General features: G+C 41.4%; 59 protein-coding genes (2 of these 59 running past the window's edge). All 59 read right to left on the reverse strand.

Annotated elements, in window-relative coordinates; all coding sequences use genetic code 11:
- Positions 1-464, reverse strand: partial view of a dipicolinate synthase subunit DpsA gene (gene dpsA / locus J2736_RS19545; protein WP_310500273.1) — the 5' portion only. Its footprint begins 436 nt before the window's first position; 464 of the gene's 900 nt are visible here — the first part of the coding sequence; it begins with the start codon at positions 462-464; its stop codon lies off the left edge, out of view.
- Positions 465-617: 153 nt separating this feature from the next.
- Complete coding sequence (dut, locus tag J2736_RS19550; protein ID WP_310500274.1) at positions 618-1,073, reverse strand: dUTP diphosphatase; 456 nt, start codon at positions 1,071-1,073, stop codon at positions 618-620.
- A complete protein-coding gene (locus tag J2736_RS19555) occupies positions 1,060-2,316 on the reverse strand; it encodes a M16 family metallopeptidase (RefSeq protein ID WP_310500275.1) in 1,257 nt (418 codons plus the stop codon). Before J2736_RS19555 ends, dut begins: the two co-directional genes overlap by 14 nt.
- Before the next feature lie 108 nt (positions 2,317-2,424).
- Positions 2,425-3,402 (reverse strand): polysaccharide deacetylase family protein, encoded by a 978-nt coding sequence (locus tag J2736_RS19560; RefSeq protein ID WP_310500276.1) that lies wholly within the window; start codon positions 3,400-3,402, stop codon positions 2,425-2,427.
- A 195-nt stretch (positions 3,403-3,597) separates the two neighbouring features.
- A complete protein-coding gene (locus J2736_RS19565) occupies positions 3,598-5,700 on the reverse strand; it encodes a polyribonucleotide nucleotidyltransferase (RefSeq protein WP_310500277.1) in 2,103 nt (700 codons plus the stop codon).
- Positions 5,701-5,970: 270 nt separating this feature from the next.
- On the reverse strand, positions 5,971-6,240 hold the full coding sequence (gene rpsO / locus J2736_RS19570; protein WP_028558319.1) for a 30S ribosomal protein S15: 270 nt from the start codon (positions 6,238-6,240) through the stop codon (positions 5,971-5,973).
- A 157-nt stretch (positions 6,241-6,397) separates the two neighbouring features.
- Positions 6,398-7,345, reverse strand: a complete 948-nt coding sequence (locus J2736_RS19575; RefSeq protein WP_310500278.1) for a bifunctional riboflavin kinase/FAD synthetase — start codon at positions 7,343-7,345, stop codon at positions 6,398-6,400.
- A gap of 47 nt (positions 7,346-7,392) precedes the next feature.
- Positions 7,393-8,307 (reverse strand): tRNA pseudouridine(55) synthase TruB, encoded by a 915-nt coding sequence (gene truB, locus J2736_RS19580; protein ID WP_310500279.1) that lies wholly within the window; start codon positions 8,305-8,307, stop codon positions 7,393-7,395.
- Entirely contained in the window at positions 8,304-9,305 is a 1,002-nt protein-coding gene (locus J2736_RS19585; RefSeq protein WP_310500280.1) for a DHH family phosphoesterase, read from the reverse strand. Before J2736_RS19585 ends, truB begins: the two co-directional genes overlap by 4 nt.
- Positions 9,302-9,661 (reverse strand): 30S ribosome-binding factor RbfA, encoded by a 360-nt coding sequence (rbfA, locus tag J2736_RS19590; RefSeq protein ID WP_310500281.1) that lies wholly within the window; start codon positions 9,659-9,661, stop codon positions 9,302-9,304. Before rbfA ends, J2736_RS19585 begins: the two co-directional genes overlap by 4 nt.
- Positions 9,662-9,667: 6 nt before the next feature.
- Positions 9,668-12,595 carry a translation initiation factor IF-2 gene (gene infB, locus J2736_RS19595; protein ID WP_310500282.1) on the reverse strand — a complete coding sequence of 976 codons (2,928 nt, stop codon included), beginning with the start codon at positions 12,593-12,595 and terminating at the stop codon, positions 9,668-9,670.
- The gene (locus J2736_RS19600) at positions 12,585-12,914 is read right to left on the reverse strand and encodes a L7Ae/L30e/S12e/Gadd45 family ribosomal protein (protein ID WP_310500283.1); all 330 of its coding nucleotides are present in this window, start codon (positions 12,912-12,914) and stop codon (positions 12,585-12,587) included. The genes infB and J2736_RS19600 overlap by 11 nt, the downstream gene beginning before the upstream one ends.
- Positions 12,904-13,218 carry an RNase P modulator RnpM gene (gene rnpM / locus J2736_RS19605; protein WP_065853834.1) on the reverse strand — a complete coding sequence of 105 codons (315 nt, stop codon included), beginning with the start codon at positions 13,216-13,218 and terminating at the stop codon, positions 12,904-12,906. The genes J2736_RS19600 and rnpM overlap by 11 nt, the downstream gene beginning before the upstream one ends.
- Positions 13,219-13,248: 30 nt before the next feature.
- Complete coding sequence (gene nusA / locus J2736_RS19610; RefSeq protein ID WP_310500284.1) at positions 13,249-14,346, reverse strand: transcription termination factor NusA; 1,098 nt, start codon at positions 14,344-14,346, stop codon at positions 13,249-13,251.
- 36 nt (positions 14,347-14,382) lie between these two features.
- A complete protein-coding gene (gene rimP / locus J2736_RS19615) occupies positions 14,383-14,847 on the reverse strand; it encodes a ribosome maturation factor RimP (protein WP_310500285.1) in 465 nt (154 codons plus the stop codon).
- A 194-nt stretch (positions 14,848-15,041) separates the two neighbouring features.
- Complete coding sequence (locus J2736_RS19620; protein WP_310500286.1) at positions 15,042-19,352, reverse strand: PolC-type DNA polymerase III; 4,311 nt, start codon at positions 19,350-19,352, stop codon at positions 15,042-15,044.
- Positions 19,353-19,422: 70 nt separating this feature from the next.
- Positions 19,423-20,871, reverse strand: coding sequence for a proline--tRNA ligase (gene proS, locus J2736_RS19625; protein ID WP_310500287.1), 1,449 nt, complete (start codon positions 20,869-20,871; stop codon positions 19,423-19,425).
- A gap of 21 nt (positions 20,872-20,892) precedes the next feature.
- On the reverse strand, positions 20,893-22,152 hold the full coding sequence (gene rseP / locus J2736_RS19630) for an RIP metalloprotease RseP (protein ID WP_310500288.1): 1,260 nt from the start codon (positions 22,150-22,152) through the stop codon (positions 20,893-20,895).
- Positions 22,153-22,422: 270 nt separating this feature from the next.
- Entirely contained in the window at positions 22,423-23,568 is a 1,146-nt protein-coding gene (locus J2736_RS19635) for a 1-deoxy-D-xylulose-5-phosphate reductoisomerase (protein WP_310500289.1), read from the reverse strand.
- A 24-nt stretch (positions 23,569-23,592) separates the two neighbouring features.
- Positions 23,593-24,387 carry a phosphatidate cytidylyltransferase gene (locus J2736_RS19640; protein ID WP_310500290.1) on the reverse strand — a complete coding sequence of 265 codons (795 nt, stop codon included), beginning with the start codon at positions 24,385-24,387 and terminating at the stop codon, positions 23,593-23,595.
- Positions 24,388-24,464: 77 nt separating this feature from the next.
- The gene (locus J2736_RS19645) at positions 24,465-25,238 is read right to left on the reverse strand and encodes an isoprenyl transferase (RefSeq protein WP_397341121.1); all 774 of its coding nucleotides are present in this window, start codon (positions 25,236-25,238) and stop codon (positions 24,465-24,467) included.
- 68 nt (positions 25,239-25,306) lie between these two features.
- Positions 25,307-25,861, reverse strand: a complete 555-nt coding sequence (gene frr / locus J2736_RS19650; protein ID WP_310500291.1) for a ribosome recycling factor — start codon at positions 25,859-25,861, stop codon at positions 25,307-25,309.
- A 3-nt stretch (positions 25,862-25,864) separates the two neighbouring features.
- Entirely contained in the window at positions 25,865-26,590 is a 726-nt protein-coding gene (gene pyrH / locus J2736_RS19655; RefSeq protein ID WP_310500292.1) for a UMP kinase, read from the reverse strand.
- 89 nt (positions 26,591-26,679) lie between these two features.
- Positions 26,680-27,330 carry a translation elongation factor Ts gene (gene tsf / locus J2736_RS19660; protein ID WP_310500293.1) on the reverse strand — a complete coding sequence of 217 codons (651 nt, stop codon included), beginning with the start codon at positions 27,328-27,330 and terminating at the stop codon, positions 26,680-26,682.
- Positions 27,331-27,446: 116 nt separating this feature from the next.
- Positions 27,447-28,145, reverse strand: a complete 699-nt coding sequence (gene rpsB / locus J2736_RS19665; RefSeq protein WP_056625008.1) for a 30S ribosomal protein S2 — start codon at positions 28,143-28,145, stop codon at positions 27,447-27,449.
- A 251-nt stretch (positions 28,146-28,396) separates the two neighbouring features.
- Entirely contained in the window at positions 28,397-28,918 is a 522-nt protein-coding gene (locus tag J2736_RS19670; protein ID WP_310500294.1) for a hypothetical protein, read from the reverse strand.
- On the reverse strand, positions 28,911-29,486 hold the full coding sequence (locus tag J2736_RS19675; RefSeq protein ID WP_310500295.1) for a hypothetical protein: 576 nt from the start codon (positions 29,484-29,486) through the stop codon (positions 28,911-28,913). The genes J2736_RS19670 and J2736_RS19675 overlap by 8 nt, the downstream gene beginning before the upstream one ends.
- Positions 29,487-29,517: 31 nt before the next feature.
- Positions 29,518-29,838, reverse strand: a complete 321-nt coding sequence (locus tag J2736_RS19680; protein WP_310500296.1) for a hypothetical protein — start codon at positions 29,836-29,838, stop codon at positions 29,518-29,520.
- Positions 29,839-29,856: 18 nt separating this feature from the next.
- Positions 29,857-31,266: a DUF342 domain-containing protein gene (locus J2736_RS19685; protein ID WP_397341125.1), complete on the reverse strand. Its 1,410-nt coding sequence runs from the start codon at positions 31,264-31,266 to the stop codon at positions 29,857-29,859.
- A gap of 34 nt (positions 31,267-31,300) precedes the next feature.
- Entirely contained in the window at positions 31,301-32,089 is a 789-nt protein-coding gene (locus J2736_RS19690) for a FliA/WhiG family RNA polymerase sigma factor (protein WP_310500297.1), read from the reverse strand.
- 18 nt (positions 32,090-32,107) lie between these two features.
- Entirely contained in the window at positions 32,108-32,539 is a 432-nt protein-coding gene (locus J2736_RS19695; protein WP_310500298.1) for a hypothetical protein, read from the reverse strand.
- Complete coding sequence (locus J2736_RS19700) at positions 32,539-33,033, reverse strand: chemotaxis protein CheD (RefSeq protein ID WP_310500299.1); 495 nt, start codon at positions 33,031-33,033, stop codon at positions 32,539-32,541. Before J2736_RS19700 ends, J2736_RS19695 begins: the two co-directional genes overlap by 1 nt.
- Positions 33,030-33,650, reverse strand: coding sequence for a chemotaxis protein CheC (locus J2736_RS19705; protein WP_310500300.1), 621 nt, complete (start codon positions 33,648-33,650; stop codon positions 33,030-33,032). The genes J2736_RS19700 and J2736_RS19705 overlap by 4 nt, the downstream gene beginning before the upstream one ends.
- A 3-nt stretch (positions 33,651-33,653) precedes the next feature.
- Entirely contained in the window at positions 33,654-34,115 is a 462-nt protein-coding gene (locus tag J2736_RS19710; RefSeq protein WP_310500301.1) for a chemotaxis protein CheW, read from the reverse strand.
- A 27-nt stretch (positions 34,116-34,142) separates the two neighbouring features.
- Positions 34,143-36,212 carry a chemotaxis protein CheA gene (locus J2736_RS19715; protein WP_310500302.1) on the reverse strand — a complete coding sequence of 690 codons (2,070 nt, stop codon included), beginning with the start codon at positions 36,210-36,212 and terminating at the stop codon, positions 34,143-34,145.
- A gap of 44 nt (positions 36,213-36,256) precedes the next feature.
- Entirely contained in the window at positions 36,257-37,381 is a 1,125-nt protein-coding gene (locus tag J2736_RS19720) for a protein-glutamate methylesterase/protein-glutamine glutaminase (RefSeq protein WP_310500303.1), read from the reverse strand.
- 47 nt (positions 37,382-37,428) lie between these two features.
- The gene (locus J2736_RS19725) at positions 37,429-38,298 is read right to left on the reverse strand and encodes a MinD/ParA family protein (RefSeq protein WP_310500304.1); all 870 of its coding nucleotides are present in this window, start codon (positions 38,296-38,298) and stop codon (positions 37,429-37,431) included.
- Entirely contained in the window at positions 38,295-39,602 is a 1,308-nt protein-coding gene (gene flhF / locus J2736_RS19730; protein WP_310500305.1) for a flagellar biosynthesis protein FlhF, read from the reverse strand. Before flhF ends, J2736_RS19725 begins: the two co-directional genes overlap by 4 nt.
- On the reverse strand, positions 39,599-41,632 hold the full coding sequence (flhA, locus tag J2736_RS19735) for a flagellar biosynthesis protein FlhA (RefSeq protein WP_310500306.1): 2,034 nt from the start codon (positions 41,630-41,632) through the stop codon (positions 39,599-39,601). The genes flhF and flhA overlap by 4 nt, the downstream gene beginning before the upstream one ends.
- A 21-nt stretch (positions 41,633-41,653) precedes the next feature.
- Entirely contained in the window at positions 41,654-42,748 is a 1,095-nt protein-coding gene (flhB, locus tag J2736_RS19740) for a flagellar biosynthesis protein FlhB (RefSeq protein ID WP_310500307.1), read from the reverse strand.
- A 10-nt stretch (positions 42,749-42,758) separates the two neighbouring features.
- Entirely contained in the window at positions 42,759-43,559 is an 801-nt protein-coding gene (fliR, locus tag J2736_RS19745; RefSeq protein WP_310500308.1) for a flagellar biosynthetic protein FliR, read from the reverse strand.
- A gap of 12 nt (positions 43,560-43,571) precedes the next feature.
- Complete coding sequence (gene fliQ / locus J2736_RS19750) at positions 43,572-43,841, reverse strand: flagellar biosynthesis protein FliQ (RefSeq protein WP_057315691.1); 270 nt, start codon at positions 43,839-43,841, stop codon at positions 43,572-43,574.
- A 26-nt stretch (positions 43,842-43,867) separates the two neighbouring features.
- Entirely contained in the window at positions 43,868-44,641 is a 774-nt protein-coding gene (gene fliP, locus J2736_RS19755; protein WP_310500309.1) for a flagellar type III secretion system pore protein FliP, read from the reverse strand.
- Positions 44,638-45,270 carry a flagellar biosynthetic protein FliO gene (locus tag J2736_RS19760; RefSeq protein WP_310500310.1) on the reverse strand — a complete coding sequence of 211 codons (633 nt, stop codon included), beginning with the start codon at positions 45,268-45,270 and terminating at the stop codon, positions 44,638-44,640. Before J2736_RS19760 ends, fliP begins: the two co-directional genes overlap by 4 nt.
- 48 nt (positions 45,271-45,318) lie before the next feature.
- A complete protein-coding gene (locus J2736_RS19765) occupies positions 45,319-45,681 on the reverse strand; it encodes a response regulator (RefSeq protein ID WP_028558282.1) in 363 nt (120 codons plus the stop codon).
- Between the two features lie 24 nt (positions 45,682-45,705).
- Positions 45,706-46,950: a flagellar motor switch phosphatase FliY gene (gene fliY, locus J2736_RS19770; protein ID WP_310500375.1), complete on the reverse strand. Its 1,245-nt coding sequence runs from the start codon at positions 46,948-46,950 to the stop codon at positions 45,706-45,708.
- Positions 46,943-47,941, reverse strand: coding sequence for a flagellar motor switch protein FliM (gene fliM / locus J2736_RS19775; protein ID WP_310500311.1), 999 nt, complete (start codon positions 47,939-47,941; stop codon positions 46,943-46,945). The genes fliY and fliM overlap by 8 nt, the downstream gene beginning before the upstream one ends.
- Positions 47,942-47,976: 35 nt before the next feature.
- Positions 47,977-48,462, reverse strand: coding sequence for a flagellar basal body-associated FliL family protein (locus J2736_RS19780; protein ID WP_310500312.1), 486 nt, complete (start codon positions 48,460-48,462; stop codon positions 47,977-47,979).
- The gene (locus tag J2736_RS19785) at positions 48,463-48,684 is read right to left on the reverse strand and encodes a flagellar FlbD family protein (RefSeq protein WP_068662571.1); all 222 of its coding nucleotides are present in this window, start codon (positions 48,682-48,684) and stop codon (positions 48,463-48,465) included.
- A gap of 63 nt (positions 48,685-48,747) precedes the next feature.
- Positions 48,748-49,572, reverse strand: coding sequence for a flagellar basal body rod protein FlgG (gene flgG / locus J2736_RS19790; RefSeq protein WP_310500313.1), 825 nt, complete (start codon positions 49,570-49,572; stop codon positions 48,748-48,750).
- Positions 49,573-49,669: 97 nt separating this feature from the next.
- Complete coding sequence (locus tag J2736_RS19795) at positions 49,670-50,053, reverse strand: TIGR02530 family flagellar biosynthesis protein (protein ID WP_310500314.1); 384 nt, start codon at positions 50,051-50,053, stop codon at positions 49,670-49,672.
- Positions 50,050-50,493, reverse strand: a complete 444-nt coding sequence (locus J2736_RS19800; RefSeq protein WP_310500315.1) for a flagellar hook capping FlgD N-terminal domain-containing protein — start codon at positions 50,491-50,493, stop codon at positions 50,050-50,052. The genes J2736_RS19795 and J2736_RS19800 overlap by 4 nt, the downstream gene beginning before the upstream one ends.
- A gap of 35 nt (positions 50,494-50,528) precedes the next feature.
- Positions 50,529-51,950: a flagellar hook-length control protein FliK gene (locus J2736_RS19805; RefSeq protein WP_310500316.1), complete on the reverse strand. Its 1,422-nt coding sequence runs from the start codon at positions 51,948-51,950 to the stop codon at positions 50,529-50,531.
- 33 nt (positions 51,951-51,983) lie between these two features.
- Positions 51,984-52,898, reverse strand: coding sequence for a MotE family protein (locus J2736_RS19810; RefSeq protein ID WP_310500317.1), 915 nt, complete (start codon positions 52,896-52,898; stop codon positions 51,984-51,986).
- 23 nt (positions 52,899-52,921) lie between these two features.
- Positions 52,922-53,365 carry a flagellar export protein FliJ gene (gene fliJ / locus J2736_RS19815; protein ID WP_310500318.1) on the reverse strand — a complete coding sequence of 148 codons (444 nt, stop codon included), beginning with the start codon at positions 53,363-53,365 and terminating at the stop codon, positions 52,922-52,924.
- 9 nt (positions 53,366-53,374) lie between these two features.
- The gene (gene fliI, locus J2736_RS19820; protein WP_310500319.1) at positions 53,375-54,703 is read right to left on the reverse strand and encodes a flagellar protein export ATPase FliI; all 1,329 of its coding nucleotides are present in this window, start codon (positions 54,701-54,703) and stop codon (positions 53,375-53,377) included.
- Complete coding sequence (locus J2736_RS19825; RefSeq protein ID WP_310500320.1) at positions 54,703-55,521, reverse strand: FliH/SctL family protein; 819 nt, start codon at positions 55,519-55,521, stop codon at positions 54,703-54,705. Before J2736_RS19825 ends, fliI begins: the two co-directional genes overlap by 1 nt.
- Positions 55,514-56,530 carry a flagellar motor switch protein FliG gene (gene fliG, locus J2736_RS19830; protein ID WP_310500321.1) on the reverse strand — a complete coding sequence of 339 codons (1,017 nt, stop codon included), beginning with the start codon at positions 56,528-56,530 and terminating at the stop codon, positions 55,514-55,516. Before fliG ends, J2736_RS19825 begins: the two co-directional genes overlap by 8 nt.
- Positions 56,531-56,544: 14 nt before the next feature.
- Positions 56,545-57,671, reverse strand: partial view of a flagellar basal-body MS-ring/collar protein FliF gene (gene fliF / locus J2736_RS19835; RefSeq protein WP_310500322.1) — the 3' portion only. Its footprint extends 448 nt past the window's final position; the window shows 1,127 of its 1,575 coding nt (coding positions 449-1,575); the start codon falls outside the window, past its right edge; the stop codon is at positions 56,545-56,547.

Consider the following 57,671-nt stretch of genomic DNA (forward strand, 5'->3'; position numbering starts at 1 on the left):
GATCCATGAATTGTAATATCGGTGTTCTGGATGGCCATCATCAGCGCACCCTCTGCAGTTGGAATCGAGTTATAAATGGCAATATCATCACGATCTAAGAGTTCTACAAGTTCAATGCCATGTGCCGAAACGAGCTTCTTCAAATAGCTTTTAGCCATACCTGTGTACACCTTGGCATGCTTAGGCAAAGCAGAAATATGCTCATCCGTCAGAATCATTTCCTCACTGGAGAAAATGGATTCCACTTGTCCTGTCTCATCCGTACCTACAACTGGCAAAATAAGTGCATCCACATGCCCAAATAATTCCGGATCTAATTTCACATTCGTAACGCCATGAAATTGCCTCCCGAGATTGTCAAATCCGAGTAAAATAACGGTAGCGTCTAGCTCAGTAAATTTCTGAATTACTTCAAGTTGCCGGGCGTCTCCCCCCATAATAGCAACCGAAATCCCAGTAAGCATTCTTGCTTACACCCCTTCCTCGGTCCGTTTCGATACGTTATAGTATGCGTTCGCCTAAGGATGGGTGACTTCCGTCTTTATGTCCTCTGAAAACAAGAAAGAACCCCTTCCAAGGAAGAGGTTCTTCTTGTTCCTGCTATTTATGTAACTGTCTTAACGTCCTGTATGGCCGAAACCACCAGACCCACGCACTGTTTCAGACAACTCGCTAACTTCGTTCAATTTAATTTGGGGCACGCGCTGGAATACCATTTGAGCGATGCGTTCATTGCGATTAATGACAAAGGGCTCCTGACCATGATTAATCAGTAACACCTTCACTTCACCGCGATAATCAGCATCAATGGTACCCGGGGAATTGAGTGTTGTGATGCCATGTTTATACGCTAACCCGCTTCTCGGGCGAATCTGAGCTTCAAGCTCAGAAGGCATGCTGAGAGCGAAGCCAGTCGGAATCAATTGGCGCTCACCGGGTGCAAGCACAACGGGTTCTTTTACCGCCGCGTGCAAATCATACCCGCTTGCCGCATCGGACATTTTTTGAGGTAAGAGAATATCCTCTTGACCTTCGATACGTTTCACTTGCACTTCAAAATCAAAGAGAGACAAGCTGATCCCTCCTGAAGCCGCTGATGACATCATCCGCATTCCCAACCATCGACAATGCGAATGGTGTGGAGAACAACGTTTTCGTCAGTTGACGAATATGGTCCATATTCACACTTTCAATGCGCTGGATCATTTCATCTAGACTGTAGTGCTTACCTGTCATCAATTCATTTTTACCAAAACGATTCATCCGGCTGCTCGTGCTTTCCAAACTAAGAATGAGGCTGCCTTTCAACTGCTCTTTCCCCTTCTTCAGTTCAGAATCCGTCATACCATTCACAGCAATATCATGTAGCAGTTCCATAGTTACTTTCAATACTTCTTCTGTCTGTTTAGGCGCCGTCCCTGTATAAATCGTAAACATCCCACTATCGATATGAGAAGAATGATACGAATATACGGAGTAAGCTAAGCCACGTTTCTCCCGAATTTCTTGAAATAATCTGGAGCTCATGCCGCCACCAATGGCATTATTCAATAGGACCATCGGATACAAATTATCCTCTTGCAGCGACAAGCCAGGCAGTGACAAACAAATATGATTTTGTTCCGTTTTCTTCGCATGGAAAATCAATTCGCTAAGGAAATCAGGTGCGTCATAACTAGTTTCAACACCTGATTGTGAGAAACCGCCGAAATGCTTTTCAATTAATTCCTTCACACTGTCATCTATGTTTCCAGCTATACTTAACACAGTGTTCTCTGTATTGTAATTTTGTTTGAGGTAGGAACGAAGATCGTCTGACTTCATTTGAGACAGATTATCCTGTGTTCCCAGAATCGTATAGCCCAAAGCATGAGTACCATAGGAAGCCTTTGCTAACAAGTCATGAACGAGATCATCCGGCGTATCTTCGTACATAGAAATTTCTTCATAAATCACGTTCTTCTCTTTCTCTAACTCACCTGCATCAAAGGTTGAATTGAAAAACATATCCGACAGCACATCCATCGCTAAAGGCAGATGTTCATCCAGTACTTTTGCATAGTAGCATGTATACTCTTTGGACGTGAACGCATTCACATTTCCGCCAATACCATCAAAAATCTCTGCGATATCTTTCGCCGAGTGGCGCTCCGTGCCTTTGAACAACATATGTTCGATAAAATGTGAAATACCATTATTCGTCTTCGACTCGTTACGTGAGCCTGTTTTCACCCATATCCCGAAAGTTACTGACCGAAATGTGGGGATTTGTTCCATGACGACTCTTAAGCCATTATGTAAGCGATATTTGATCACCAAGGTTCCTCCTCGAAATGGTACACCTAAAAGTCCAATTCTCCTATTATACTTCCTCAGTCTAACAAAAATGTACCTTATACTCAAATTAGCGTCAGGTAAACCTGATTATTTCATGATTTGTCCTTGTCCTGTAATCCTTTTTGAGGAAAGTAGGTCGGAAACCGTACCAAGGACTAGACCTCTTTTCTTTATCAGGCTAATCATCCCTGGCAACGCATCCCGCGAAGATACTGTAGGATGCATTAGAATGAGAGTGCCGGGTTCAACATTGTTCGATAACCGTTCGAGGATACGTGTAGCTCCTGGGTTCTTCCAATCAATCGTATCAAAAGTCCACAGCACTGTCTGCAGCTTGAATTCCGATGCTACCTGAACGGTTTCTTGATTGAAATAACCTGAAGGAGGAGCAAATAACGTATTTTTTACACCGAGCTGCTTCAAGAGATCTTCCGTTTTCGAAATTTCTTCTACTGCTTTGCTCCGCGAAATTGTACGCATGTCCTTATGCGAGTATGCATGGTTTGATATCTCGTGGCCTTCACTCTGTATGCGCTTCGCCATCTCTGTATTCTTCTTTAACCAAGAGCCATCAAAGAAGAACGTTGCATGAACATTTTCTTTGCGCAGCGAATCTAACATGCTTGGCAGAAACTCATTGCCCCATGCGACATTAATCATAAAAGAAACCATTGGTTTCTTAGGATTGCCTTTATACACCGGATTAGGTGCAAGATCATCTAATTGTATACTTGGCTCTACTTCCTTCATTACATAATTAATTTGATTTGGTGTCAATTGATGCTCTGCTAACTTCAGCGTCTCCTCGATATCCACCTCAAGCCCATTATAACCAGGGATGGCTTTCCACACCGAATCTACTTTTGCATTAATGGGTGCGATTTTACGATTCTCTGCTTCTTTGCTTATCGTTTCTAATAAAGTAGATTTAGTAACTGATGCGACAACTGGACGTACTTCCTCTGTTGCCATATTGTTCTTAGTAATCAAATGTGTTTTATTCTCTTTTACACTTGCTATATAGGTTCCAACACTTGGGATTGAATTCACACTTATTAGAACCATAGCAAAAAAACTCCCAAGCAATAGCCATTTTTTGTGGAGCATACACAGGTCCCCTTTCTTCATCTCCTGATTGTATGAAGATGGGGACAAGAGTAGAACCCGTGCCTGTCCTCGTTTCAACAAAAAGCAAAAAAGAGACAGATAGATCTGACTCTTTATCCTGAACTTATGAATGAAACGTCCTCTGACGAATCTCTAGCTTTGTGCAGAGACCTGTGAGGTTAACGTTGCTTTGCGCGAAAGATTAACTCTTCCTTGTTGATCAATTTCTGTCACTTTAACCGTAATTTGATCGCCGACATTCACAACATCTTCGACTTTTGCAACACGTTCCGTCGAAATTTGTGAAATGTGTACTAGACCTTCTTTACCAGGTAGAATCTCTACGAATGCGCCGAATTTCTCTACGCGTTTCACAGTACCTAGGTAAGTTTCACCGACGATAACTTCACGAACAATCCCTTCAATAATGGAACGAGCTTTCTCGTTCATTTCTTGATTGGACGATGCGATGAATACGCGGCCGTCTTGCTCAATGTCGATTTTCACGCCTGTTTCCTCAATAATTTTGTTGATGATTTTCCCGCCAGCTCCAATAACATCACGGATTTTGTCCGGGTTAATGTTCATAGTAAGGATCTTAGGCGCATATTGAGATAGCGATTTGTTTGGTGTAGAGATACGGGATACCATTTTGCCTAAAATGTGCAAACGGCCTTCTTTGGCTTGCTGTAACGATTGTTGCAAGATGTTACGGTCGATGCCATCGATTTTGATATCCATTTGTAGTGCTGTGATACCTTCTGCTGTACCAGCAACTTTAAAGTCCATATCGCCTAAGTGATCTTCCATTCCTTGAATATCAGACAAAATGGAGAAATGATCGCCGTCTTTGATAAGACCCATTGCAATACCTGCTACTGGAGCTTTAATTGGTACACCAGCATCCATAAGGGCAAGTACACTTGCACAAATACTCGCTTGCGAAGTTGAACCATTCGATTCCAATACTTCAGATACGAGACGAATTGTGTAAGGGAACTCTACTTCGTTCGGGATGATTGGCTCAATAGCTCGCTCACCTAAGGCACCATGTCCAATTTCACGACGGCCTGGAGGACGTAATGGTCTAGCTTCCCCAACGCTGAACGGCGGGAAGTTGTAGTGATGCATGAAACGTTTCGTTTCAGTCAAATCCAAACCATCCAAAATTTGAACATCACCTAATGCACCTAATGTACAAATACTAAGTGCTTGCGTTTGTCCACGTGTGAATAATCCTGAGCCGTGTGTACGCGGCAACAAGTTTACATCGCACTCAATAGGACGAATTTCTTCAGGTTTACGTCCATCCGGTCTTACTTTATCATGCGTGATTAAGCGACGAACTTCCTCTTTCACGATATCATAAAGCGTTTCTTTAACGTCACCCAGAAGACCTGGTGTTTCTACATACAACGCAGTGAAATGTGCAACTGCGTCTGTGTTGACAACATCGATAGCTTCTTGTCTAGCATGCTTTTCAGCAATTTTGATCGCATCGACTAGTCTTGCTTGAGCAAATTCACGCACCGCGCTATTTACTTCCGCATCGACTGCATGAAGTTTAACTTCCATTTTTGGTTTACCCACTTGTTCAACCAAATCTTCAATCGTTGCAACAATTTTACGGATTTCGTCATGACCGAACATTATCGCTTCAAGCACAACTTCTTCTGAAACTTCTTTCGCACCTGCTTCGACCATCATAATCGCATCTTTGGTACCCGCAACAGTCAGGTGAAGATCACTCTTCTCTGCTACTTCGCCCGTAGGGTTGATTACGAATTGCCCATCAACACGACCAACAATTACGCCACCAACTGGTCCGTTAAAAGGAACATCGGAAATAGCAAGAGCTGCGGATGTACCGATCATTGCTGCCATTTCTGGCGGACATTCTTGATCAACGCTCATCACGATAGACACGATTTGAACATCATTACGAAAACCTTCTGGGAAAAGAGGACGAATTGGACGGTCAGTCAAACGACTTGCAAGAATAGCTTTCTCACTTGGGCGTCCTTCACGCTTAATAAATCCTCCAGGAATTTTACCAACCGCGTATAATCTTTCTTCATAATTCACTGTTAACGGAAAGAAATCTAAATCTTTCGGTCCGCTGGAAGCCGTTACTGTGCTAAGCACAACCGTATCGCCATAACGAACAGTTACTGCTGCATTGGCTTGTTTGGCTAGTCGGCCTGTTTCAAGAATGAACGGCTTACCGCCAAGTTCCATTTGTACCCTTGTCTCCATAAAATCCTCCTAAGGCATGGTTTAAATTTGAAAATATGTGTTGATAAACATGTACAGAAATCAATCATAAAATCCAGAGACCAATCCGAATCTACTCCGTATGTATGTAAAATAGACAAGCTTTGGAGTTATCCTCTATTTCTGCGTTATGTCTAGTATTTCCTTCTTTTCCCGTTTTAAAAATACAAGAAAAAGCAACCTTTTGCTGCTCTCTGCCAGAGCTTTATCAAGCCTAGCAAAGGAGCAACAGGTTGCTTCTCATTGTCGGTTTTATCGACGCAAACCAAGCTTTGCAATCAAAGCACTATAGCGGCTTACATCTTTGTTTTTAACATATGCTAGCAACTTACGACGTTGTCCAACCATTTTAAGCAAACCACGACGGGAGTGGTGATCTTTCTTGTGTGTACGAAGGTGGTCTGTAAGGTTAACAATGTTTTCTGTAAGGATTGCTACTTGTACCTCAGGTGAACCTGTGTCGGTATCGTGTACTTTGTGTGTTTGAATCAGTTGCGTTTTGCGCTCTTGCGTAATTGCCATGATCAATTCATCTCCTAAATTCTCGTATAGTATCCCCGCTAGCCTAGAAAGCGCCGATGAAAACGTCAATCCAAGCTAAGGTTCATGCCAAATGAACACGTCCATTCGACAACGTTATTCAGTATATCACAATTGACTAGTAGAAGTAAATGTAAGATTACGCCTCTAAGGTCAATTTACGTTTCGCTTCTGCTGCATCAAGTTTTATTTGAGCAACCAAATCTTCTAATGAAGTGAATTTACGCTCTGGTCGAAGAAAAGCGATAAGCTCAACCATAACGGTTTCTCCATATATTTGCTCAGAAAATTCAAATAAATGCGCCTCAAACGATGGTTTGAGTTCCCCTGTCTCGAATGTTGGTTTCACACCAATATTCATGACTCCTTGATAAACTTCCCCACGAACGGTTGCTTTAATCGCATAAACACCGTTGACAGGACTGACATACGGCTCTTCCAATTGAAGATTAGCTGTAGGGAATCCTAGCGTTCTCCCTCTTTTTGCACCATCAACTACCGTTCCACTTAGGCTATAAGGACGTCCTAACAGCCTTGTTACGGTGTCCATTTCGCCGAGTTTCAAAGCTTCACGAATACGTGTACTGCTTACTTTTTCACCATTCATATGAAAAGGTCTCACCACTTCAACAGAGAATTTACCGTGACTCAACTCGCAGAGTGAATCCGGCGTACCTTTACCCTGGAAACCAAAAGTAAAGTCAAAACCACAAATGACACTATCTACACCAAGCCGGTCTAGGACTTGATCCACGAATTGTTCAGGGGATAATCGCATGAGCGACGCATCAAACGTTACGATGTAAGCGTGATTGATGCCCATACTTTCAAAGATCTCCATCTTCTTCTTCGTGGGAGTCAATGACTCCACATATTTATCTTGCCCCATTACCGCTCTAGGATGAGGATAGAAGGTCATGATCGCCGAATTTAGTCCAAGATTCTTAGCCGTTAGCATAGCCCGTCCTATTACCTCTTGGTGCCCTAAATGTACGCCATCAAAGTCACCTATAGCCACCACTTGTTTGCCTACAATCTGGGCCAACCGATCCGAATCCATCGGATATGATATTGGTATTATTTGCATATAAGTTCGTTCACCTACCCATTTCAACCCGTCCCGCGACGATATGATTAAAGAAAAACTTTGGCCGGGACCAAGACATGGCTAGTGCTTTCCCATTCAAACAGACCCAAAAATCGTTCATCTGGTGAATAGGCCCGAAATATGGTTTGAGATGCATCTGCATGAGCCACTCGATTCGCAGCTAGAGCTATTTTCTTTCCTTGTAATGAATGAACTGCTTCTTGATCAGTAAGTGCAATAGAGGGAATATGTGAGATGGCGATGTCCATAGGAATCATATGTTGCTGCAATGAGCTAGCTTCTTTCATTTGAACAATTTGCTCAAAGGTTAGACACTGTTCTTTACGTATGTTTCCTGTTGACGTGCGTATCAAACTTTCCATTACTGCGGGGTATCCGAGTGCTTTGCCAATATCAACACACAGCGTTCGGATGTAAGTACCTTTGGAGCACACGGCACGAAAACGAATTTCAGGATGCTTCTGATCCAAGTTAATCGCTAGAATTTCTAGTTCATAGATCGTGGCTTTCCTTGCTTTTCGTTCAACTTCCTTACCTTCTCTGGCCAACTCGTAAAGACGTTTCCCATCTATTTTGACCGCAGAGAACATGGGAGGAATTTGCTCGATATCTCCAACGAAGGATGCAAGCACTTCTCGTACTTGATGCTCTTCAAGTGAAACATGAGATACTTCTTCTATGACTTCGCCCGTCATATCTTCGGTATCCGTAGATAAACCAATACGTAAAACCGCTTCATATTCCTTAGGCAGCTCTTGAATATATTCAACCATGCGTGTCGCTCGACCAATGCAAAGTGGCAGAACACCAGTTACTTGCGGATCAAGTGTACCCGTATGACCAATTCTTTTAATACTAAGAATTCTTCTTACTTTGGCGACAACATCATGAGATGTAAAGCCCGCAGGTTTCCAAACAGGCAAAATACCTTCTAACGTCATTTCAGCTTGTCTCCTACTTCCTGAACCATTCTAGCAATTGCTTCATCTAGCGTACCATGAATGGTACACCCCGAAGCCCTAACATGTCCTCCACCACCAAGTGATTGAGCGATAGCAGCAACATCGACTAATCCAGAAGAGCGTAGGCTTACTTTGATGACACCTGCTGCCTTCTCTTTAATCAACATGCCAACTTCGACACCCTCCACATTACGTGGATAATTCACCAAACCATCCAAATCATCGCTAGAAGCACCAGTTAGCTCTAGGTCTTCAAGCGAGACAGCAAGCCAAGCCAATTTCCGATCATAAGCAAAGGAAAGCGTGGACAGTGCTTTTTGGAGAAGTACAATTTGCGCATATGTCATTCGTTCGAGCACATGCTCAGCAATTTCAGCACCTTTGACGCCTAACTCCAACATAGAAGCCCCAATCTTCATAACCTCAGATGAAGTGTTTGAATATCGGAAGCCGCCTGTATCCGTTAATAACCCCGTATAGATGCATTCTCCGAACAGTATATCTGGTTGCAGCTTCATATATAACGCTAAATCAAACAGAATCTGAACGGTAGCCGCGGCGTCATGCTTGATTAAATGACAAGAACCAAATTCATCATTGGTAGGATGATGATCAATATTGAGCAGGTTTACCTGCTCATCAAAAAGAGTGCTGATCCTACCCATTCTGGAGAAATCAGCACAATCAATACTTATGATGGTTTGATAAAGTCGATTGGGTGCCTGTTCACTATAATCAAGTATTTGCTTACTACCAGCTAAATACGAAAATTTGGAGGGAATTGCGCCCTCATTGATCATAGTGAATGACTTCCCAAGCTGACTTAAAATCCAACCCGTTGCATACGTTGAACTGGCTGCATCCCCATCCGGCTGGATGTGAGATACAACCAAGAAATCATCATGCTGCTCGATAAATGCAGCTGCTGCTGCCAGCTGCTGACAGTATTCGGTGGCATGTTTCATTCCGATGTTCATACGTTGGTATTTCCTTCCTGATTGAGCTTATACAACAACTGGTCAATATGACTACCATAGTCAATAGAAGCATCAAATTTGAACTGAAGCTCTGGCACTTTACGCAAACGAATTCGCTTGCCTAGTTCAGAACGAATATATCCTGAAGCTACAGAAAGCGCCTTAAGCGTAGCAGCTTTCTCTTCTTCAGTTCCCATTACGCTTAAATAAACGCGTGCCAGGGACAAATCATTCGTCACTTCAACACCTGTAACGGTCATGAAACCAATACGAGGATCTTTCAGCTCTGCTTGAATGATCTGACTTAACTCTTTCTTGATTTGTTCGCCAACTCGACCTACACGAACTCTAGCCATTTATAATCACCTCTCAACGGACTCCATGATAAAGGCTTCGATGATGTCGCCCTCTTTAATATCATGATAACGCTCAAGAGATATACCACATTCATAGCCTTGTGCCACTTCTTTTTGATCGTCCTTGAATCGTTTCAAGGAATCGATCTTGCCTTCATGAACAACGATACCGCTGCGAATTAGGCGGGTTTGTGCATTACGCGCAATTTTGCCTGAAGTTACGTAACAACCTGCAATCGTTCCGGAACCTGTAATTTTGAATACATTACGGACTTCAGCTTGACCAAGAACAACTTCTTTAAAGATTGGATCCAACATGCCTTTCATCGCTTGCTCAATCTCTTCAATTACGTTGTAAATGATGTTATGCAGACGGATATCTACTTTCTCTTGATCAGCTGTTGCTTTCGCAGCTGGTTCAGGACGAACGTTAAATCCGATGATAATCGCATTGGAAGCAGAAGCAAGAATGATATCCGATTCTGTTACAGCACCTACGCCGTTATGAAGAATCTTAACGCGAACACCCTCAACTTCAATCTTCTCAAGTGAGCTTTTCAGTGCTTCTACAGAACCTTGAACGTCACCTTTGATGATAACATTCAGATCTTTCACTTCGCCATCTTTAATATGTTTAAAGAGATCTTCAAGTGTTACACGTGAATTAGCCGTCATCTCTGATTGACGAAGTGCAATCGCACGACGGTCCGCGATGTCTCTTGCTTTACGCTCATCTTCATAAGCTAAGAACGGATCCCCTGCTTGTGGCACTTCAGTCAGACCTGTAATTTCTACCGGTGTTGAAGGACCTGCTTCTTTTAAACGTTTACCTTTGTCATTAACAATCGCACGTACACGACCGAAGCAAACACCGGCAACGAAGCTATCTCCAACTTTCAAAGTACCATGTTGAATCAGAATTCGAGCCACAGGGCCTCTTCCTTTATCCAACTCAGCCTCAATAACAGTCGCTCTAGCACGCTTGTTAGGGTTCGCTTTGTACTCTTGTACTTCAGCTACTAGCAAGATCATTTCAAGTAGATTTTCTAGACCAATACGTTGTTTTGCGGAAATTTCGCAGAAAATCGTATCGCCGCCCCACTCTTCCGGTACTAACTCATAAGCCGTAAGAGCTTGCTTGATTTGATCCGGATTCGCGCCTTCTTTATCAATCTTGTTAACAGCTACAATGATCGGTACGCCAGCAGCTTTAGCATGACTAATCGCTTCAACCGTTTGTGGCATTACACCGTCATCTGCCGCAACAACGATAATCGTAATATCCGTAACTTGAGCACCGCGGGCACGCATTGTAGTAAACGCTTCGTGACCTGGTGTATCCAAGAATGTAATTTTCTTATGATTAACTTCAACTTGATAAGCACCGATATGCTGGGTGATTCCGCCTGCTTCGCCTTCCGTAACACTTGTTTTACGAATAGCATCAAGCAATGTTGTTTTACCATGGTCAACGTGCCCCATGATCGTAACAACAGGTGGACGCTCAAGCAAGTCAGCCTCATCATCGATTTCTTCGAAAGTTTCGAAGTTATCTTCTTCGACTTTGATCTTGATTTCAACTTCAACACCAAATTCAGTCGCGATCAATTGGATCGTTTCCAAATCAAGCTCTTGGTTGATTGTTGCCATTGTACCAAGGAATAGAAGTTTCTTAATCACTTCAGAAGCGTCCTTGTGAAGCAATTTGGCTGTTTCACCAACCGTCATATTGCCACGAACAATGATCTTCTTAGGTGTGTTATCCACTTTTTCTTTCTTAACCATATCTTGTTGGTAACGACCTCTGTTGTTGCCGCGTTGGTTGCCTCTGTTGTTGCCACCAGGACCACGATTTCCACCAGATCTATTATCATCAAAACGTTTTGGTGTTGGTTTGGATTTCTTCGTTGTGATTACGCCAGCTTTTGCTGCTGCATCATCCAACTCAGCCGCCGTAGCCCCAACATGGAATTGCGGTTTCGCTTCTTGGACAACCGGTCTTCCACTTTGGTTATTATTGCGGTTCTCAAATGGTTTGGACTGGCGATTAGGACCAGCACTACGATTTGGACTGGATTGCGGACGTCCGCTATTCGCACTTTGCCCACTGCTTGCACCAGGACCGCCTGTGCCTTGACTAGGACGTGAACCAGCATAGTTACTATTCGAACGTGGTGCTCCGCCTTGCCCTTGACCTTGGCTGCTGTAGCCTTGGCTAGCTGGACGAGAACTATTGTATCCACCACTGCTGCTTCCACCCGCTGGACGTTGTCCGCCTGGGTTAGAACCTTGGTAACCACCTGTGCGCTGTCCACCTTGGCTGGAACCCTGACCTGCAGGACGGGAACCATTTGGATTAGAACCTTGGTAACCTGTGCGTTGTCCGCCTTGGCTGGAACCTTGACCGCTAGGGCGTCCGCCATTTGGGTTAGAACCTTGATAGCCCGTGCGTTGTCCGCCTTGGCTATTATTAGGACGATTTCCTTGATAGTTGCTTCCTTGACCACTTGGGCGTGACTGTGGTGGGCGACTTGACGTATTTTGTGTAGACTGACCTTGTTGAGGAGTCGTGGCTCCAGTTGATGTAGTCGGTTGACTAGTCGATTGTTGCTCATTAGTAACTGGCTTAGCTGCCGGAGTTACTGCACCTTTATTCTCTTGTGCTGGAGCCTGCGATGCAGGATTCTGATTCGTCGTAGATGAACTCACATTTCCTCCGTCCGTAGCTGCTCGTTTGGCAGCCGCATTTGCTTTGATATCTCTAAAAAACTTTTCCACACTGCTAACTGCATCATTCTCCATAACACTCATATGGTTGTTAACAGGTATATTTAATCGTTTGAGAATGGTAATAATTTCTTTGCTGCTCATATTGAGCTGCTTCGCGTATTCGTACACGCGTGTCTTGTCTTTATTATCTTGTTTATTGGTCAATATGTTTCACCTCCGCAGGATTTTCTTGACTCTTCTGCAGCATCTGCGCGAAGCCTCCGTCCAATACACCTATGGTGACACGCATTTCTTTCCCAATGCTGCGGCCCAATTCATACTTCGTACCGACTTCCATGAGTTTAACCCCATAAAATAGGCATTTATCTTGAAATTTCTTACGTGTATTAGCTGAAGCGTCTTCTGACATGATTACAAGCTTGGCCTCACCTGCGCGAATGGCTTTGAAAACACCTTCATCACCCGTTACGAGCTTCCCGGCTCTCATCGCTAAACCCAATTGCGAATAAAATTTAGGATTCATCTTCAGATTCCTCCTCTTTGGAAGAAAGGAATTCGTCTTCTACACGAATGAAATCTTGTTCCAGTTGGTCATAAATGTCTGCGCCTACTGCATGCTTCAGAGCTCTATCCAGGGCTTTGCTTTTCTTTGCCAATTTAAAACAAGAAACTTTACCGCACAGGTAGGCACCGCGCCCAGACTTCTTCCCCTTGAGATCAATGAGAATGTCATCCTCAGGCGTTTTGACGACGCGGATCAAGTCCCTCTTCGGCATCATTTCCTGACAGGCAACGCATTTTCTCAGAGGGATTTTTCTCTGCTTCATTCCGATCACCCCTTGTTTCCGAACAACAACTTAATCGATGCTAATCGAATCTTGGTGCATCTCTTCCGAGTAAGTTTTCACTCTACCAAATTCTTGTTCTGCTTGTGTTTCGCTCTTAATATCGATTTTCCAACCAGTCAACTTGGCAGCTAGACGAGCATTTTGCCCTTTAATTCCAATTGCCAATGAAAGTTGATAATCAGGTACAATGACTCGCGCCATTTTTTCATTTTCATGAATTTGAACTTCAAGCACTTTAGAAGGACTTAGCGCATTCGCTACGTACTCTTCCACGCTCTCCATCCAACGAACGATATCGATCTTCTCCCCGCGCAATTCCGTTACGATCGTTTGAACACGCAAACCTTTAGGACCTACGCAAGAACCAACAGGATCTACCTCAGGATTACGGGAATGAACAGCAATCTTCGAGCGGAAGCCTGCTTCACGTGCTACGGAACGAATCTCAACGACACCATCAAAAATCTCTGGAACTTCAAGCTCAAATAGACGCTTCAACAAACCAGGATGAGTTCTTGATAAAATAATTTGAGGTCCCTTGGTTGTGTTCTCAACCTTCGTAATATATGCTTTAATGCGATCGCCTTGCTTGAACTTATCCGTAGGCATAAGCTCTGTAAGTGGAAGAACCGCTTCTACTTTACCCAAGTCAACATAAATATTACGTTGATCTTGACGTTGTAGGATACCTGTTACGATGTCTTCTTCTTTATCGATAAAAGCATTATAAATTAAGCCACGCTCAGCTTCGCGAATTCGTTGCGTTACGACCTGCTTAGCCGTTTGTGCTGCAATACGTCCAAAATCACGAGGCGTCACTTCAATTTCAACAATATCGTCCAATTGGTAGTTCGGATTAATTTCACGCGATGCATGAACAGAAATTTCCAATCTTGGATCCAATACTTCCTCTGTAACGGTCTTCCGAGCATAAACTTTGATAAGACCCGTATGTCGATTGATATCTACACGCACGTTCTGTGCTGTGTTGAAATTACGTTTATAACTTGAAATCATCGCCGCTTCAATAGCATCAATGAGTAGCTCCTTGGAGATACCCTTCTCTCGTTCAATTTCCGACAGCGCTTCAATAAAATCCGTGTTCATTTGAACTGAGTCCCCCCCTTCAATAAGTAACGATTTCTAAAATACGATAGCGAGACGTGCGCTAGCAACTTTAGAAACCGGAATGCTAATTTTCTTTTTACCAATCTCAATCACGAGAACTTCCTCGTCATAAGACTGCAACAACCCTTCAAATTCCTTAGAACCATCGATAGGCTCATACGTGGTAACAAATACGTGACTATTTACGGCTTTATAATAATCTTGAGTTTTCTTGAGCGGACGTTCCGCTCCAGGTGAAGAAACTTCCAAGAAATAAGCATCAGTTATCGGATCTTTCTCATCCAATTGAACACTTAAAAACTCACTGATGCGGCCGCAATCATCTATATCAATTCCGCCTTCTTTGTCAGCATAGACACGAAGGAACCAATTGCTGGCTTCTTTGACATATTCAATATCCACGATTTCAAACCCATTTTGTTCAACAAAATCCTTCAGCATGTCCTCAATGATGGATTTGATTTGCTCTTGTGTAGCCACAGATATGTGTACCTCCTAAATTGACTTCTCCTTGTCGTATCCGGAAAAGTCCTATATCAAAATGTAAAGAGTGGGTTTCCCCACTCTTTAATCACAAGATGATATCCTCATTATTGCCAATAAAAATTATACCATAACCAATCTTTGCATTACAATAGCAAACTTGTTAATCATTTTCACTTGACAGCTTATTATTAAAACAAAGAAAGTTGATTAGATTCAGGCATTCCACGGAAACATCCCATGGAAGTCAGCAGCTCAATGACAGTTTTGGATGCCTTGGATTTATTCTGAAAGTCCTCTACGGAGAGGAAGTCTCCTTCTTCTTTGGCGGCTGCAATATTTTTCGCTGCATTTTCACCAATACCAGACATTGCTGCAAAAGGTGGAATTAACGACGTCCCATCAATGATGAATTTTGTCGCATCCGAACGATAAATATCAATAGGTTTGAAACTGAACCCCCGCGATGTCATTTCTAACGCCATTTCAAGAATGGAAACCATGGCTTTCTCTTTCGGTAGAGCTTGAAAACCTTTCGCTTCGATCTCAACTAATACTTTAAGAATTGCGTCATATCCTTGGCATAATAATTCCAGATCAAAGTCCGCTGCACGCACACTAAAGTAAGTCGCATAGTAAGCAATCGGGTGATACACTTTGAAGTAAGCAGTACGAACAGCAGAGATAACGTAAGCCGCAGCATGCGCTTTTGGAAACATATACTCAATCCGCTCACAGGATTCAATATACCATGCTGGCACATTACATCGTTTCATCTCGTCTTTCCATTCGTCCGTGAGGCCTTTCCCTTTACGCACACTCTCCGTAATTTTAAATGCAAGACCTGCATCCATCCCAGCTTTATAGATCAAATAGAGCATGATATCATCCCGACAGCCAATAACCGTCTTAATGTTACAAATCCCTTTTTTGATCAATTCCTGAGCGTTCCCCAACCAAACACCTGTTCCATGTGACAAACCGGATATTTGCAATAAATCGGCAAAAGACGAAGGCTGCGTTTCTTGTAGCATTTGACGAACGAATTTCGTCCCCATTTCGGGAACCCCATATGTTGCAACAGGAGAACGAATCTGATCTGGTCTAACACCTAACGCTTCTGTTGAATTGAAAATACTCATCGCTTTGGCATCATTCATAGGAATGGTTGTTGGATCGATGCCAGTCAAATCTTGAAGCATCCTCATCATTGTCGGATCGTCGTGTCCCAGAATATCTAATTTAAGCAAGTTCGCATCGAAGGCATGATAGTCAAAATGTGTCGTCATCCATTCCGAATTTTTATCATCGGCAGGGAATTGAACCGGTGTGATATCATCGACTTCAATGTAATCTGGCACAACAACAATACCGCCTGGATGCTGACCTGTACTCCTTTTTACCCCAGTACAACCTGAAGCCAGTCGAGCAATCTCCGCACCGCGCCACTTCTGTCCTTGTTCTTCTTCGTACTTTTTAACGAAACCGAACGCCGTTTTCTCCGCGACAGTACCGATCGTCCCTGCACGGAACACATTCTTAGGGCCAAAAATTTCCTTCGTGAAATTATGTGCCACCGGTTGGTACACACCAGAGAAATTCAAGTCGATATCGGGAACCTTGTCCCCTTTAAAGCCAAGGAACGTCTCAAACGGAATGTCATGACCGTCACCTTTTAAGTTGCCGCCGCAGGAAGGGCATTCTTTATTCGGTAGATCGAAACCACTTGGGACACTTCCGTCTAGGAACCACTCGCTATGCCTGCAGGAAAGACAGATATAGTGCGGCGGTAATGGATTAACCTCGGAAATACCTAACATCATCGCGACGACGGAAGAACCAACGGATCCCCGGGATCCTACGAGATAGCCGTCTGCATTCGACTTTTTAACAAGACGTTCTGAAATCAAATAGTTGGCCGAGAAACCGAATTTAATGATCGGAACAAGTTCTTTCTCCAGACGCGCAATGATAACTTCAGGAAGCTCTTCGCCATACATACCTTTGGCCGTGTCATAACAGGTTGTACGAATCTCTTCGTCAGCACCTTCGATAATTGGTGTAAATAACTTGTCGGGGAACAGCTCAATGGATTCGAAGCGATCCGCTAGTTCATTTGTACTCCGAACCACTACTTCCATGGCCTTTTCCTGACCCAAAAAGCTAAACTCTTGAAGCATCTCTTTGGTCGTACGGAAATGCGCATCCGGTTTCTTCACCGCTTTAAGCGGGCTAAATCCTGTAATTCCGTTGATTGTAATGTCACGGCACACTTTCTCCCGTGGGTTCAAGTAATGTACGTTGCCTGTCGCAATGACGGGTTTTCCTGTTTTATAGCCAATCTCACAAACACGTCTTACCGCATTCTCTAGATCTTCTACAGAACCAACCAAACCTTTTTCAACAAGATGCATATTGTAGCTAACCGGTTGAATTTCGAGAATATCATAGAACTCCGAGACCTGTTCGGCTTCCTCAATCGTTTTGTTAAGAACAGCCTCGAAAAATTCTCCTTTTTCACAGCCTGAAGTCACAAGGAGTCCCTCTCGGTGTTCAACTAATACACTTTTGGGAATTGTAGCAGCTTTCTGTAAATAGGTTGTGTGCGACATGGAAATTAGCTTAAATAAATTTTTCTTCCCTACAGGGTTGAGCGCATAGATACAACAATGAAAAGGCCGTTGATTAGAGAGATCTTTCCCCACGTAATCATTGAGTTTTGCTAAGCTCATAATTTGACGATCATTAGCCTCATTAATTAAATGGTAAAGAACATGTCCCAGCGCAATCGAGTCATCGATCGCACGGTGATGATTATCAAGTCCCACTTTAAATTTATCTGATAACGTATTTAAACGATGGTTCTTCATGGATGGGAACAGAAATCTCGCTAGCTCCAACGTATCCAGGACTGAGTTAGTTACTTCAGGCAAATTCATACGTTTTAAATTGGCTTGGAGAAAGCCCATATCAAATCGCGCATTATGTGCGACAAGTACGCAATCTCCAATAAATTCAACAAATTTGGGCAGCTCATCCTCGATATCTGGGGCATCCTTGACCATGTCATCATTGATATTCGTTAATTGCTGAATGTTATAAGGAATCTTCTCATGCGGATTGATGAATGTAGCGAAACGATCAATTTCTTTACCGTCCTGCATTTTCACACCAGCAAGCTCGATAATCCGATTATTGATGACCGATAGCCCCGTTGTCTCCACGTCAAAAATAACATAGGTCGATTGTTTCAAGTCAATATCTCGCCCATTCATAACAATCGGCACAGAATCATTGACTACATTCGCTTCGACACCGTAAATGACTTTGATACCGTGCTTTTTGGCTGCTTTACCAGCATCAGGAAAACATTGAATATTGCTATGATCGGTGACAGCGATGGCTTTATGACCCCATTTTGCTGCCAATTTCACATATTGATCAATTGGAGTTAGAGCGTCCATCGTACTCATCGTCGTATGCAAATGAAACTCAACGCGTTTCTCTGCAGCATCATCCATACGATCCCTAGGAGCCATCACTTCATATAGATCATTCGGAATCATAACAAGTTCGGGAATTTGCATAAAACGATCATATTCAACTTTCCCGCGCGCACGAATCCAAGTACCATTCGCTAGAAGACTCATGATCCTAACATCTTCTTTGGTTTTCGCAAAAACTTTCATAGCAAGTGAATCACTAAAGTCCGTGATGTTAAATGTAAATAATGTGTTGCCATTTCTCAGTTCTTTGACATCCAGTCCAAATACAGTACCTTGAACCGCGATTTTCTTCTCTTCTTCTTGAATATCTTTCAGTGGCGTCGGTACTTCCTTAATATCAATACCCATAACGAGCTTCACTTCGCCTTCAGGCAAGGAGGGTTCTTCTTCCTCCATGTCGATGGACATCATGATTTCTTGGGTAAAAGATTTCTCACCCTGCTCACGTTGTTTGGCGAATTTCTCATATTCCGCTTCGATTTCTGAAGAATCACTCATTGCATATTTCACGGTTAGCTCGGTTTGAAAAAAGTTATGGAAAAAGTTCCGAATAAACATATCTATGTTTTTCTTCTTAGCAAGCTCAAGACCAATAGCATCTAGCATGATCAATGATAATGTATGTCCTTGGACATCAAACTTGGATTTGGACATCCAGCCATTTACAGAGGGCACTTCACGCTGCAACCATTCCATAAATAGACTCCAGTACTCGTCAACGAGCACAGCTGGTTCCGCCTGTTCAAACTTCCAAATAAACCGAACTTTCGCGATTTGTGCAAATTTTTCTTGAATCATTTTACAAAACGAACGATAAATGTTCAGAGGCACAAGGTCATTTTTCACCAAATAAAATGTCCAGTCGCGGTTCTTTCGACTTATTTCTACTTGATCAATGTAGCCTTCTGTAAAATATGACCGTACAACATCGGCTGGAATCTCGGCTTGCTGCATCAAAAGCTCAAAGCGATTCCGTTTATCAGCCAAATTACTCATGAACAGCCTCCCCATAAAACATACCAAGGGCAATGGAGACAGACCTCCATATGCCCTTGATTGTAATTAATTAATAGCTTCGACCAAAAACAACTGTATGTTTAGAAGCTTCACCACATACAACGCAAGTTGATTTCGTTTCGGATGGATTGAACGGGATATTACGGCTTGTTGCTCCTGTTTCCTCTTTCACTTGCGATTCGCAAGCGTCAGATCCACACCAGCCAGCCAAGGCAAATCCACGTTTCGTTTCCAAGAAAGTCTTAAATTCGTCGATCGTATCTACCGCGATGTAATGCTCGTCACGGAATTGCTTCGCTTTATCATACATCTGCTGATGAATCTCAGCAAGTAAATTTTGAACTTCTTGGACGAAATCAGCTTGTTGAACGATTTTCTTTTCTCCGCTAACGCGAGATACGAGAACAACAACACCGTTCTCCATGTCACGAGGACCAAGCTCTACACGGATAGGCACACCGCGCATTTCGTACTCATTGAATTTCCAACCAGGACTTTGATCAGCACGATCATCCACTTTGACACGAACGCCCGCTTTTTTCAACTCAGCAAACAGCTCGTCCATACGCCCGATAACCTGTTCACGCGTTTTTGGAGGCCCGATTGGAATCATGATTACTTGGGTAGGTGCAACCTTTGGTGGTAATACCAAACCACGGTCGTCGCCGTGAACCATAATGAGTGCTCCAATTAAACGGGTACTTACTCCCCACGAAGTTGTGTGAGCAAATTGGTGCTGATTCTCACGATCCAAGAATTTAATATCGAAAGCAACAGCAAATTTATTGCCAAGGTAATGGGAAGTACCCGCTTGGACAGCTTTACCGTCTTTCATCATCGCTTCAATAGAGAATGTATCAATCGCACCAGCAAATCTCTCAGATGGCGTTTTTTGACCCACAATGACAGGAATAGCTAGGAACTCTTCGGCAAATTGACGATAAACATCCAGCATTTGCATCGTCTCGCGGCGCGCATCCTGCTCATCTTCATGAGCGGTATGCCCTTCTTGCCACAAGAATTCCGTCGTACGAAGGAATGGCAATGTTCGTTTCTCCCAGCGAACTACGTTCGCCCATTGGTTAATCAACAGGGGCAGATCACGATAAGAGTTAATCCACTCTGAGTACATATGACCGATCATCGTTTCAGAGGTTGGACGAATAGCCAAACGTTCTTCTAGCTTCTCACCACCTGCTTCAGTCACCCACGGAAGTTCTGGATTAAAGCCCTCGACATGCTCTTTTTCCTTTTGGAAAAAGCTTTCTGGAATAAATAGCGGGAAGTACGCGTTGCGGTGACCCGTTTCTTTAAATTTGCTATCCAGTTCACGCTGAATATTTTCCCAAATTTCATAACCATCCGGTTTAAAAACGATACATCCGCGCACCGGGGAGTAACTCATTAAATCTGCTTTCTTAATAACATCTATGTACCATCTGGAGAAATCTTCTCCTTGCGGTGTAATTTCTTTGACAAATTGCTTTTCGTTTGACATAAACCCTCCCACAGATTAGGACTAACCCTTAATCAATCGTAAAATATCATTGTACGTCACAGCAACCATTAGCAGCATCAACAACGCAAAACCAACAAAGTGAACCATACTCTCTCGATTCGGATCAATCGGTTTACCGCGCAATGCTTCTAAGCCCATAAATAGCAGACGACTTCCGTCTAGCGCAGGGATTGGTAAAAGATTAAAAATACCAAGATATAAACTTAAAGTTGCTGCCCAAGCAATTAAGGAGCTCAGTCCCATTTTGGCAAATTGCGCAGATACCTGTGCTGTTCGAACTGGACCACCCAAATCATCCAATTTAAACTGGAGCATCACAAGCTTTTGCAACCCCGTTACAATACCAATAGTCGTTCCAACAACGGAATCATAAGTACCTGTGAACACTTCACCAAGGGTAGCGCTTCTACGATCACCGCTAATTACTACACCTAGCTTGCCAGCTCCATCTTCCATTTCAGGCGTAACTTGAAGCGTAAGTGGGTTACCAGCACGATCAACGACCCACGTCATCGTTTTCCCAGCGGATGACTGAATGGCTGACACCATTTTATTACGGTCATCGCCAATGGGTTGTTTATCAATAGACATGATAATGTCACCTTTTAGCAGACCCGCTTTTTCACCTGCTTTACCAGCAAGAACGGAATCCAGTTTCACATTCGTGAAAACGCCTGACATTATCACTACGATGAAAAACAAAACGATAGCTAAGATGAAGTTCATGACGGGCCCCATAACAATTGCCAAGGCACGTTTCCCTACTGATTTGGAACCAAATTGACGATCATAAGGAGCAATTTGGGTTTCCGTTCCCTTCGTGACCATCATCGCTTGAGGATCAACAGGATAAGTCACTTTCTCACCATCGACATCAATGGATAATCGAAGTGATTTATCTAAATCAATATGTTCCACAACACCCATGATCACATTAGAGCGTCGATCCAATTGATCCAGATATAAGAAAGAAACTTGGTTTTGCTTATTTAATTTGATAGCAACCGTTTGTCCAGGGTTCACTTGAACAATTTCTGGGTCTTCTCCTGCCATACGAACAAATCCGCCAATTGGTAATATTCGCAGCGTATAACGGGTCTCCCCTTTTTTATATGAAAAAATCTTAGGCCCGAAACCAATTGCAAATTCACGAACCAAAATACCTGCACGTTTTGCAAAGTAAAAATGACCCCATTCATGAATCGTAACAAGAACGAAAAACAACAAAATAACCTTTAATCCAACTTCAATGGCCGACAAGTCGTATTTCCTCCCTCGGGTTTTCTTCAGAAAACTATCCTATGTAACAATGACCACATGCTTTCGCTTATTGGGACGTTCTATAAGCAGCAACTTCAGATCAGCTGTTCTTGTTCTTAGATTACCACTATTGAACAGTTGAATACAAGCTATGCCTGCTCAGGTCATTATACGAACTCAGAGAAATAATTAGACTTTGATTACCAACCTGGTGTTGGAAATTAAAAAGAAGAGCTGAGCCATGCAAGCTGACCTAGCTCTTCCTGAGATTTAGAAGCGGATAGATGCGGCAAATGCTCTAGCCCATTGATCTTGTTCATGAATGAACTCAATTGTCGGGTTAGCATGTGGCTCATGTTCGTTCAGCGCAGCTTCAATAATATTTTCAATTTGTAAAAATGAGATGTCACCCTTTAGAAAACGAGCCACTGCAACCTCATTGGCAGCGTTATAAACCGTAGGGGTGATACCCCCTTGTTGACCACTTTCAAATGCCATACGAAGACACGGGAAACGTATGTAGTCCATTTCACGGAAATGAAGCTTCCCAATCGCTGCTAAGTCCAATCTGGAGGTAGGCGTCGGATAACGATCTGGATAGGTTAAAGCATACTGGATAGGAACTCTCATATCGGGATTACCTAACTGAGCGATAACACTATGATCAACAAATTCAATGTAGGAGTGAATCACGCTTTCCGGATGTAGGATAACTTTAATATCCTCATAGGACAATCCGAAGAGCCAATGTGCTTCCATCACTTCAAGACCTTTGTTCACCATCGTAGCAGAATCAATAGTGATTTTGGCACCCATAGACCAATTCGGATGCTTGAGTGCATCCGCCACAGTTACACCCACTAACTGTTCCCGTGTACGATCTCGAAAGGAACCCCCAGAAGCTGTAATCGTGATTTGAGCGATTTGGGATCGCTTCTCGCCATTTAAACATTGAAAAATAGCAGAATGCTCACTATCAATCGGTAATAAGGCAACTCCTTTTCGAGCAACAGCTTCCGTTACAATATGTCCAGCACTAACAAGTGTCTCCTTGTTGGCTAGGCCAATATCTTTACCTGCTTCGATTGCAGCTAACGTAGGTTTTAACCCTTGACTGCCAACAAGTGCACTTACAAGTAACTCCGCATCCGTGGAAGCGGCAACCTCTAGTAAGCCTTCTTCCCCATATAAAACTTTGATACCAGAAGGAATTTGACCAGCTACCTCTTCTGCAAGAGCCTTTGTCGCAACCGATACAAGCTTTGGACGAAACTGTTTGGCTTGTTCTATGACCAGTTCACCATTATAACCGGCTGAAATAGCTTCGACTTGAAACATTTCAGGCGAATGCTGCACGATATCTAAGGTTTGAGTCCCTATCGAGCCTGTTGAACCCAAGATGGCGATTTTTTTCATAAGTTTCAACCCCGTTTATGAGAATTAGTTAGGAATCAAGTCGAGCAGATAGATAAACGGAAAAACAATTAACCAACTATCCATCCGATCGAGTACACCACCATGTCCTGGCAGCAATGTTCCTGTGTCTTTAATTCCTTTTACACGTTTATACGCGGATTGAATTAAATCACCGATTTGCCCTACTACCGCGATCACAAATCCTAATAATAGTGCTTTCCCTACACTTAATAGTTCTGGCGAGTACCATGCGAATCCTAATGCCAAAATCATTGCGATAATAACCCCACCGATGGCGCCTTCAATCGACTTTTTAGGACTAATTTGAGGCCACAAAGGGTGTTTACCTAATTTGGAACCGACAAAATATGCACCAGCATCCGATGCCCAAATACAGACGAAAACCATAATCGTCCAAAATAAGCCATTTTCCGCTAAACGAGCTTCAATCATATAGTTAAAACCAAATCCAATGTATACGACACCTAGCAAAATCACTGAAACTTGGTCAATCGTGATTTTGTTTTTAGAGGCTACTGTAATAAAAAGTAAGACGAACATGGCAAACCAGGTGACTGCAGTAAAAGAAAAAGTAAATGTTATCCCTAACAAGCCCCAAGGAACTGTCAAACAAAGTAGTGCTACGAGACCCGCGGCAGCAGTTAGTTTATAAGGCATAAACCCATTCATCTGTAAATACTCACGATATCCAATAATCGAAACGAGTACAATTAAGCCTGCATACCACAAATCACCAAGTACTAGAAGTGTAATAAATGCAAGACCAGCTATAACACCTGTAATAATCCTTTGTTTCAAGTTGAATCCCCCTAGATGAACAACGTTTATCTCTAAGCCATCCATTTTTAGTGACAAAACGATTACACTATTAGCTGTTAAATACCACCGTATCTTCTTGCACGACGCTGATATTCAGCAATGGCTTGCATAAATAAGTCCTCTGTGAATTCTGGCCAATAGGCATCTGTAAACCATAATTCCGAATAAGCTAATTGCCAAAGCAAAAAATTGCTTAGTCGCAATTCTCCACTCGTTCGAATCAATAAATCGGGATCAGGCAAATCGGAAGTTAACATGTATGATGAAAAAATCGATTCATCCAACTCATCCGACTTCAAGCTTCCGTTTTCCAAATCCCTCATCATATCTTGAACGCCCGCGATGATTTCCTTACGTCCGCCATAATTTAAAGCAAAATTCAAAATAAGACCTGTGTTATCTTTCGTCCGTTCGATTGCCCCTTCTATCGCTTTCAGCGTATAGTCAGGTAATCCTTCTTTCCAACCCGTCATGCGAATGCGCACATTGTTTTGAATTAACTCTTCAATTTCCAAAGGGAAGAACTCTTGTGGTAGCTTCATCAGAAACTCTACTTCATCTTTCGGGCGTTTCCAATTCTCTGTAGAGAAAGCGTACATGGTCAAAACTTTAACCCCAATATCATTGGCTGCCATAGTAATTTTCTTTACGTTCTTCATGCCGGAATGATGTCCTGCTACACGAGGCAAACCTCTTTGTTTAGCCCAGCGGCCATTTCCATCCATAATAATCGCAACGTGCGCTGGTACTTTGTCCAGCTCTATTTCAGGGGCTGCCGAAGTCACAGTCTTTCGCGTTTGGTTTAACCACTTCTTAAATAGCTTGAGCACAATTGTTCCTCCCAACTAGGGAAAGATGAAAAACCCCCAGCGAATGAATACCCGGGGGCATATCTATCTTATACTTCCATGATTTCTTTTTCTTTAGCAGCCAAAACTTTCTCAACTTCAGCTACGAATTTATCAGTAAATTTCTGAATGTCCTCTTGATGCTTACGGGACTCATCCTCAGAAATGCCTGCTTTCTCAAGCTTTTTAATTTCGTCGTTCGCATCACGGCGAATATTACGAATAGCAATTTTGGCTTCTTCGCCAAATTTTTTCGTCATTTTCACCAAGTCAGCACGACGCTCTTCTGTTAATGCAGGAATAACAATCCGAATAACGATCCCGTCATTCGATGGTGTTAAACCTAAATCAGATTTCATAATTGCCTTCTCAATAGAAGACATGGAGCTTTTATCCCAAGGTTGAATAAGAAGGGTACGTGAATCTGGTGTTGTTAAGTTAGCTAATTGATTAACAGGCGTCATTGCACCGTAGTATTCAACTTGAATACGGTCTAATAATGATGGCGTAGCACGTCCCGCACGAAGGGATGTTAAATCTCTTCTTAGCGCTCCAATCGCTTTGTCCATCCGATCTTCTGCATTCTTCTTCACTGATTGCGGCATGGTTTATACGCTCCCTTTAACTGTAGTCCCTATTTTATCGCCAAGGACCACTCGTTTGATATTCCCTTTTTCCGTGATGTTAAACACAACCAACGGAATATTGTTATCCATACAAAGGGAAGATGCAGTGGAGTCCATGACACCAAGGTTATTACTAATAACTTCCATATAGGTTAACGTTTCGAATTTCTTCGCTGTTGGATCTTTGAATGGATCTGCTGAATAAACGCCATCCACTTTATTTTTAGCCATAAGAATAACTTCCGCTTCAATCTCGGCTGCTCTCAGGGCAGCTGTTGTATCCGTCGAGAAGTAAGGATTACCTGTCCCCGCGGCGAAAATAACAACTCTCCCCTTTTCGAGATGGCGCATAGCTCTCCTACGTATGTAAGGTTCAGCGACTTGTTGCATAGTAATGGAGGACTGGACTCTAGTGGGAACCTCAATGTTTTCCAAAGCATCTTGCAAAGCAAGTGAGTTCATGACCGTTGCTAGCATACCCATGTAGTCTGCTGTTGCACGATCCATTCCTTTCTCACTACCCGCGATTCCACGCCAAATATTTCCACCGCCAACAACGATAGCTACCTCGACATTTAATTCTACAACATCCTTTACTTGTTGAGCAATAGATGTAATCACTTCTGAATCAATGCCATATCCTTGCTGTCCGGCTAAAGCTTCGCCGCTCAATTTAAGCACTATTCTTTTATAAAAAGGTTGACCCAACTTGTATGACCTCCGTTCATGCATACTTCCATGTCTTTAAGGGCTAAAAAAGAAGGAACACCAAGTGTTCCAACTTTTTTAAATGCCTATTATAGTTTAACTTGGGACATAACTTCTTCCGCAAAGTTTTCTTGTTTCTTCTCAAGACCTTCACCAAGACCGAAACGAACGAAACGACGAATGGAGATGTTCTCGCCGATAGCAGCGACTTTCTCATTCAACAATTGGTCGATTGTTTTGTCTGGATCTTTAACGAATGCTTGCTCCATTAAGCAGAACTCTTCGTAGTATTTACCAATACGGCCTTCAACCATTTTGTCGATGATTTTTTCTGGTTTGCCTTCGTTCAGAGCTTGGTTACGAAGAATTTCTTTTTCTTTTTCCAAAGCTTCTGTTGGTACTTCTTCACGACGAACATATGAAGGGTTTGCTGCTGCGATGTGCATAGCAATGTCTCTGCAGAACGTTCTGAATTGCTCTGTTTTACCAACGAAGTCAGTTTCACAGTTGATCTCAACAAGAACCCCAACTTTACCACCAGCGTGAATGTAAGATTCTACAGCGCCTTCTGTAGCAATACGTCCAGCTTTGTTAGCTGCTGCAGAAAGACCTTTTTCACGAAGAAGTTCACCTGCTTTTGTGATATCGCCGTTTGCTTCTTCAAGTGCTTTCTTGCAATCTAACATCCCTGCACCTGTTTTTTCACGTAATTCTTTTACTTGTGCTGCTGTAACTGCCATGGAAGAAACCTCCTGAGATTTAGTTATTGTCTATATGTAACACTAGTGTATTCTCTAAAAAAAGGGTGGTGACAGGCTGTTACACCTTCCAACCACCCTTTTCACATTGCTATAATTTAAGCTGTTGTTTGCTCGCCTTGGTGTGCTTCGATAACGGCATCAGCAATTTTCGCTGTTAACAATTTAACTGCGCGGATTGCATCATCGTTACCAGGAATCACGTAATCGATTTCGTCTGGATCACAGTTTGTATCTACGATACCAACGATTGGGATACCCAATTTACGAGCTTCTGCTACAGCAATACGCTCTTTACGAGGATCGATAATGAAAAGTGCACTTGGCAAACCTTTCATGTTCTTGATTCCGCCTAGGAATTTCTCAAGACGCTCTTTCTCTTTGCGAAGAATGATAACTTCTTTCTTAGGTAGAACTTCGAAAGTGCCATCCTCTTCCCATCTTTCAAGAGTTTTCAAGCGATCGATACGTTTTTGAATAGTTTGGAAGTTAGTTAATGTACCACCCAACCAACGTTGGTTGATGAAGTACATGCCACAACGTTCTGCTTCTTCAGCAACGGAATCTTGTGCTTGTTTTTTAGTTCCTACGAAAAGGATTGTACCATTGTCTTCAGATACGGATTTAACAAAGTTGTAAGCTTCCTCAACTTTTTTAACCGTTTTTTGAAGATCGATGATGTAAATACCGTTTCTTTCAGTAAAAATGTACTTGTCCATTTTCGGGTTCCAACGACGTGTTTGGTGACCGAAATGTACGCCAGCTTCTAAAAGCTGTTTCATGGAGATAACTGCCATCCCCAATCCCTCCTCTTAAATGGTTTATTTGGTATCCGCCGCCCCTCGCATCTTTGCATAAAACCTACCGAAGTAAGCACCATTATGCAAATTGACGGGCGTGAGTTTTTAACACCGTGAATAAATATACCACAACTGAAAACAAGGTGCAACCTTTAATCCTGAAAGTCATTCTTCCCTAGAATTGGCAAGTTTATGTGTCTGAAAACAAAAAAAAGATCTTCAGTAAAAAGATCCTTTTGCCACATAACTTATTGAACAGTAATCAAATTTGTTACAAGTGCCTGCATGTCCAAATTACCAACAAACTCATGGAAACCTACTTGAATCTTGCTGTTGCCACCTTGCTTATTAAGCTCCGCTATGAATGCTTTACGATCTGTAATTATGCCTGAGCGAATCATTAATTCAGCTACGGCTGTTGCATCCAAGTTAGGCTGTACATAAAGAATGACTTTTGATGAAACTGGTGCCTGCGAAGCACTAGGCTGAACTTGCGGCTTTGCAGCTGCTAGCTTATCAGCTTCCTCTTTGAGTTTCTTCTGAACAGTGTCATCTAATTCCACTTGGGTGTACAATTTTATATTTTTCTCATGTACTTGATAATATTTGGAGGCTTCCACCTTAAGCTTCTGAGGGTCCATCTCCTCCATAGATATACCACTACCAGACTGACTCGGACTGCTTGGTCGTAGCAACATAACTTGAAGAAGAATAGCACCTACAATTATACCAATTCCAATGCCTGAAACCAACGCTCTATTTTTAAACACGTGTCCGTTCCTCCTGTCTCGAAAGCTGCAGGATCAAACTGACCTCGCCTTTATTCATATTAAGTTTCTTGGCAATAGCTTCTACACTTTTCCCTTGATCATGCAAGGTAAATAATTCAACATATCGACTTTTCATGCTTAAACCTTCATATACGACCTCCTCAGGCATCTCTTCAGGAGCTACAGTGAGAACGTCTGTTTGGTTGGGAATCTGGTAATCTGGCTTATTAAAAGAAGTTAACAACTCATCTGCAGTGGACAAAGGTTGTTGATTAACATGAAACGTCGTAAGCTCTTTGGACAGCTCCTGTTTTTGTCTCTCCAGGGATTCCAACCGACCTGCCAATTTAGCAAGTTCAATTTCATAGTCCTGTTTTGTTTTTGAAAATAAATCAAGCATGGTTTGATTTTGTTCTTCCATTTCAGCTGCGAAGTGTTCGATTGTTTCTTCGATTTCCTGTACAACCGTAGCTTTTGCTGAAGCAGTTGTCGTTTGATCCCTCGGAATAAACCTTGCATAAACAATCAGTACAAGGCCCAGAAGGATGACATATAACACCGGCTGCATAACCATAAGGTTCACCTTTTTCTATAGCAAGTTAGAGCGACAAGTCGATACGATGACCTTTATAAGGATGCATAGGTTGTTGTTCCGTATCCTTAGATAGACTCTCTAATGGCCTTCTTGTCTTACTTTTACCTAATTGCGCTTTCTTTTGTTCACGACGATCCTTAATATCAGCACGCCCACCCTCTTCGAGTTTGCTAGTACGCCCTCGATCACGTTCCGTTGTTTGGGTGGCTTGATTTTCTAAAATCGTCTCATCTTGCCGCGGCTTCTGCATCAATTGATTTTGCTTAATACCCGCCTCATCATTTTTGTGTACAGCGAATTGTAAATCGATGGCATTAAAACTCATCGTTTACTCCCTCCTCACTTACACGTTTGGACTCATAGATATATCGCCATCGCTTAATCGGAATATGACGCGGCTCGTAGGGTCCTTAATAAATTTCGTATAACGACCAATTACAATTTTCGTACCACCATATATAGTAGAAACAACTTGAACCTTGGCATTTTCAGAATCCTCAAGTGATTTCTCAATTTCTAATATGCGATCCTTCAATGCGATTTGTTCGTCCAAAGCTTGCTTCTTTGTGTTATTGAGTTTAATACGCATAGCCAATTTATCAGGACTTAACTGGCCTGCGGCAGCCAATTGATCCAATAAAGAAAGCGCTTTACTTGTTTTTTCCATGTTTTCACCCAATGCCCTGAGGTTATTACGTAATTGGATCATTTCATTACGTAATTCTGGTAATACACCTACCTCAATTACTGTACTCGTTGACATGGAATTACCAATGGTTCTAGCAGTCACTCGTTCGCCCGCTTGAATAGTCCCACCTACGATTAACCCCTTTGCCCCCACACAATTCACGCATTTGCCTGCTCTCACTATCGAGTGCATAATACTCTGTGAAACGTTCAAATCACCAGAAACTTCAATCGTTGCATCTTGAATGAAGGAACTTTTTACATTTTTGCCAGCTTTGATGAATGCTTTATTTTGCCCAACAATACCAGCCGAAATTTCTATCGAACCTTCAGCTTCCAACTCCGCGGCTTCAACGCCACCTGTAACACGGATATCTCCAGCCGCGCGAATTTTGAATCCTGGCAGCACATTGCCTCTTACAACAACAGTACCAATAAAATCAATATTACCGATATTAAAATCAACATCCCCATTGATTTCGTAAACAGGGAATACATTAATTTTGTCTCGGTCGGTTCTTACCACCATACCGTCGATCGTTGCATATAGCCCTAATTGCTCTGCATCCATTACAACATTTTTGCCAACTTTAAATCTTGCTTCTTTTCCAGCTTTGGCAAAAAGCGTTTCCCCAGTGACAGCACGTCCAGGCGACCCAGCTGTTGCTGTAAATCGTTGACCAATTAACTGACCTTTTTTTACGTTATGAATTGCTATAACTTCTTTATAATTGACCCGGCCGTCTTCCAGCTCCATAGGTTTTTTTTCATTGTCATCAAAGTCAAATGTTAACTTAATGTAGCCATTCTGACCTTCAACAGGTTTCGTTCCCGATGCTATTAAAGTCTTCTTTAAATAAAAGGATTTTGGGTTAGCCGCTATTTCTGCAAGCACAACCTGATTCACACCGTGAATAATACGATTTTTTTGAACAATGTCTAATAATTGGCCAACTGAGACTTTAAACGAATCTTCTGTATTACTTAAGGAGAGATGAGCGGATAGTTTGTCATCAGACACCGTAATACTAATGAAGAAATCCAAAGGCATGTTCCCTTCACTCACGGACATACCACCTTTCCATGCATTCAGATTAAGTTTAATTATTTTGAAAAAGTTGATTCTTAAATCGCCCAAGCACACCTTTAAGTCTTAAGATAGCTTTCGAATGTAGTTGAGAAATACGGGATGGTGACAAACACATAACTTCTGCAATTTCACTTAACGATAATTCTTCAAAATAAAATAAAGAGACAACTGTTCGTTCTTTTTCTGTCAATCGGTCTATTGCTTTCGCCAATGATTCCTTCAGGTAAAACTCATTTACTTGTGCTTCTGGATTCTTGGCTTTCTCATCAACTATTAGAGATAATCTAGTTTCTGACTCTTCTTCTCGAATGGGATCATCAATCGAACAAATGGTTGTGATGGAAATATCCTGAAGCATTTGCTGAAAATCTTGTTCACTAATTTCCAAATAAGAGCTGATCTCACTATCTGTAACAGATCGTAGATGTTGCTGTTCGAGCTTTTGATAAGCCTCTTCTACCTTTTTAGCCTTTTCTCTCACAGATCTTGGAACCCAATCACCTTGACGTAAACCATCAATTATTGAACCGCGAATTCTCCATGAAGCATAGGTTTCAAATTGTAACCCACGAGCATAATCAAACTTCTCTATGGCATCAATCAATCCCATAGCTCCAAAGCTGGATAAGTCGTCTTTGGAAACACTTTTAGGAAGGCCGATAGCTAATCTACCTGAAACATACTCAACTAATGGTAAATAGTTCTCAATAAGTTCTTGTCTCGCTGCTACAAGCCCTTGTTCCTTCCACTGTTTCCACAATTCAATATTGGCTAGCTGAACTTGCTTTTGATCAATCATGATTTCTGATTCACATCCTTAATCTTCAGACATTCGCCTCAAGGCACCCGCCAGTTGTTCAGGGTCCAAATTATTCTTGGTGGCTAGCTTAGGTGGATTCAATGGTGAAAATTGCATCTCAAAAGAATGTTCATCTTTGGAAATATTCGCGTGGTTCGACTTCATTAGTTGACGTGTTTCCTCATCCTCATCAGGCGTAAGTAGATCTAAGTTTTGGCCAACGGCGGATGAGGAATTGTCTTGAGCTGCACCCTCAAGTGATGAAACAGATCCAATCAATAACCCTAATACCCATCTAAAACCAAATGTTACTACAAATAAAATGAGAAAACTGTACCCGCTTTTGATGCAGGACGACAGAAATAAATTATTACTGATCGACAATACAAATGTAAAAATACCAGCTAATAGAGCGACAACGAAGTTTATTCGTATGGTTCCAATCATCATTAAATTTCCTTTACTCCTAATTGAACACTTCGGATTAGTAGAATCCCCGTCGCACTAAAAAACTCAATCGTTCGGCCATAATTAGCTCCTGTATCCTCAGCCAGAATTGGAATTTTGTAACGATTCAACATTTCTTTACAAGATTCTACATTCCGCGGTCCGATTCTCATCGTATCATTATTTCCAGCAAATGCAAACATTTGAGCGCCGCCAGCTAGCTTTGCCTCTAGTTTACTTATGCTCGCTCCAAGCTTTTCCATTCTTGAGATTAGCTCAGGAATTGCTGTATCTGCATACTTAGCAATGTTCAACGAACCTTCTCTTGCTATTTCGGAGGACGGCAACATAACATGTGCCATACCTGCCACTTTGGATCGGCTGTCATACAGGGTTACCCCTACACATGAACCTAAACCTGTTGTCTTCAAAACACCTGTTTGATGAGCAACATTCAAGTCAGCCATTCCTACTTTAATTAAGTGTTCTAGCGTCATGGAGAGACTACCCCTAATGCCGAAAAGATTTTACCAAACGATTCCGGATCAGGGATTAAGAAAAAGTGCCCTTGCACTTCATTCTCCCCTTCCAAGAATTTAGTTTCAATGAGGAGAGCTTGGTCCCCCATCTGACCAAATTGCAATAAACCATAGCTTAGTATTGCACCTGCCATGTCGATCGCCAGCGCTGGAACCGTCGGCTGCATATTTAAATTCGTAAAGTCAGCAAGTGAGGATAAATAAGAGCCAGCAAGTATATTCCCAATCTCATTCAGTGCTGATAATTCTAACTCTGAATATTCTTCTTGACCTGTAATGGATAAACCAACCAAATCCCGAAGCATATTTTTAGCAGCGTCCAAATCTAGAATAAAGAACATGTTGCCTGGAGCATCTCCTTCTACACGCAAGAAGATCGCTAATACGACTGTCTCGGCTCCACCTACACTTTCGCAAATTTCTTCGAAAGGCAGCATTCTTACTTTTGGCACCAACATATCAATCGGCTTATTCATTAAGGTAGAAAGCGCAGTTGCAGCATGCCCCGCGCCGATATTCCCTACTTCCTTAAGCACATCTAATTGGAAATCCTCAAATTGGCTGAAAACGTCCACGAGTTATTCCTCAAATCTTTCTAGCTGCTGTATTTCACTACGATTCAATACTTGCTCTAGGTTAAGTAGAACGAGCAATCTGTTTTCGCCAACGCGTGCAATACCATCTAAGTATTTCGCTTTAATTCCACCAACAACTTCTGGTGGTGTATTAATATTATCTGTATCAACATCAATTACATCATTGGCGGAGTCAACAATTAACCCTACTTCAAATTCAGCAGCAGATACGATAATAATACGAGTTGCATCCGTGCTAGTTACCTCTTCAAGTCCAAATCTAGCACGTAGATCAATAATTGGAATAACTACCCCACGCAAGTTAATCACACCTTTAATAAATTCCGGTGCTTTCGGTACACGAGTCATTGGCTGCATTCTTTCAATCGTTCTTACCTTTTCTACTTCAACACCATACTCTTCTGATCCAAGTGCGAAGACAATTACCTTTTTTTCTTCTCCCATTTTGAAATCCTCCTTATCGAATATGGTTTATTTAATCAGTGCATTAGGGTCGATGATCAATGCAACTTGTCCATCCCCAAGAATGGTTGCTCCTGAAATTGCGAATATTCCCGTTAGGTATTTACCTAGTGTTTTTAAAACAATTTCTTGTTGGCCAATAAATTCATCCACCATAAGTGCTACTTGTTTATCGCCCTTACGAACAACGACGATTTCTGTTTCTTCTTCCAAATCTTCATTGAAATCAGGAACCTGGAATAAAGAACTAACGGATACCAATGGAATGACTGTTTTACGGTAATCAATCATTTTAGTGCCTTGAATGTTACGAATCTGCGATTTCTGTATTGCTGAAGTTTCAACAATGGATGACAATGGAATCGCATATTTCTCACTCCCTAAACGTACAAGCATTGCTGAAATAATAGATAGGGTCAATGGCAATTGTACAGAGAATTTACTTCCAAAGCCAGGCTTCGAATCTACTTGAACATGTCCGCCTAACATCTGAATTTTCGTCTTCACGACGTCAAGACCAACGCCACGACCAGATATATCAGAGATTTTTTCAGCTGTACTGAAACCAGATGCGAATAACAAATTGTACACTTCATGATCCGAAAGCTTAGCAGCTTGTTCAGCAGTAACGAGACCGTTCTTCAAAGCCGTTTTCAAAACTTTCTCACGATAAATCCCTTTACCATCTTCTTCGATCTCGATAAAGACATGGTTACCGCTATGGAAGGCACGAAGTTGAATCGTTCCTTGTTCTGGTTTTCCGACGGCCACACGCTCACTAATGGATTCGATCCCATGATCGACTGCATTCCGCAATAAATGGACTAACGGGTCGCCAATTTCATCAATAACCGTACGGTCAAGTTCAGTATCAGCTCCAGTAATCACAAGATCCACTTTTTTGTCCAAAGATTTAGCTAAATCTCTGATCATGCGCGGGAATCTATTAAATACAGAATCTACCGGAACCATGCGGAGCTTCAAAACGATATTTTGCAAATCACTGCTTACACGTGACATGTGTTCAACAGTTTCTGTTAGATCATTTCGTTTTACTTCACTTGCTAACTGCTCTAGACGAACTCGATCAATCAGGAGCTCACTAAATAGATTCATTAAAGTATCCAGACGCTCAATATCTACACGAATCGTCCGACTTGCTACGGGGGCTCCACCTGCTGCTGGTTTAGCTGCCGCTGTTGCTACAGGCTCCGCCGCTTTGATTTCTGCTGCATTCGACGTAGGCAAGGTAGCAGCAACTGCTGCTGCAATTTCTTGATGAGCTGTTTCGATTTCTGCAATCGGTCGTGATAATTCAGCAAGTGATTCAGTATCTACCGTAATAATCACACAAGATGCAATCTCAGATACATTTAAAATCTCTTTCTCTAGTGTTGCTTGATCAACTTTTGATATAAAGTAAAGCGAGAACGAGTGATCGAACTTCTCTTGCTCGATTTCTTGCACGGTTGGGGTCGATTTAATAATCTCACCCATTTTTTCCATAGCATCGAATACCATATAGGCACGAGCAGCTTTTAAAACACAATTTTCATTAACACTAACTTCTATGTAAAAAACTAAAAAACCAGATTCGATCGACTGTTGAAGAATCGAATATTGAAATTCATCCACTTCAATACCTTTTGCTGGTTCTTTGACTACAGCTGCTGAAGATAGAGCTACCTCTTTTTTGTAGTCACCTGTCACGATAGATCTCAAGGATACAACGATAGGACTTACGTCCGCTTTACCTGTCCCACCTTGAATAATATCCTCTACCATTGACTCCAAAGAGTCTAAACTTTTAAAAATACAATCAAATATGTATGAGTCCATTTCAATTTTGCTATTACGTACAAGATCAAGCACATTTTCCATCTCATGAGTAAGTGCTGCGATGTCCTCGAAGCCCATTGTTGCAGACATCCCTTTTAATGTATGAGCTGAACGAAAAATATTATGTACGATACTTATGTCTTTCGGATTGCTTTCTAAATTTAAAAGATTTTCATTTAATGATTGCAAATGCTCTTTTGATTCATCGATAAACATCGATAGATATTGACTAAGTTCCACTACTACACACCTCCAATAGAATCATCCAGTACCCTATAATTGTTTTAATTCATTTCATTCTGTACACACATAGATAAACGAGTTGCAATATCTTGTTGAGGTAACACATACATTGCAGCTTGGTTTTCTACAGCCGCTCTCGGCATACCATACACGACGCAAGTTTCTTCGGATTCGGCAATTGTTGTTGCTGCACCTGATTGCTTCAGCGCAAGCATCCCTTTCGCCCCATCACTGCCCATTCCCGTCATTAACACGACATGTCGTTTTAATTCACTCATCTTCAGTAAAGATTCAAACATCACATCTACAGATGGTCGGTGGCCAGAAACAGGTTCTTCTTTGGTTAATCGAATTTTGTAAGTGCGATTTGATTCTTTATAGGCCACCATATGCCATCCACCAGGAGCAACGTATGCTGTAGCTGTTTGGAGGACTTCACCGTCCGCGGCTTCAACAACCCTTATTTGAGAAATATCATTCAAACGTTGAGCAAGTGATTTCGTGAAATTAGGTGGCATATGTTGAACAATTAAAATTGGAGCTGGAAATCCTGCAGGAATATTGGAGATGACTTGATGTAAAGCACGCGGTCCACCAGTAGAAGTGCCTATGGCAACTACATGATTAAAATGTGTTGTACTTGAGCTTGCAGCGACAACTGAATCCAATTGATTTAACGTTTCTTTAATCATCTTTGATCTTAAAGATAAGGGATTCACATTTGCGAGCGGTGCCTGTACACGAACTGGAAGAGTGCCACTCATTCTCGATCGGACCGCAACTTGTAGTTTTTCATGTAGCAATAGCTTAACTTTATACAAATCCAGCGAGATGGATCCCGATGGCTTTCTAATAAAGTCAACCGCCCCCAATTCCAATGCTCTAATCGTTTCAGACGCGCCTTCTTGTGTTAATGAGCTTAACATGATAACAGGGGTTGGTTGTTCTTCCATGATGTTTTTAAGCGCATCCAACCCGTTCATGACAGGCATTTCTATATCCATTGTCACAGCATCAGGTCGAAGCAGCTTAACTTGTTCGATCGCTTCCTGACCATTTTTGGCAGTACCTATGACCTTGAATTGCGGATGTTCGGTAATTAAATCACTAATAATTTTTCGCATAAAGACGGAGTCATCTACGACAAGAATGTTAAATATTGCCATGCTGCATCACTCCTCTATCTGCTTATTCGACATAATTTTCAGAATTCCTATTTTAAAAGTCTCAACATTTTATTTAAAAAGCTCTTGACACCGATTGAAGGTATTTCGATTTCACGATATCCTTTAACGTAGTTATCTGTTAGTGTTTTGAGACTTGAGGTTGCATTAGAATTAGGGTAAGCAATTGTAAAAGGAATTTGTCTCTTCACTGCTTTGGAAACTACAGGATCATCGTCTACAAAGCCTAATGTTGGAATTTGAATATTTAAGAACTGCTTAGCTACTAAAGCTATCTTATCCGCAGTTTGTTTGCCTTCTTTAGCATCTGTGACTCGGTTAATTACCAATTTGAAAGATACATGATGGCCCATCGAATTCACCATTTTGATAATCGCATAAGCATCCGTGATTGATGTTGGCTCAGGCGTTGTAACAACAATGGCTTCTTCAGCCGCAAGTATGAACTTCAGCGTTTCTTTGGAAAGTCCAGCACCCGTATCGAAAATGATGAAATCAACATAACCATTCAATTGCATAACTTGCTCAGCAAAATAATTTAACTCTTCTTCACTTAAGCGTAATAAGTCATTAAATCCAGAACCACCTGCAATAAACTGTATGTCGTTTGATCCCTTTTGAATGATTTCCCAAATCGTTTTTTCTTTCTTAAGCAAATGATACAAGCTATATGTTGAAGATACACCCATTAATACGTCAATGTTCGCGAGTCCAATGTCTGCATCAAATACAAGTACTTTATAACCTAAAGCCTGCAGACGCAAAGCGAAGTTTAGCGTAAAATTGGACTTACCTACCCCACCTTTTCCACTGGTCACGGTAATGATTCTGGTTGTTCTTGTGCCTTTGTCGCCCTGTGTCTGAACCAAGTTCCGTAACCCTTCTGCTTGATCCCTCATGTTCTAGGTTCCTCCAATAACAAATCAATGATTTGCCACTCGTTCATTTCCGCAATATCATCGGGTACACTTTGCCCTGTTGTCACATACGAAAGCTTAAGAGAAAACTCATGAACAACATTTAGAATGGCTCCATAAGAATCGGTTTCGTCCATTTTGGTAAATAGGACTTTATCCAATTTGAATTTACTGAAATTATTCGTTATAGCACGTAAATCACGATATTTAGTCGTTAAACTTAAAACTAGAATAGTTTCACTATTTCCTTGTGTTTTGAGTAATGCATTCAATTCTGAAACATACATTTCATTCCGGAAATTACGCCCTGCTGTATCCATGAAAATGATGTCGCATTCTGCTAAATTCTGAAATGCTTTCGTCAAGTCCTGCGGTGAAAATACGACCTCAAGTGGTACATTTAATATAGTTGCATAAGTTTTCAACTGCTCAATTGCTGCTATTCGGTATGTGTCAGAAGTAATAAACCCCACTTTGCGCTGATACTTCAATACTTGTTCTGCAGCTAGCTTAGCAATCGTTGTTGTTTTACCTACACCAGTCGGTCCAACGAAATGAACAACGCGCGTTTGTGCGGAAATATGTTTGCTTTGGTCTGTTTGAAAAATCTCACCTAGTTTCGAGCGAACAAGCTGATGAGCCGCTTCTTCTGTGACAGGCTCATCAGCTAATTGAAAATCTGCCATAACCTCATCCATAATTTGACGAACCAGATCTGGATTCACTTCTTGGTCGTATAACCTTTGCTCTAACTTTTGTAAAGCTTCTGGAAGCTTTCCTTCATCAGTCACTGCTGTAAGCTTCTTCATCATTTCTTTCATTTGTTTGAGTTCATCCATTAATTGCTCATCTTTGACAGAAGCTCTTGCTGATGAATGTACAGATGAAGGAGAGTAAGCTTGCTGTTGAGTAGGATTCATCACTTTCTCTGGAGCAGCTACAGGACTCAAAGCAACTGGTTCATTCTGTAATGATTTTGGAGCTAACACATCAGGTACATCTGGGAAATCAGATTGATATGTACTGGTTTTATTCAGAGCCATCGGATTGTTTACTTTGGATTGACTTAACGGCTGCGGTGCAACTCTTTGTGGAGCAGGTATTGGTTTCGGATTCGCTGCATCAATAGCCGCGATCACTTCAATCTTTTTCTTTCCAAACATACCAAGAAAACCGCCTGTACGAATTTCCTTGGTATTTAGGATTACAGCATCTTTGCCAAGATCCGTACGAATCTTTTGTAAAGCATCTGGCATGGAATCGACAACATATCTTTTTACTCTCATAAATTGACTACCCCCATGCTTTGGATTTCGACGCTTGGCTCTAATTCACTATAAGAAAGAACAGGTATATCTTGTAGTGTTCTCTCTAGGAGTTGTCTTACGTACATTCGAATCGTAGGTGATGTTAAAATGACTGGCTGTTGCCCAGATTGAATTAATTTCGTAACTTGTTCAGTCACACGATGATAAATAATTTGCGAGGAAGAAGGATCTAATGCCAAGTAACTTCCTTGATCGGATTGCTGTACAGACTCAGCAATTTTCTTCTCAACAGATGGACCCACTGTAATCACTTTCAGTGAATCTCCTTGTGAAGTAAACTGTTGCGTAATTTGACGCGATAGTGATTGTCTCACGTATTCAGTTAGAATCTCTGGATCTTTCGTATACGTACCATAATCCGCGAGTGTTTCTAGAATCGTGACCAGGTCACGTACAGATATTTTTTCTCGGAGAAGTTTAGCTAACACTTTCTGTATATCTCCAACAGTTAGCACGGATGGAATGAGATCATCAACAAGCGCAGGAAAAGATTCTCTAACATTGTCAACAAGTGCCTTCGTCTCTTGACGGCCAAGGAGTTCATGAATGTGTTTCTTAATAATTTCAGTTAAATGCGTTGCTACTACAGAAGGTGGATCTACGACTGTGTAACCAGACAGTTCAGCCTTCTCTTTATTCATTTCATCAATCCATATTGCTGGTAGGCCAAACGCTGGCTCTGTTGTTTCAATTCCTGAAATGGAATCATCATCAAATCCAGGACTCATAGCTAGATAGTGATTTAAGAGTAGTTCGCCACGAGAAACTGTATTGCCTTTAATTTTGATGATATACTCATTTGGTCTTAATTGGATGTTATCGCGAATTCGAATAACCGGAACAACAACCCCAAGCTCTAAAGCGCATTGACGACGTATTAAAATAATTCGATCTAATAAATCGCCACCTTGTTGTGTATCCGCAAGTGGAATAAGTCCATAACCGAACTCAAATTCAATCGGATCAACTTGGAGTAAGGATATAACGCTCTCTGGACTCCGTACTTCCTCAATCTGTTGTTCTTCAACCAATTGTTCTTCTTTGATTGCTTCACGTTCCAAATTCTTTTGCATTTTGAAACCAGCATAAACGAGTAAACCTGCGACCGGATACGTTGTAAACCAATGAATAGGTGTAAATGTACCTAGCACAACGAGTGTACCTGCAACAATGAACAACAACTTTGGCTGAGCCGTTAACTGTTTTGTTATATCATGCCCTAAGTTTCCTTCAGAAGATGCTCGAGTGACAATAATACCCGCAGCAGTAGATATAAGAAGCGCTGGGATCTGACTTACCAATCCATCACCAATCGTTAGGATCGAGAACGTATGAAGAGCCTCTGTGAAATCCATTCCCTTCATCGTCATCCCAATAATAAAGCCACCAATTAAATTGATAACGAGGATGATGATACCAGCAATCGCATCACCTTTTACAAATTTACTGGCACCATCCATGGCACCATAGAAATCTGCTTCGCGTTCAATTTTTTGACGTCTTTCTCTTGCTTGCACTTCATTAATCATACCCGCATTCAAATCAGCATCAATACTCATCTGCTTACCTGGCATTGCATCCAATGTAAATCTAGCTGCTACCTCGGCCACGCGCTCAGAACCTTTGGTAATAACAATGAATTGAACCAAGACAAGTATGAGAAACACGACGAATCCCACAACGATATTGCCCTGTGCTACGAATGAACCAAAAGTTCTGACCACGTCGCCTGCTTCAGCATGAGCTAAGATATTACGAGTTGTTGACACGTTTAATGCCAATCGAAATAGAGTTGTAATCAACAACAAAGATGGGAAAATTGAGAACTGAAGCGCTTCTTGCGTATTCATGGCAACTAAGATAATCATTAATGCAATTGAAATATTAATAATAAGTAAAAAGTCCAGCAAAGGGATAGGAATCGGTACAATCATCATCAACACGATGCCAATAATACCGAGTAGAACTAATAAATCCTTTATTTTCATCAGATTGCACCTCCCTCTACATTAATTCGTCTTACCCTTCATCTTATATACATACGCTAGTACTTCTGCTACAGCTTGGAATAAATCTGCTGGAATGGCATCCCCAATTTCCACCTGTGCAAAAATCGCTCGAGCAAGCGGTTTATTTTCCATTGTCATAACGCCATTCTGTTTGGCGATTTCTTTAATTTTCAAAGCAACATAGTCTGCACCTTTTGCAATTACTGTCGGAGCCTGCATATTATTGGCATCATACTTCAAAGCAACTGCGAAGTGAGTTGGGTTGGTAATGATAACATCAGCCTTTGGAACTTCCTGCATCATTCGTTGCATGGCCATTTGACGTTGTTTTGCACGGATCTTCCCTTTGATGAGAGGATCGCCTTCACTCTTCTTATACTCATCTTTAATATCTTGTTTGGACATTTTCAGACTTTTCTCATGTTCATATCTTTGATAAATGAAATCAAAAATAGCTAAAATGATAAGAATGGCTCCGATTTTTAATCCTAAGCTTAGGGTAATCGAGGCAACGAAAGAGAAGGTATTCTCCAAAGGTGCATGTCCTAACCCCAACAGCCTTGCTTTATGTGCCATCAAAGTGGTAAAGACCGCGTAGCCGATGATCAACATTTTCAATGTCGACTTTACAAATTCCATGATGGTACGCATTGAAAAAATCCGTTTAAAACCACTAATAGGATTTAATTTTTCAAATTTCATCATCAAAGGTTCGCCGATGAACATAAAACCAATTTGAGCATAGTTTCCTATAAAAGCGATAAGTAAAACCAGGATGCAAATTGGCGCTATAATGGTCAAACCTTGTAACGTTAAATCCGCGAATAACATTTTTACATTTCCCATGGTTATATCCATGGTTAGTTGATTCTCATAAACATTCCGAAAGATATGAATAAGCCTACCTTTCATAAAAGAACCAAACATCAATAATGTCACGAATGAAAAAAGTAAAATAAATGCCGCGGGCAATTCCATACTTTTAGCAACTTGACCCTTTTTTCTGGCATCCTGTCTCTTTTTGGCAGTAGCAGGTTCCGTCTTTTCCCCAGCAAACCATTGTAAATCTAGCTGTATTCGAAGTTGTTGGGACACGGTTTTCCTCCTACTTAGGTGTTGTCTGCGTCGGACCGCTCATAATTTGAAGCATCTTCTCTAATTGGTCGAAAATAGTTCCAAACAGATGCTGAAATTGTGAAATTAACTCAGGAAAAATAATGACAAGCAAGACAAAGCCTAGAATCATTTTAAGCGGCGCACCAATTACAAAAACATTGAATTGTGGAGCAACCCTTGTCAAAAGTCCTAAACCTAAATCTGCTAAAAATAAGGCTGCGACGATAGGAGCTGCAAGTTGAAAAGACAGATAAAACATTCTAGACAGTGATTTTAATAGAAAATCAGAAATTTGCCCATCGTAAATATGACTAAATAATGCGTTATCAATTGGCACCCATTTATAACTGTCGATGATGGCTCTAATCAAGTAATGATGACCATCGAAAGACAGAAACAACAAGACGGCAATCATATATTTCAAGTTACCGATCAACGGTGTTGAAGCACCTGTTAATGGATCGATAATGCTTGCCATACTAATACCAATTTGCATATCCATGAACGAACCAGCTGCTTGAACGACAGTGAAAAAAAGATACACAAGAAATCCTAGTAAAACACCGATTAACATTTCACGAATAATGAGCAACAGGTAAATACTATCAATCGGAATGGTCTTACCCAAGCCCATTGGAGCGAAAATAATCAGAGAAATAAAGACAGAGAGTCCCACCTTAAACATCATCGGCACATTCCTGGATGATAGTATGGGAACCACGACAAAAAATGAGGTAATTCGACAAAAAATAAGCAGAAAAATGGGGATTGATTGAATAATTGCTGACATTCCACTCACAACCTAACCAACGAATTTGTAAAGATTGTTGAGTAGATTAAATGTGAAATCAACGAGTGTATTCATAATCCAAGATCCAAAAATAAGAATTGAAAACAATACAGCAACGATTTTTGGAACAAAAGCAAGAGTTTGCTCTTGAATCTGAGTCGTTGCTTGAAAAATACTAATAGCCAGACCAACGATTAACCCTATAAGCAGCATTGGCGCACTAGCTTTAAGTACGGTGTAAACAGCTTCACCAGCAATTCGTATTACAAATTCCGAACCCATCTAGATTCCCTCCGATATCTTGGTCTTTAACCGTAGCTTAGAAGTAACGATCTCACCACAAGATACCAACCGTCTACAAGAATAAAAAGTAGGATTTTAAATGGGAGTGAAATCATCACGGGCGGGAGCATCATCATCCCCATAGCCATCAATGTACTGGATACAACCATATCTATTACCAAAAACGGAATAAATATCATGAATCCCATCTGAAAGGCTGATTTTAATTCACTAATTGCATAAGCAGGTACTAATGAAGTAAGTGGAATGTCTTCTACCCCCGTAGGGGCTTTTGCTTTAGAATAGTCAAGGAACAGTTTCAAATCCTTTTGGCGCGTATGTTTAAACATAAATTTCTTCATTGGCAAAGATGCAGCTTGGAATGCCTGTGTTTGATTAATGTCACCTTTTAAATACGGCTGAAGTGCTGTTTGATTAACTTCTCCTAAAGTTGGAGACATAATAAAAAAGGTTAAAAACAGAGCAAGTCCGATTAAAACCTGATTAGGTGGCATTTGTTGAGTTCCTAATGACGTTCGAACGAAACCCAGTACAATCACAATTCTCGTGAAGCTAGTCATTAAAATAAGAAATGACGGAGCCAAACTTAACACGGTAAGCATTAAAAGGAGTGTTACCGTATTCGATGATCCTCCAGTCGCCGTGCTTGTTCCGATATTAACATTCAAACCGGGAATCGGATTTGTAATATCCGTTTCAGCAGCTGAGGCAGTTAAAGATAATAAGAAAACCGAAATCACAACAAGCAACAGTACGCCAACTAATTTATTTCGTTTCATTCTTCATTCAACCGATCTTTTTGTTTTTGATCAGACAACCATTCTTCTACATTTTTATTACGGTCCGTTACGCGCTGCAATTTATCATGAAATACTTGTTGGAACGAAGCAGTAATCTCTACTTCCTCTTCCACATCGTTCTTTTTTAATGGCAATTTATTGATCCATTTACTTAGAGTACCGAAGCCTAAACGATCGTCCTGAGATGTTTGTAAGAGATCTGAAATATAGGCTACTTCATCGGCGTCGACGATTTTATCCAATAACTGAATATTCTCACCAACGCCAACTACGAAGAGCGAGTGGCCAATCTCAACAATTTGAATTGATTTGTTTTGTCCTAAGGGAACCCCGCCTAGAGAGCGTATTGAGTTCCCGAACAAAGTCCCTTTATTTTTCTTCGCCACATATCTCATCAGTACATAAAAAAGAATGATAATAAATACGAGGACTGCAATGACCTTAACAACCATGAGAAAGGAACTCATCGAATCCATTGAACCAGGGTAGTCAACCCCGGTTATGTCCTGATTTGTTTCAGTTTCCGCATGGATGAGATTATTTGTATAAAACAATGCGAACATACTAAGTATGCTAAAGTAAAGTTTATTCGATTGAAATCTTTTCATAAGAACAACCCTTTCGGTTTATGTAAGACTCAACCGAATTCGAACGGTTTAACCAAGAGTCTTTTTGATAGCTTCGATTACACGGTCAGCTTGGAATGGTTTTACAATGAAGTCTTTAGCTCCTGCTTGAATAGCATCGATAACCATAGCTTGTTGACCCATCGCAGAACACATAATGACTTTAGCGTTTGGCTCAATTTTTTTAATTTCTTTCAATGCTTGAATACCATCCATCTCAGGCATTGTGATATCCATCGTAATTAGATCAGGCTTCAGTTCTTTATATTTTTCGATAGCTTGCGCTCCATCATTCGCCTCGCCGCATACTTCATACCCATTTTTTGATAAAATATCTCGAATCATCATTCTCATAAAAGCTGCATCATCCACAATTAGAATACGGTTAGCCATTGAAAATATCCCCCTAAAATTAAATTATTGTAATTTTTGAATTCGTTCCCATTGATTAACAATGTCAGTTACGCGAACCCCAAAATTCTCATCGATGACGACGACTTCACCTTTGGCAATCAGTTTATTATTCACCAATATATCGACCGGTTCACCAGCAAGTTTGTCCAACTCAATGATCGATCCCTGAGACAGTTCTAAGATATCCTTAATCACCTTATTGGTTCTGCCTAACTCTACCGTTACCTTAAGGGGAATATCCAGAAGTAAATTCAGGTTCGTATCATCTGCTTGTGAGTAAGTACCTGATTGTAAATTACCAAACTGAACAGGTTGAACATTCACATTACGATTGGGTATACCACCTATCGCTGCTGGAGGTTGCTGATACATCGGTTGCTGTGGTGGATACATCGGCTGTCCCATAGGAGGCTGCTGATACATCGGCTGTTCATACACTGGTTGTTGGTAAACAGGCTGCTCATACACAGGTGCAGGTTGAGATCTTGGTGCTTCTTGCACAGGAGTAGCTACCACTGGTGCTGCTTGTGCAGCCGGCGCAGCTTCCATGGCTGATTCAGTTTCACCACTACCCATTAGAATGGATACCATTTCTTTGGCGAAAGGAACAGGAAGTAACTGCATAATATTGGAATCAATTAAACTCCCAATGGTGAGTCGGAACGATATCCTTATAAATACGTCCTCATCAGGCAGTTTTCCTTCTCCTTTCGACAAATTTAATATGTCGATTCCTGGTGGAGAGATATTGACAAATCGATTAAAGATGGTAGACATCGAAGTTGCTGATGAACCCATCATCTGATTCATGGCTTCTTGTACGGCGCTGATATGAATTTCACTTAGATTTTCATCGCCTCCTGTACCGTCCCCACCCATCATGAGATCAGCAATAACTTGCGCGTCTTTCGTTTGAATGACTAGCAAATTGATTCCATCAAAGCCATCTACATAATTCACATGAACAGCAACATGAGGTCTAGGAAACTGTTCTTCCAATTCTTCTTTTCCAATGACTGACACCTTAGGTGTCGTAATCTCTACTTTCTTTCCTAGCAATGTCGATAGCGCTGTCGCCGCGCTGCCAAAGGTAATATTTCCAATTTCCCCAAGTGCATCTTGTTCCAAAGGGGATAAAAAATCTTCAACTTGCGGAGGCCCATGAAATGAAGGGACAGAACTTTCTTCAGATGATTGTCTCAATAAAGCATCGATCTCTTCCTGTGACAAATAGTCTCTGTTATTCATCATATTCTTCTTCTCCTTCATTCACGATTTCTGTAATTTGTACAGCCATCTTCCCTTTTACGGTACCAGGGCTTCCGAGATATTTCAGCTTCTCGCCAACCTTGACTTGAAGCGAATCTTCGACGGATTTATGCAGGGGAATTACATCGCCTATCGTCAACCCTAAGAAATCTCGAATTGAAATTTCAGACGATCCCAACTCTGCAATGAGAGGTAGCTTGGTTTTCTCCAAGCGAGATTGAAGTGCTTCCACTTCTTCAGGTGCTCTCGTCTTCTTCTGGGAAACAAACCAGTGGTGTACAGAAAGTCGAGGCATGATTGGTTCAATAACAACATGAGGAATACATAAGTTGATCATTCCTGTAGTTTCCCCGATTTTGGTGCTCAGCGATATTAATGCAATCGTTTCATTGGGAGAAACAATTTGCATAAACTGCGGGTTCGTCTCTAGCGCCTCTAAACGAGGTTGAATATCAATTACATTTTTCCATGCTTCTTGTAAACTATCGAATGCTCTACTAAAAATACGCTCCATGACAATCGTTTCAATCTCTGTTAATGCATTGATTTTGGTTGGCGTTGTACCTGCTCCACCTAATAATCGATCTAACATAGCAAACGCGACATTGGGATGAACCTCAAGTACCATTCGACCCTCTAAAGGCTCTGCTTCAAAGATGTTCAAAATGGTCATTTTTGGGATCGAACGAATAAATTCATCATAAGGCAATTGTTCAACCTGGACTACACTGATTTGAACGAATGTACGCAGCTGTGCTGAGAAATACGTCGTTAAAAATCGCGCAAAATTTTCATGAATCCGAGTTAAGCTACGAATATGATCTTTAGAAAAGCGTACTGCTCGCTTAAAATCATAAGCCCTTACCTTCTTCTGAGTATCCTCCTTCTTTAGTTCATCTGCATCCATTTCACCAGAAGACAAAGCAGCCAACAAGGCATCGATCTCATTTTGCGATAAAACATCAACCATTCGAGTCACCTCCTCTAAGCAAAATCATTGACGAGTTATTGTAGCACTTTATCAGTTATCCAAATTTGTTTAATTTTACCTTCATGCATTAACTCGTTTAGTTTATTCATAATTGAGGAAGTTAAACTATCTGACCCTTTACTTCCATCGATTTGTTCCTTCGTCATATCTCCCAAGATTTTGACGATTGTACCTTTAACAGCTGAATCCAGCAAGCTATCAAACTCCGATTTAGCTTTAGAATTTTCCATCTCAAATGCAAAACTGATTTTAATAAAATTCTGGCCACCTGATAAATTAGTCAAAACATCTTTAATGATTGATGTGTTTGCCTTCACCGTTTCAGCGGAAGCAGGTTTTGCAGGCTTAACGCTTGCAGCAGCTTCCTGAGCCTTAACGGCTGGATCTGATGATTGATTGTTCTTCTCCATAAAATTCCACAGTACAAACGCAGCAGTGAGAATTAAGGTGATAGCAATAAGAATGGAAACAATGAGTATAAATATTTTGTTCTTGAACACTTACGAACCCTCCGTATCCCTGGACTGTATTGTCGCTCGTACGGATCCAATTTCTTGCATGTAGGTCCGCACTAAGCTTACCACAACCTCTGCCTTTTCGAGAACTGTGATTTTCTTGCCTGTTGTCAAAGTAATCATCGTATCCGGAGTTTCTTCGATAAGTTCTATCAATATGGCATTCAAGATAAGCGGTTTACCATTTAAACGAGTGAGAGAAATCATTATTCTCCTCCTGAATCAGGGTAAGGGGAGCTCGGCTCCCCTTCTTATTCATTCAACTAATCATTAATTCTTAAGATTTACAACCTCTTGCAGAATTTGATCTGAAGTTGTAATAATTCTGGAATTAGCTTGGAAACCACGTTGAGCAATAATCATCTCTGTAAATTCACCAGTTAAGTCTACATTGGACATTTCTAGTTGGCCGGAGATAATAGATCCAACCCCTGTCTCTGGATCACCAGGTATTCCAACTTCAATTTCTTCACCATCTCCAAGAGCATTCCCGGTTACTTGATACAAGTTACCACCGATTTTTTCAAGCCCAGCAGGGTTAGTTATTCTTACAACGCCTACTACTTGCCCAGTATTAATGGTTTCACCATCCGTATTAACACCAATGATCTCGCCATTTTGAGCAATAGAGAATGATACGATCTCATCTGGGATGATGATAGGTCCTGCTCCTCCTGCCCCCATGACATGCAGTCCCTCTGAATTTACTAGGTTTCGAGTTGGATCCACTGTGAAGTTACCTGCTCTTGTCAAATAAGGCGCATCGACTTGTTCTGTTGTTCCAACTGCGAAGAAGCCATCACCATTTATCCGTAAATCCGTTGGAACATTTGTTGTCATTGCACTACCTGGCGTATGTACGGTATCAATTGCAGCCAAACTAACACCTAATCCAACTTGCTGAGCATTCACACCACCACGATTCTCATCAGGTGCGCTGACGCCTGAAACAGTTTGGCTCAGTATGTCTTTAAACATAACACGGCTACCTTTAAATCCGATGGTATTCACGTTAGCGATATTATTTCCAATAACATCTAGCTTCGTTTGAAAACCACGCATACCTGAAACGCCTGAGTATAAGGATCTTAACATGAAATTGGCCTCCTAGATCGGATAAAAGTATTGAAATTTTGAGTTGCTTCTTTCGTTCCACAACTCTAGGCTTCCTGAGTGGTCGAGCCTATCTTACTTACGAAATTATCATTGCACTATCGATTTGGGTAAACACATGATCATTCATCGCTTGACCATCTAAGGCAGTTACAACGGTACGATTAGGTACATTTACGATATATCCATTCCCACCTAAAATCAGTAACGCATCTTTCGCACCTTTGGTAGCCGCTTTATCAATAGCTTGGTTCATTTTTTCAATTTGCTCAGGTTTGAGTTGAATGCCGCGTTCTTTTAGCCTAACTTCAGCATGATGACTAAACCGTACAAATTGATCTTGGAAAATCTTCTGAAAGGAGGAGTTTCCAGCAGGTATTGCTTGTTGTGTTGGAGTTCTTCTCGTTGAACTGGGAGAAACCACATTAGGGTAAAGTTGACCTATGGAAATTCTCTCTGTCATGGAGTTTCTCCAGCATTCTCAATTTTCTTCAACTTATCAAGGGCAACTTCTACACCATTCACAGAGGCGAATTGATTACCATCTTTAAAAGTTATGGAATCCACTACACCAGATAATTCGGTTACTTCACCTGCCGCGTCTGTTCCAGTCCAGGAGATAGATTTACCTATTAATCCTGAAACGAAACCTAGAGACTGTCTCATCAATTTCATTTCCCCAGCCATATTGGTCAATTGCTCAACAGATGTAAATTGCGCCATTTGAGCGATAAACTCTTTATCCTGCAAAGGCTGCGTCGGATCTTGATTTTGAAGCTGCGTAATCAAGATTTTCAAAAAATCATCTTTACCCAGAGTCGTTGTATCCTTATCCTTGCTTTTTGCAGCAGTACCTTTATTAATCAAATCAGATACATTACCTACAAGTGGGGTTGTAGCCATATGTTCACCTCCAGCATCTTCATTCATTGCACCTTTTAAGCAATAACATCGAAGGAATTACCGTTAGTATTCTTACGAAGCTGTGCTAACTGATCAATGTCTTCTTTAAAATCGACCGCATCCATATCAATCACACCTGAACTATTCTTCGGTTGACGTTGTTGTGATTGATTAAATGACTGAGGCTGTCGTTGTTCTTGGAACATGCTAGATGACATATTTTGACTTTGAGTAACTTCTAGCTTCTCTACTTGTAAACCTTGGGTTAGTAGAGCTTGACGCAATTGCGGTAACTGACTTTCGAGCATTTGTTTGCCAGCCAATGTATCTGCAGCGAACTGTGCAAAAAGTTGTCCCTCGTGCATTGAAATCTTCACATCTACATGTCCTAAATTCTTAGGAAACAAAGAAAGTTTAGCCTCAGAAAACCCTTCTGAAATCGTAATTTTCATGTTTTTCAGTACATGTGTCGTCATTTCTTCAGTGAAATTAGCAGCTGTTAACGTTGACACTGGTGCCTTCTCGACGGTTACCGTTACTTGCTGTGCTTTCTGCAAATCACCGATCGTCACAACAGTACTCGTTGTTGTACTAGTTTCGATAGGTAGATCAACAAGCGGTTGAGCTGGTGTTTCAGTAACGTTAGTCGTCTGTTCTAAGACAGCTACCGGAACATGCTTAACAGCAAATTTCTCTGGCCTCGATAATAACGTTTGCAACTGATCAGCAAGGCTTTCGACGTCAGACTGGCTAGCTTCCTTATTGTCTATGTACTTGCTTGATGGGATGCGACCATCAGATTTAGTTTGATCCTTGGAGCCAACTACAGGTACTCCAGTTAACTTACTAGCTTTTGATAATCCATTTAAAATATCTGGAAGTATGGGTTGAACCGCATTTGTAAGTTCCGAATTTAAATAATTCAGAATTGGATTGTCAGGCTGCTGCTTCGATAAAGCTGACAGCGCTAATAATGTTTTCTGCGCTTTCAAACTCGGAGATTCACTAATTGGTTGTTGTCCAATAGCAAGAAATCCATTTGTAAGTAAGTTTGGCGAATTGCTTAGAGAAGCTAACAAGTCATCTGCATCTTCGAACCACTTTTTCACTTTAGGATTTTGCAATAATTCATCAGCAAGAGCAGGATTACTATTCATCGCATCTAAGAGTAGTTCGGAAAGCTTACTATCTTGAGTTGACAGCGTAACTTCTTGATCCACAGCAGCTTGAATTGGCATTACCAACGTTTGAAGCATCTGCATCATCATGCTCATTGAAAGGTCAGTCTCAGAAGCTTGTAGATCAACGATAGCTGCGCTCTCTTGAGTAGTTTGATCAGAAAGTAATGCTGAGAACGTATCTGTCGCAGCACTTCCATTTGAAGTCCCTTTAGCTGCAGTTGTTGAGTTAACTGTTCCTGATTGCCCAACAGGTATTGAATTCATTTGTACACCCATTTTTTTCACCTCCCTTCCTCACTTCATTCTGAATTAAGGAGTAAGTTTTGCAGCTATCGATGCAGCAGTTTCCTTATTAGCATCGGATAGAGCGGACATTACTTTTGAGCGAGATGCATTATCCATGCCACTAACAATGGATAAAACTTTGGCAGGATTGGTTTTGTTCATTTCTAACAGCACGTTAGCTGCGCTTTTGGGTACCATATTGGCAAAAGTTTGACCAAGATCCGAAGTACTCATGGTAGTTGCTGTCTTGGTATCCTTCGTGTTATTCGTTGCTAATCTTTCTTGTAATGCCGCTATTTCTTTGTCGCGAACTGGTACAACATCCTTTAAACCCATCGACGCAGCAGCTGCCTTAGCTGCATCCATTTTCTCAAGAATCGCTCCGCGGTTGTCTGACTTCATCATCGACAGGACAAGCACCATTTCACTTGGAGTCATTGCCTCAAAGATCGGCGCAGCTTTACTGGGTGTCATTTTGGCGTACATATTAGCAAGTTGTGTAATTTGATTTGCGTATTCTTCTTCTGATTGTGTCTTATCCTTGAGTTTTTCTTCAAGCTCAGCAACCTTCGCAACAGCTTCCTTCAAAGAAGCATCTTTATGCTCCGTCGTTGAATCTGCCTTTTGTAAGGCACTCGTCAATTCATTAACACGCGCATTCAGCTTGGTAATTTCATCCTCTTTTAGCTTTACGCTTTGCTCCGAGGTCGTAACTTTACCTTCAGCTGTTAGCGGAGCTGACTCTTTGGGTGCTGGGACTATTAATCCAATGACAGGCGTATTGTGCAATGCTTTTTGAATACTACTTTTGATGTCATAATCAAAAATGGAAAGCAGCACGAAGAGTAGAACCGCCGTAAACACAAAGGGGATGACAAACCAAATTAAAAATCGCTCCAGTGCACTATACGATGCACCCTCCACGCTTGTATCGGCCATCTCTTCGTCCCTCCTTTTCTACCTTAATACGATGCACGTCTGAATCGATTGGTTGCCATTTCATCAAGAGCATCCTGCTCTTTTTTGGCAATCATAATTTGAAATTTGTTTTGTGCTTTTTCTCTTGCCTTAGTCCAAACCTTCTCATCTATCATTTTTACAGATAAATGTTCCTGTTTTTCAGATACGATATGCTTAGCCTGTTTAACATCTTGATGTTTACGAGCAATCTGATTGTCTACATGGTTCATGTAACTCTGCATCATAAGCATGTTTGAAATCGTTACTGAGTGGCTGGTTGCTTGAATCATCTCTTTGTGTAAGTTTTCTTTTTGCTCAACCAATCCATTTAAGCTCGATTCTTCGTTCCGTAATTGTCCCATTGCCTCAGATAAAATCCATTCCGCTTGTGTTCTTTCATTATTCTTCAAATCGACAATTTGCTGGAAAGAATACCGAAAACTCATCTAGGACCCTCATCCCTTATAAAATTCTTGGATTAATCGTTCTTGAGCTTCTTCATAAGTTAGCTTTTCACTAGTTCGCTGCTTCGTAAAATTCCAGATAGCCTCAATATTTTCCATAGCATTATCAATATTTGGATTAGATCCAGTTTGATACGCCCCTATATTGATAAGATCTTCCGAATCTTTATATATAGAAAGAAGACGTTTCAATTGATCGGCAGCTTCCATATGTTCGGAAGGAACGATTTCTTTCATTACACGGCTCACACTCGATAGCACATCGATAGCAGGGTAATGACCTTTATTCGCAATACTACGATCGAGGACGATATGACCATCCAAGATTCCTCGTACCGCATCTGCTATTGGCTCATTCATGTCATCACCATCAACAAGCACTGTGTAAAATGCCGTAATGGAACCCTTAGCTCCCGTACCTGAGCGCTCCAATAGTCTTGGCAACATGGCGAAAACAGATGGTGTGTATCCACGTGTAGCTGGTGGTTCACCAACTGCTAGTCCAACCTCGCGTTGCGCCATTGCAAAACGTGTAACGGAGTCCATCATCATCATGACATTTAAGCCACGATCTCTAAAGTACTCAGCAATACTAGTTGCAATCATTGCACCTTTAATCCGGATTAGCGCTGGTTGGTCTGAAGTTGCTACTATAACAACTGAACGTGCCAAACCTTCTGGACCAAGATCTCGCTCAATGAAATCCAAGACCTCTCGACCACGTTCTCCAATGAGAGCAATGACATTGACATCAGCGGAAGTATTTCGGGCAATCATACCCATTAATGTACTTTTCCCGACACCAGAACCTGCGAAAATACCCACACGCTGCCCTTTACCAATTGTCAATAGTCCATCTATGCAACGAACACCTACAGAAATTGGATTAAGCACACGTGGTCGTGTAAGTGGGTTACTCGGTGCATTATTGGTAGAATATTGTGCCATTCTAGAAGGTAGATAAGAACCATCTAATGGTTGTCCTAAACCATCTAGAACTTTACCCAATAACTCATGTCCAACCTGAACTGTTAATGGTTTACCTGTGCCAACAACATCACAACCTGGACCAATTGCATCGAGATTACCTAGCGGCATTAGAATCACTTTGTTACTTCGGAAACCAACGACTTCCGCTTTTAACGGTTTATTCGATTTATGCGGATAGATATAACAAAGATCACCAATACTGACATCAGGTCCCTCTGATTCAACAGTAAGTCCAATAACTTGTGTTACTTTGCCGTTTACTCGAATGGGATCAATCGTTTGTAGAACCTCTTTGTATTTATCTGCCTTCGGGATGGATGTCCGTGCCATTAAGATTCCTCGCTTTGTATGGCCAATTGCTGCAGAGCTGACTTAATTTCTTTCAGCTGCGTATCAATTCTCGCATCGATACTTCCGTAAGAAGATCGAATGACACATCCTTGATCTTGCACGGATGAGTCTGGGATTATTTCGAGTTCGGCCTGTGAATCGATCGAAGTGATCAATTCTTCTCTTGCATCTTGGATGTAGGAGAATTGTGATGGTGCTACACATAAGGTTATAATTCCTTTTTCACGTCTACGCGAGAGTACTTTTTGAATGAGTTCTATCACCCATTCAGGTTCAAGCGTTAGCTGTCGAAGAATTATTTTTTCTGCAATTGATGTACTTAATTCAATTAGAAACGGCTCTGATTCTTGAATAATTTGTTGCTTCAACTTATACGATTGTTCGAGAATAGAACTCGCTTCAACAAGCATTTCATTATATTGTTTGCGGAGCGCTTCCTCTGCCTGAGCTGCCCCTTCTCGATAGCCTTCGTCAAATCCTGCTTGCTTCGATACGTTGATTAGCTCTTCATCTTCAACTCGCTTGCTTTCCCACCACTCTGCAATATCTAATTCTGTTTGTTGACGTATCAACGCACACTCGCGCTTGGCCTCTTCAATTTGTTCACTTGCAAAGGCTTCAGCATCTTCCAAAATTTGATTCTTTAAGGAAGTAGCATCTTTAATCTCCAGATGCATTTCCTCTGTCCATCCATCATCAATTGAAGTTTGCGCATCAAGTTTTGGAAGAGATAGCGTTTCAACAATCTTTTTATCTTCAATCGGATAATAAGCAAAAGATTTAATGACATTAGACAATAATATCATCTCCTCCACCACGAGCGATGATGATTTCACCCGACTCTTCTAGACGGCGAATCGTTCCTACGATACGGGTTTGCGCTTCTTCTACATCTCGCAAACGGACAGGTCCCATAAATTCCATTTCATCTTTAAATGTCTCCGCCATACGCTTGGACATGTTTTTAAATAGCACATCACGGACTTCTTCACTCGCAACTTTAAGCGCAAGCTGTAAATCAGCATTTTCAATATCACGAATAATTCGTTGAATCGAACGATTGTCGATATTGACAATATCCTCGAATACAAACATCCGCTTTTTGATTTCTTCGGCAAGTTCAGGATCTTGAATCTCTAAGGAGTCGAGAATTGTACGTTCCGTACCACGGTCAACACCATTCAATATCTGAACAATTGAAGCAATACCGCCAGCATTTGTATAATCTTGTGTAACAGTAGATGACAACTTCTGCTCCAATACACGTTCAACCTGCGAAATAACTTCAGGCGAAGTACTGTCCATAAGCGCGATCCGTTTTGCAACATCAGCTTGCTTCTCCTGTGGGAGTGATGACAAGATAATGGAAGCTTGTTCTGCTTGTAAATAGGACAAGACGAGTGCAATTGTTTGAGAATTCTCATTTTGAATGAAATTGAGAATTTGAGCTGGATCTGCTTTTCTTGCAAAGTCAAATGGTCTTACTTGAAGTGTAGCGGTTAAGCGATTAATAATATCAAGCGCTTTTTGAGAACCAAGTGCTTTCTCCAAAATATCTTTTGCGTAGGCAATACCGCCTTGGGAAATAAATTCCTGTGCCAGACAAATTTGGTGAAACTCAGCAAGAATCGATTCTTTTTCTATAGTATCTACTTTACGTACATTAGCGATCTCAAGCGTTAATTGTTCAATTTCTTCTTCACGTAAATGTTTGAAGATTTGTGCAGATACCTCAGGGCCTAAACTGATCAAAAGAATAGCTGCCTTTTGTCGTCCGGTCAACCCTTGTAAAGCGGCTCTGGCCATATACAAGTGCACCTCTATTCATCAACTAACCAAGTACGCAACAGATTAACGAATTCTTCTGGCCGTTTTCTCGCAAGCATTTCGAGCTGCTTACGTACTTGATTGTCATTTGTTACATTTTCGATATCAATTGTTGGAAGCTCTGCCTTTTGGGCCTCGCCACTCATTGCTTGATCCAGTAATTGTTGTGCGTTTTTCTTACGTCGTCTCATCGCTAGTCCGATAAACGTACCAACAGCTAGTGCAGCCAATGCTAATGCACCATAAGTCAGGTATGTAGATGTCTTATTCGCGCTTGCATCCGAAGTTCTAGCAAAAGAATGTGGAAATACATAAACTTTTTTCTTTAATTCCTCGTCAGTATAAGTAACCTTATTATCTGCAAGTGCAGTTCTGACAATATTAGCGAGTGCATCTCGAATGGCATCAGTCGTCTGTGTCGTCAACGAGTTCGGATCATCTCTTACCGGTGGCTCAATCCCAACATTAATGCTTACATCCTTTACTACATAAGGTGTTGCAATAATGTCATTCGTGATACGATCCACTTCATAATTGACCGTCTTACTGTTTTCTTCTGAATTGGACTTCCCTGCTGCAGATGCTCCCGGATAGCCCGGAACATCCGTTTCGCCAGTTCCAGGAACGCCTCCTGTATCCGCACCATTATTCTGATAAGACTTGCTTGCTTCCTGCAAAGAAATTTCCAAGCCTTTTTGATCAACTTGATTTGGTGCGCGGACAAGCTGTTCCTTCGTTTTCTTCTGATCAAAATTCATAGTTGTAAACACGCTAACCGTAATTTTATCTCGTCCAAACATTGTACTAAGCATGGAATTGATATTTTTCTGCAAATCGTTTCTGAATTGCGTGTTTATGTCCGTGTTACTTCCCAGTTGGGAACTATTTGAATCTCCACTGAACTTGTACGTAAGTAAGTTCTGGTCCGAGATCGTTATGTTCTCAATAGGAAGATTTTTAATGCTGTGAGATACTAAATTATAAATGGTATCCACTTTAGGTTGATCCAATGAATATCCCTGCTTAACTTGCAGGACAACTGACGCAGTTGCTTTCTCTGCTTGTTGTTGCAAGAATGGACCTTCTTCTGGAAGTGAGATATTCACTTTGGAGCTAGAAA

The organism is Paenibacillus qinlingensis, from assembly GCF_031455095.1.
Classification (GTDB): Bacteria; Bacillota; Bacilli; order Paenibacillales; family NBRC-103111; genus Paenibacillus_E; species Paenibacillus_E qinlingensis_A.

What these genes read in the sequence shown, in the direction of transcription:
- J2736_RS19560 (WP_310500276.1), bottom strand. Translation starts at nt 3,402, where the DNA reads ATGGTTCTAATAAGTGTGAATTCAATCCCAAGTGTTGGAACCTATATA.
- J2736_RS19565 (WP_310500277.1), bottom strand. Translation starts at nt 5,700, where the DNA reads ATGGAGACAAGGGTACAAATGGAACTTGGCGGTAAGCCGTTCATTCTT.
- rpsO (WP_028558319.1), bottom strand. Translation starts at nt 6,240, where the DNA reads ATGGCAATTACGCAAGAGCGCAAAACGCAACTGATTCAAACACACAAA.
- J2736_RS19575 (WP_310500278.1), bottom strand. Translation starts at nt 7,345, where the DNA reads ATGCAAATAATACCAATATCATATCCGATGGATTCGGATCGGTTGGCC.
- truB (WP_310500279.1), bottom strand. Translation starts at nt 8,307, where the DNA reads ATGACGTTAGAAGGTATTTTGCCTGTTTGGAAACCTGCGGGCTTTACA.
- J2736_RS19585 (WP_310500280.1), bottom strand. Translation starts at nt 9,305, where the DNA reads ATGAACATCGGAATGAAACATGCCACCGAATACTGTCAGCAGCTGGCA.
- rbfA (WP_310500281.1), bottom strand. Translation starts at nt 9,661, where the DNA reads ATGGCTAGAGTTCGTGTAGGTCGAGTTGGCGAACAAATCAAGAAAGAG.
- J2736_RS19600 (WP_310500283.1), bottom strand. Translation starts at nt 12,914, where the DNA reads ATGAATCCTAAATTTTATTCGCAATTGGGTTTAGCGATGAGAGCCGGG.
- rnpM (WP_065853834.1), bottom strand. Translation starts at nt 13,218, where the DNA reads ATGAAGCAGAGAAAAATCCCTCTGAGAAAATGCGTTGCCTGTCAGGAA.
- nusA (WP_310500284.1), bottom strand. Translation starts at nt 14,346, where the DNA reads ATGAACACGGATTTTATTGAAGCGCTGTCGGAAATTGAACGAGAGAAG.
- J2736_RS19620 (WP_310500286.1), bottom strand. Translation starts at nt 19,352, where the DNA reads ATGAGTAATTTGGCTGATAAACGGAATCGCTTTGAGCTTTTGATGCAG.
- proS (WP_310500287.1), bottom strand. Translation starts at nt 20,871, where the DNA reads ATGTCAAACGAAAAGCAATTTGTCAAAGAAATTACACCGCAAGGAGAA.
- J2736_RS19635 (WP_310500289.1), bottom strand. Translation starts at nt 23,568, where the DNA reads ATGAAAAAAATCGCCATCTTGGGTTCAACAGGCTCGATAGGGACTCAA.
- frr (WP_310500291.1), bottom strand. Translation starts at nt 25,861, where the DNA reads ATGCCGCAATCAGTGAAGAAGAATGCAGAAGATCGGATGGACAAAGCG.
- tsf (WP_310500293.1), bottom strand. Translation starts at nt 27,330, where the DNA reads ATGGCAGTTACAGCAGCACAAGTAAAAGAATTACGTGAAAAAACAGGT.
- rpsB (WP_056625008.1), bottom strand. Translation starts at nt 28,145, where the DNA reads ATGGCAGTTATCTCCATGAAACAGCTTTTAGAAGCTGGCGTACATTTC.
- J2736_RS19675 (WP_310500295.1), bottom strand. Translation starts at nt 29,486, where the DNA reads ATGCAGCCGGTGTTATATGTCATCCTTCTGGGCCTTGTACTGATTGTT.
- J2736_RS19680 (WP_310500296.1), bottom strand. Translation starts at nt 29,838, where the DNA reads ATGAGTTTTAATGCCATCGATTTACAATTCGCTGTACACAAAAATGAT.
- J2736_RS19690 (WP_310500297.1), bottom strand. Translation starts at nt 32,089, where the DNA reads ATGATTGATCAAAAGCAAGTTCAGCTAGCCAATATTGAATTGTGGAAA.
- J2736_RS19695 (WP_310500298.1), bottom strand. Translation starts at nt 32,539, where the DNA reads ATGATGATTGGAACCATACGAATAAACTTCGTTGTCGCTCTATTAGCT.
- J2736_RS19700 (WP_310500299.1), bottom strand. Translation starts at nt 33,033, where the DNA reads ATGACGCTAGAACACTTAATTAAAGTAGGAATGGCTGACTTGAATGTT.
- J2736_RS19710 (WP_310500301.1), bottom strand. Translation starts at nt 34,115, where the DNA reads ATGGGAGAAGAAAAAAAGGTAATTGTCTTCGCACTTGGATCAGAAGAG.
- J2736_RS19720 (WP_310500303.1), bottom strand. Translation starts at nt 37,381, where the DNA reads ATGGCAATATTTAACATTCTTGTCGTAGATGACTCCGTCTTTATGCGA.
- J2736_RS19725 (WP_310500304.1), bottom strand. Translation starts at nt 38,298, where the DNA reads ATGAGGGATCAAGCAGAAGGGTTACGGAACTTGGTTCAGACACAGGGC.
- flhF (WP_310500305.1), bottom strand. Translation starts at nt 39,602, where the DNA reads ATGAGAGTAAAAAGATATGTTGTCGATTCCATGCCAGATGCTTTACAA.
- flhA (WP_310500306.1), bottom strand. Translation starts at nt 41,632, where the DNA reads ATGAAAATAAAGGATTTATTAGTTCTACTCGGTATTATTGGCATCGTG.
- fliR (WP_310500308.1), bottom strand. Translation starts at nt 43,559, where the DNA reads ATGTCAGCAATTATTCAATCAATCCCCATTTTTCTGCTTATTTTTTGT.
- fliQ (WP_057315691.1), bottom strand. Translation starts at nt 43,841, where the DNA reads ATGGGTTCGGAATTTGTAATACGAATTGCTGGTGAAGCTGTTTACACC.
- fliP (WP_310500309.1), bottom strand. Translation starts at nt 44,641, where the DNA reads ATGAAACGAAATAAATTAGTTGGCGTACTGTTGCTTGTTGTGATTTCG.
- J2736_RS19760 (WP_310500310.1), bottom strand. Translation starts at nt 45,270, where the DNA reads ATGAAAAGATTTCAATCGAATAAACTTTACTTTAGCATACTTAGTATG.
- J2736_RS19765 (WP_028558282.1), bottom strand. Translation starts at nt 45,681, where the DNA reads ATGGCTAACCGTATTCTAATTGTGGATGATGCAGCTTTTATGAGAATG.
- fliY (WP_310500375.1), bottom strand. Translation starts at nt 46,950, where the DNA reads ATGAATAACAGAGACTATTTGTCACAGGAAGAGATCGATGCTTTATTG.
- fliM (WP_310500311.1), bottom strand. Translation starts at nt 47,941, where the DNA reads ATGGTTGATGTTTTATCGCAAAATGAGATCGATGCCTTGTTGGCTGCT.
- J2736_RS19785 (WP_068662571.1), bottom strand. Translation starts at nt 48,684, where the DNA reads ATGATTTCTCTCACTCGTTTAAATGGTAAACCGCTTATCTTGAATGCC.
- flgG (WP_310500313.1), bottom strand. Translation starts at nt 49,572, where the DNA reads ATGTTAAGATCCTTATACTCAGGCGTTTCAGGTATGCGTGGTTTTCAA.
- J2736_RS19795 (WP_310500314.1), bottom strand. Translation starts at nt 50,053, where the DNA reads ATGACAGAGAGAATTTCCATAGGTCAACTTTACCCTAATGTGGTTTCT.
- J2736_RS19800 (WP_310500315.1), bottom strand. Translation starts at nt 50,493, where the DNA reads ATGGCTACAACCCCACTTGTAGGTAATGTATCTGATTTGATTAATAAA.
- J2736_RS19805 (WP_310500316.1), bottom strand. Translation starts at nt 51,950, where the DNA reads ATGGGTGTACAAATGAATTCAATACCTGTTGGGCAATCAGGAACAGTT.
- J2736_RS19810 (WP_310500317.1), bottom strand. Translation starts at nt 52,898, where the DNA reads ATGGCCGATACAAGCGTGGAGGGTGCATCGTATAGTGCACTGGAGCGA.
- fliJ (WP_310500318.1), bottom strand. Translation starts at nt 53,365, where the DNA reads ATGAGTTTTCGGTATTCTTTCCAGCAAATTGTCGATTTGAAGAATAAT.
- fliI (WP_310500319.1), bottom strand. Translation starts at nt 54,703, where the DNA reads ATGGCACGGACATCCATCCCGAAGGCAGATAAATACAAAGAGGTTCTA.
- fliG (WP_310500321.1), bottom strand. Translation starts at nt 56,530, where the DNA reads ATGGCCAGAGCCGCTTTACAAGGGTTGACCGGACGACAAAAGGCAGCT.